This window comes from Methyloversatilis discipulorum, from assembly GCF_000527135.1.
Taxonomy (GTDB): Bacteria; Pseudomonadota; Gammaproteobacteria; order Burkholderiales; family Rhodocyclaceae; genus Methyloversatilis; species Methyloversatilis discipulorum.
The window spans coordinates 1,528,597-1,582,847 of sequence record NZ_AZUP01000001.1 but is presented as its reverse complement, the minus strand read 5'-3'; the positions used below and the strand labels follow the sequence as shown (position 1 = coordinate 1,582,847).

Genomic DNA, 54,251 nt, shown 5'->3' with positions numbered 1-54,251 from the left:
CGATCGCCAGCGGGCCGATGCTGAGGAAGCGGGCCGGACCCACTTCGACCGGAATCGCACGGTCGTTCACACCGATACCTTCGATGCCGGAGGGCGGCACCGCGTTGGTGTCGGCACAGGCGATCAGCTTGCCGCCGGCTTCCAGCACTTCGGCGTCGAGGATGCGGATGCCGGCCTTCGCGGCGCTGACGGCGATTTCGCTGTCGGCGACCACATTGACCTTGTCGCGGTGGGTTTCGGCGGACACCCATTCGACCTTGGCGTTATAGCGCTCGCAGAAGCGCAGCGCCGCCTTGGAATCGTCGTCCGCGGTGAGCTGGCACAGCCGCGCCTTCGCGCCCTGGCGTGCGGCCAGGATGGCGGTGCACAGACCGACAGGACCGGTGCCGAAAACGGATACGGTGCGCCCGGCGAGACCCGAGCCGGTGCTCGCATTGACCGCCTTCTCGACCAGCGCGACGACGGCGGCCGAGGTGGTGTAGGCACCGTTCGGGTCGGCGAACACGCCGACTTGGAAGTCGCCGACCATGGCGCCTTTGGCCGACTGGAACATGTCGGTTGCCATATGGACGTCACGGCCGCCGATGAAGATGCCGGTGTCGTTGAAACGATTGGGCGGGCGACAGAAGATGGCGTCCTGAACCAGCGCCGTCACGTTCTCCGGGCGGATGCCGGTGAGCGGTATCACCTGGTCGAAGCCCGCATCGGCGGCAATGGTCACGTCGAAGGGGCTGATATTGCTGCCCGGCACCAGGAAATAGAGTATCCGTTGCGTCATCTTGTTGTCTCCTCGGTCCACCATGGCGTGTGGCTGTCGCCGCACCGCGCGGGATGCTGCGGCGCACGGCGTACAGACCAGTCATATCGACGGCGGGGGACGACAACTTGAGTCGGCGGGGAATTCAGTCCTTCGGCGATGCGCAGGCGGGTTGCGGTGCGTCGCTGACGCCGAAGTCGCTGATCGCCCAAGCGAGCCGCGTGCCGTGGGTGCGGTTGAAAGCGTCCATCCAGGTCTCGACGGCGTCGCTCAGCGAACGGGCGCCCGGGCTGTCCGGGCGCAGGAAGTCGGCGTGCGGCACGTCGCGGGTCAGCTGCATCACCTGTTCGGCAATGCCCTGCATGAAGGCGTCGACCGGGAGACCCGCCGGGGCGGCGTCACCGTTCACCACCTCGACGCCCGGGTGGGCGAGCAGGCTGAGCGTGTGGCCGTCCCGGGTACAGGCGCTGATCAGCCGGTCGGTGCCGGCGCGCACGTAAGCGCGCTCGGGCGGCTCGTCCGCCTGTGCGCCGGTCGTCGCCGCGACCAGCAGAATGAGTGCAAGTGACTGTTTCATCGATTCATTGTGCTTCGCTGGTCGGCAGGAAACGGGCGTCGAACAGCGTCCAGCGCTGGGTGCCGGAGCGGGTTTCGGAACAGCCGAGCTGTCTGACGCTGCCGTCCGGCGGTAGGTCGTGGCGGCTACGGTCGGCGGTCAGCACGTCGAGGTACCAGCGTTCGACCCAGACGCGCAATGTGCGGCTGCGGTCGCGATTGCGCAGACCGGTCATCGTGCCGCCCAGCTGAACGCACTGCGCTTCCGGCTCGGCCACCCATTCGAGCGCGGCGTGCGCCGCGTGATCGACGTCGCCGGCTGCGGCCGTGGCCGAGCACAGCGCCAGCAGTGGCCAGACCACCCTCACTTCACCACCGCGCGCGCCTGCAGCTCCTTCACGTAGCTGCGCCATTTCTGCTCGATCAGCGACTCGACGATGCGCGGCTTCACGTCCTCGAAACGCGGCGGCTGCGCCGGACGCACGTCCTCCAGCCGGATCAGGTGCCAGCCGGCGCCGCTGCGCACCGGGGCGTCGCCTACCTTGCCGCGCGTCATCTGCGGCAGCGCGGCGGCGAATTCGGGCGAAAACTGGCCCTCCGGCGTCCATTCGAGCAGGCCGCCGGCCGGCGCGCTGTCGCTGTCCTTCGAGTGGGCCTTCGCCAGATCCTCGAAGCGCGCACCCTTGCCGAGCTGTTCATGCAGCGACTTCGCCTGCGCCTCATCGCCGACCAGAATGTGCCGCACGCGGTATTCGCGCTCGCCGGCGCGACTCGACAGCGTGTCGTAGACCTTGCGCACTTCGGCGTCGGACGGCTGCGTGTTCAGGAAGAAGTCCTCGCGCAAGGCATTGAGCAGTGCCTGCTGGCGCATGAACTCGATGCGCGTCTTCAGCGCCTCGCTGCGGCCGAGCTTGCGTTCGGCCTCCTGCGCCAGCACCTCGCGACCGATCAGTTCCTCGCGCGCCTGGCGCGACAGATCGGGCGAGGCCGGGCGGCCCTGACGGATCTGTTCCTTGATGATGAAGTCGAGCTGGGCGCGCGGCACCGCCCGGCCATTGACGGTGACGACGGTGTCGGTGGCGGCGACGGCTGGCAGGGCGAGCAGTGCGACGAGGGTGGTGACAAGCAGGCGGCTGCGATGCATGGCTTCGACGGGCAGACGTGGCGGAAAAGGGAAGCACTATCCGCGACTCCCGACGTCGTTGCAGGCGGTGCTTGCCCCGGATTCCGGTGAGGATGTCCCGATTGTCCGTGCCCGTGTTTTTACCGCGGGGGCTTGTTGCGGCGCACGAAAGGATTACGCTGTCGGTTCTCGTAAACACCCGTTGCTCACGAGGCGGCGGCACAGGGAGAGCCCACATGTCCAAGCACCAGAAAACCTTCCAGCTCACGATCCGCCACATCGACCTGATCGAGGACGCACTGCGCGACAAGATCGGCTGTCTGGCCCAGGTCGCGATCGCCAGCGGCGATGTCGCGGCCAGCGCCGGCAACGATGCACTGATCCACGAACTGAACGAGCTGCTCGGCAGCTTGCACAACCAGAAGATCTTCTACAGCCAGGTCAACCGGACCGGCGTACCGGCGGGCTGAGCCCGCCCGGGCGTTCAGCCCGCCGCCCGGTGGGCTCAGTCGCCGCGCGGCAGCGGACGCAGCCGTGCCAGCGCCGTCGTGCTGGCGGCGACGGCCTCGTCCAGCCCTTCACTGCGTGCCCAGGCAGCGATGCGGGTCAGTTCGACCTCGCTGTCGCGCGCACCTTCCAGCGCCCGCTGCAGGCACTGCGTCATGCGCGCCGGCCGCGCCTGCGCGCGCGCGGCGCGGGCGCACATCAGCGCCGCTGCCGGTGCGTGCGGCTCGGCGGCCATCCATTCGTCGGCCATCTGTGCCACCGTCGGCCAGTCCTTGCGCGACAGCGGTTCGAGCAGGCGCATGAACCAGGGCTGGTGTGCTGGCAACTGCGCCCACAGCGCAGACCCGGTCAGCGGCTTCGGTGCCTCCTCCGTGCGCTCGCGCAGGCGGTCGGTCCAGTCGGCGGGCATCGCGAAGTACTCGGTGCGGCCGGCGCTGGTCAGGAAAGTGGTGATGCCGATCAGCCGGCCTTCCTCGTCGAACAGACCACCGCCGCTGGCACCCTGCAGGAAGCCGGCCGAGGTCTGGATGACGTGACTGCCGCCCGCCGCGTGCAGATCGACGATGAGGCCGCGCGCGAAATGCGCTTCCATGCCGCCCGAGTAGCCATGGGCGAGCACGCGTTCGCCCAGCGTCAGGCTGCGCGTGGGGCGCAGCTCCACCGCCGGGTAGGGCAGCGGCTCGGCGGTGCGCAGCAGGCAGAGGTCGCGCGACACGTCGGCGCGCTGGCCGACCACCGCGTGCCGCGCCAGCCCGCGCGACAGCACGATGATGCGGGCGTGGCGGGTGACGTGGCAGTTGGTCAGTGCACTGTCCGGCCCGATCACGACGGCCGAGCCGACCGACAGATTGTCGTCGTCGCCCAGCGCCGACACCTTCAGCACGGCGCGCGACATCTTCATCATGGCTTCGGCCGACGGTGCGGCGCTGGTCGCGGTCGAGGCGCCGATACAGGCGGCGGCGATCAGCAGCCGGCGCGTCACGGCGTTGTGGCGTCCGGTGGAAAGCGTGCGTCGAAGCGGCGTTCGCGACTGTCGCCGACCTGTACGTCGAGACGGCGCGCGTCGGCGGCGATGCCGAAACGCAGATAGGGATTGCGGCTGATCGAGATGTCGAGTTCGGCGTCGAGCAGCGGGCGACCGTCCTGCAGCACACGCAGTTCGCGTACGTAGTCGGCGGCGACGTAGCCGCGCGTGTCCAGATCGACTTCGAGTCCGGAGTGGTTCGGGTGGCGGATGCGCAGTTCGAGTTCGCTGCGCGCGCCGGCGACGTCGAAGCGGCGCATCGACATGCGGCCGATCGCCGACTCACTGTCGTCGGCTGGACCGATGGGTGCCGAACAGCCACCGGCCGCGCGCACGAAGTGCTCGGCCATGTAGAGCCGGCCGTCGTCGGTTTCGCCGATGGCGCGCACCGTGGTGTAGCGCTCGACGCGCAGCCGCGTCTCGATGCTGCCGACCACCGCGTCGTGCAGCGTGAAGCGCGCCGCGAGCGGTGACGGGTTTTCGTCGACCAGCAGCCACAGCGTGCGCAGCGCGCCGCCCGCCGGGCCCACGCGCAGTGAGACCGGCACGATCGATGCGTCCTCCGCGCGATCGGGCGCCTCCAGCGCCAGCACCGCTGGGTCACTGCCGAAGCTGCGCTCGCCGAACAGCGCGCTGCGCATCTTCGGCCAGGCCGCGTCGGCTGACGCCGGCGGCAGCGCACCGACGAACAGTGATACGGCGAGCAGCCAGCGCAGCGGTGAGGCCGCCGTCCGCAGTGTCGGCAGCGCGTCCATCAGGGTTTGGCGGACGCTTCGATCTGCGTGCGCACGGCGTCCAGGCCCGGACGCATCAGCGCGCGCAGCGCCTTCACCGCGCTCTCGTCGTCCATGCCGGCGGCCGGGTCGTTGCCGGTGTCGGCGCGGTAGCCGCGCGCCTGCCACATGAGCTTGCTGCCGCTGCCTTCGGCCTTGACGGTGAGCCGGCCGGAGTAGGAGCTGACCGGCAGTACCGCCGGGTCGGCGTTGCCCGAGCGGTAGTTCATGCTCATCGCCGCGGCGTCGTAGTCGTCGAGCTGTTCGGTCACGGTGCCGGTCGGCAGCGTCAGCGTGCGGGTCGAACCGGCTTCGTTGCCGCGGTCGGCCGACGAAGCCTTGATCGCCGGATTCCACTTCGCGATGCCGGCGAAGTCGCCGACCACGGCCCACACGGTGGCCGGGGGGGCTGCGATGACGACCGACTCGTCTATCTTCTGCGGCGTCGGTCCGTGCGCCATGGCGAGCGGTGCGAACAGTGCGAAGGTGAGGACGGACAGCGGGGCTTTCATGGATCAGGCACTCCTGAAGGTGAACAATCGTTGTGCGCGGCGGCGGACGGCGGACGGCGCCGGCGCGAGGCTGGCAAGCAGTGCGGCGAGGCCGGCCAGCGCGAGCAGCGGGCGCAGCGCGAAGCGGGTGTCGGCGACCCGGCCGCCGGGCAGGGCACGCAGCTGCGCGGCGATCTGCTCCGGCGAGCGGGCGACCGCGACGCCGAGACCGGTGCGCTGGGCAAGGTCTTCGAGCACGTCGTCGCGGCGCAGCGACAGGTGGTCGTTGTCGGAGCCGGGCGCGCGCTGCGGTGCGTTGCGGATGTCGCCGCCCAGCTTTTCCATGTCGAGCACCGACAGCGTGGGGGCGCCGGCGCTGGCGAAGCCGGCCGTGTCTTCGGCGGTCCAGTAGCCTTCGATGCGCCCCTTCTCGCCCAGCTTGGGCACCGGTTCCGGCTGCTCGCCGCCGACCCCGAACAGCACGCCAGGCACTTCGCCCGGTTCGCCATCCCAGGCCGGAATGCGGCCCGGGTGCAGCGCCGGCGCCTGGTGGCCGTCGGTGAAAAAGGCGAGGGCGGCGCCCGGCGTCATCCGGCGGATGTCGTCGAGCGCGGAGTAGGTGCCGTAGTACAGATGACTGTCGGCGGCCCAGGCCATGCGCCAGTCGATGTGGCCGATGGCGTCGTTCAGCGCGGCGCGGTCGATGCAGACGTCGACCGGCATCAGCAGTGGCTGCGTGCGCCGCTCGACGAAAATGGATACGCCCACCTGCGTGCCGCAGGGCAGACGGTCGAGTGTGGCGATGGCCAGCTGCTTCGCGTGGTCCAGCCGGCCGATGCGGGCGTCGGCCGGGCCGACGTCGCGGGTGTTCATGCTCTGCGTGATGTCGAACACCATCATGTAGGTGCCGACGCGCCGCTCGACCTGCACCGCCGGATCGAACAGCGCCACGCCAAGACAGGCACTGGCCGCGGCGAGCAGCCAGAAGCGCGCACCGCGCCCGCGCAGGGTGTCGGCGACCTTCAATGCATGCCTCGCGGTGCGCCGACCATCTCGGTCCACGCCGCCTTGTCGGGCAGCGCGTCGTCATCGACCTTGGTCTCCTTGCCGTCCTTGCGCCAGTTGCGCACCTCGTAGTCGGGCACCAGCACCTGCGCCAGTTCAAAGTTGTAGCGCGTGCCCCAGTCCTCCGGCTGTTCGCGCAGCGCACGGCGGTAGCCGGTCTTGGCCAGTTCGACCAGGGTGATGGCGCGCGCCGCCGCACCTTCGCCGGTGGCCACCTCGATCGCTCGCCGTAGATAGATGTTGGCGGCATTGACCCGGGCGGCACGCGCCAGTGCCGGGTCGCCGCGCAGTTCGGCCTGCGTCTCGGCTTCGCTGTAGGCGGCCAGTGCCGCGTCGTTGTCGCGCTTCCGGTCCAGCGTCACGGCGCGGGCGAACAGCACCATCGGTGGTGCGCCGGCGTCGGCCACGCCGTCGCGCATCTGCCGGTTGGCATCGTGCGCCCGCCAGCCCTGCCACAGCGCATGCAGGCTGGCGGCTGCGGCGAGTGCGGCCAGCAGGTAGAGCAGTGCGGCCGAGCGGCGGCGCAGCAGGTGAAGGAGTGCAGACGGCGACATCAGCGGGACCATGCGGGAACCTCGAAAGTGCGGGCGGCCAGTAGCAGCAGGCTGCAGGCGAAGGCGATGCCGATGAACAGCCCGCCGAGGTCCTGCCGCGGCGGTGTTTCGCGATAGCGCAGCGGCTGGTTCTGCAGGCGGGCGACGTCGGCGATGGCGCGGGCGAGTGCGTCCGGTGTGTCGGCTTCGTACAGCCGGTAGGGCACGCCGAGGTCGCGGAAGTACTCGTTCAGGAAGTACTCCGGCGCCGGATCGAAGCCGGCTTCCGGGTCCGGCGGGTCGGACGGGCCGCGGCCGCCGGCGGTGCGCAGGAAGATCCAGTACAGCGCGCTGCGGTTCTCGGCGAACAGGCGGCGGATCTGGTTCTGCTTGCGCACGTCGATCTGCGCGGCGCCGTCCGACACCAGCAGCACCACGCGTGAGCCGGTCACCGGCTTGTCGCGGAACTGCTCGAGCGACATCGTCAGGCCGGCGGCGATATTGGTCAGTCCGACGCCGGGTGCGGCCGACGCGCGTATCGCGGCGCGCACCGCGTCGTGGTCGGCGGTCAGTTCGAGGCCATGCACCGGCGCCGTGCTGAAGGACACCACGCCGAACAGGTCGCGCGGGCGCTCGCGCACGAAGTCTTCGAGCAGGCGGGCGGCGGCGCGGCCCTTGGCTTCGTCGCCCTGCTGCGCGCCACGACCGGCGAAGCCGTCGCTCATGCTGGCGCTGCGGTCCAGCGTGATGACGACGTGGGCGCCGTTGCCGACCCGTTCGACGTCTTCGCCCTGACGGTGCGGACCGGCCAGCGCGATCACGCTGCCGAGCACTGCCAGCGCGCCCAGCAGACGCAGCGCGACGGCCAGTGCGCGCGACGCCGGATCGGCCGGCACGCCAGGCAGCCAGCCGTGCGGCAGCGTGCGCTGGCCGTGCCACAGCAGCGGCAGCAGCGCGAGCAGTGCAGCCCACAGCCAGTGCGGATGATCGAAGGACATCATGTCGGGCTCAAGCGGCTTCGACGACGACGGATGGGCTGACCGGACGCCGCCGTGCGCCGAGCCGCTCGCGGTCGCGCAGTGCCGCCAGCAGCGGCAGCAGCGCGTCGGGCTGCGTGTAGCGCGGGTCGGGCGGCAGCCCGTAGAAGCAGGCACGCGAGGCGGCGAAGGCCGCTTCCAGCGCCGGAGCCTGGTCGGCGAAGGCCGGGTGGGCGGCGATGAAGTCCGGCAGCGTGGAGGCGAACACGGTCTGCCCGGCACTTTCGTTGCACGCATGGTGCAGCGCGCGGAAGGCCTGTTCGAGCGCTTCCGCGTCATCGCGGCCGCGCAGCGCGCGCACGCTGCGCCAGGCGCGGGCGAACGGACGCGCGCGCTGCGTGCCCAGCCGTCCGGCCACCCACAGCGCGGCCAGCAGCAGCGCCGCTGCGGCGCCGGCCCAGCCCAGCGCACGCGCGAGCGGTGCGCTGCTGTCGAAGGCGGTGGCGCGGTAGCCCGGATGCACGCTGCTGACAATGTCCTTCTTCGACGCCCAGTGCAGCAGCGGCGCCGTGCTCAGATCGAAGGCGGGCACCTTGATCTCGGCCACCGCGTTGTCCTTGCGGAAACGCAGCACGGTGGGAGACAGGCGCAGCGTCTGCGGCGCGCGCACGCTCTTCATCAGCTGCCATTCCAGCGTGTAGAGGCGGCAGTCTGGGCAGCGCCCCGGCGCGTCGACGGCGGTGAGGCTGCGCAGTTCGAACTGGCGGTCGCCCTGGCCCGGCTCCGGCAGGCCGTCGCGGTCGGGTGCCCAGCCGGGCGGCACGCTCAGCGTCAGTGCGACCGGCACGGTGTCGCCGATGCGGTAGCCGAAGTTGCGCGGCCACTCGATCTGCTTCAGCGTGACCGTCGCCATCGCCGGTACGGTGAACAGGCAGAGCAGCAAGGAAAGAAGTGCAGGGACGGAGGACCGTTTCATGACTGCAGGAAGTAGCGGTTGAACTGCACCGGATCGATGCGATCGTCGATGAACAGCGGCGGGCGTCCGTGGCGCAGCGCGATGTGGCGCAGCCGTTCGCGCCGCGCCGCCTGCGCCTCGACGAAGGCGCGGGCGAGGGCCGGGCGCTGCAGCAGCAGACGCTCGGCGCCGCTTTCAAGGTCGCGCAGGCGGGCGATGCCCCAGCGCGCAGAGGCGTGCTGTTCGCGGCTGTCGCCGAGTACCACGGTGACCACGTCGTGGCGGGCGAGGCTGCCGAGCACGCGGTTCAGGCGCTCGTCCGGCATGTGGCCGTCGGTGAGCAGGAATACCAGCGAGCGCCGGCGCGGCAGCAGCGGGGCGGCTTTGAGCAGTGCGCTGTTGTCGTCGCCATCCGGTACGTGTGCGCGCAGCCGGGCGAGGGCGGCGCGCGCACCGGCCGCGCTGCGGCAGGGCGGCAGCGTCAGTTCCGCACGGATGCGGTGGTCGCAGGCGATCAGTGCGAACGGATCGCCGATGCGCCAGGCGGCGTGCGCAATCGCCTCGGCGAGTTCGGCGGCGAGCGCATGCCGGTGCGTCGCGCCGCGGTAGTCCATCGAGCGCGACACGTCGACCAGCACCACCACCGGCACCACGGCCTGTTGCCGGAACAGCCGCACCCACACGCGTTCCGACGGGTCGCGCAGCGTCGCCCGCAGGTCGAGCCGGCGCGCGTCGCGGTTGCCGGACAGCGGCACGCTGCGTTCGAAGTCGTGCCCCGGCCCGGACAGCGTGCCGCGGTGCGCACCCGGCGTGACCGCGCGACTGCGCCAGCGCAGCGCGTAGGCGAGCGCGGACGCTGTCATGGCGAGGCGACCTGGCGCAGCACCTCGGTGACGAAGGGGCGGGCGTACAGCGGGCGCTGCGTCTCGTACACCGGGTTCAGGCAGAGGCGGTGCGCGATCGCCTCGAAGAACACCGCGTGCAGGTCTTCCGGCACCAGGCGGTCGCGGCCTTCGAGCCAGGCCTGCACGCGGGCGGCGCGTGCCAGCATGGCGACGCCACGCGGGCTGGCGCCAGAGAGGATGAACTGATCGATGTCGACGTCGGACAGCTGCACGCCGTACTGCGCTGGCTGGCGCGTTGCCAGCCAGAGGTCGACGCCGTAGTCGTCGAGCGCCGGGCTGGACTGCACGGTGTCCTGGATGGACTGTGCGACATCGTTCAGGCGCGTGTGGTCCAGCATGCCAGGTTCGACGCTGGAGATCAGCGCGTCGGCGTCGTGGAAGCGGGTGTCGAACATGAGGCCGCGCAGCTGGTCGCGCGCGTCCGGCGCCTCGACTGACACTTCGAGCAGGAAACGGTCGCGGGCGGCCGAGGGCAGTTCGAAGGTTTCTTCGCGCTCGACCCGGTTGCGGTCGGCGAACACCTGCATCCACGGCAAGGTGTATTCGCGGTTGAAGGCGCTCACCGTGCGTTCGGCCATCAGGCGCAGCAGCAGTGCATGGACCTGCGGGCGGGCGCGGTTGATCTCGTTGAAGAAGAACACCGCCAGCTCGCTGCCCTGCGCGATCAGCGGGCCCGGCTCGACACGCGGGCGGCCGTCGTCGCCGACATAGGTGTGATAGACGAGGTCGCCGGGCATCAGGTCCACGGTGCCTTCGATGCGCTGGTAGGCGCCGCCGATGCCGCGCGCCACCGCCTTCAGCAGCGTGGTCTTGCCGACGCCGACATCGCCTTCGAGCAGTACGTGGCCGCGGGCGAACACCGCGATGGTCATCAGTCGCACGGTGCGCGGCATGCCGACCAGCACCGCGTTCAGCTGGCGCTCGAAGTCGAGCGCACGGACCCGCCATGCCGACAGGTCAACAGGTTCGGAGTGCATCCGGGATTCCAGATCGGGTTGGCCGCGAGGTCGCGGCTGGGAAGGCGCGGCGCGTTCCGCGTGGCCTTCGGGAACCCGGCCGGACGAGAGGGGAGCTCGCCCGGCCGGGAGGACGCGACGATCAGTTGACGTCGTACTTGAAGGTGCCGGTGGCGTTGAGCTGCTCGACGCGCTTGGCATTGCGCGCTTCCATCTGCTTGATGGAGTCGCCCTGCTTGGACAGCTCCTTGGCGTCGTGCTTCGGGTCGTACTTGGAGCCGGCCACCTTGTCCGGATAGCCCGGCTTCGGCTCCCAGCAGTTGCCGGCCGCCTTGCACTTGGTGCCGTCGTAGGCGTGGGCGCCGCCGGCCAGCAGCAGGAGTGCGGAAGTGGCTGCAAGACGGGCTGCGGTGCGGATCTTCATTGTCATTCCTCCGTGGTTGTGATGTGGGTGCTGCACGTGACGGCCCGGACGGGGCCGGGTCGAAAACTTCGCCTTCCTCAGTTCGCCTGCTTCCACAGTGCCTTGGCCGGATCGCCCTTATAGACCGAGCGGATCCAGCTCATGATCACCAGGATTTCGTCCTGCGACAGGTGCCCGCTCTGCGGCCCCATCATTCCCTGCAGACCGCCGTAGATGCTGGAGAACAGGCCGGCGTCGGTGGCATTCGCCGGGTAGGTCCAGTAGTCGTCGGCCAGACCGGGGCCGAGCTTGCCTTCGGCGTGATGGCCGTGACAGCCCGAGCAGGCGGTCGAGTACAGCGACTCGCCCTCGGCGATCTTGGCGGCGTCGGTGTTGTAGGGGTTGATGCCCGTCTGCTTGAAGTTCTTCACCGCTTCGCTTTCCTCCTTGCCGGAGAAGTCGAGTGGCGAACCTTCGATGATGTTGTAGAAGCGCGGCGGGCTGCCGGCGGCGATCGCCGTGGCGATGGCGCCACCCATCAGGGTTGCCGCGACCAGTTTGCTGACTTGAAACTTCATCCCTTGCTGTCCTTGTTTCCTTCGGCCACCGGGTTCGGCGGCAGAATCTGTATGCCTTCGGCGCGCAATACGCCCTCGATGTCGTCACGGCTGCGCGCGAGCGCGGCTTCGATGCGGGCCAGCAGTGCGCGGTCGTCCTTGCGCACGGCGATGGCGGTGTCGAAGTGGAAATGCACCGGTTCGCCATTCGACTTCGTGGCCTGGGCCGGTACCTGAGTGACCTTCAGCGGCGTCGCTGCGCTCTTGATGTAGCGGGCGACCGACGGTGCCCAGGCCACGGCGACGTCGATCTCGCCGGCGGCGAGGTCGCGGATCAGCTTTTCGCTGTCGTAGCGCACGTAGCGGTTGCGCGGTGCCTTGTTGCCGCCGAGCGACATCATGTAGCGGAAGCTGTCGGCATAGCGGCCGAGCTGCACCAGCATCACTTCCGCCGGCGTGCCGGGTATGACGCCGATGTGCGCGGTCTGCAGCGCCGGGCTGTCCCAGCCGGTCACCTCCTGGCCGAAGTCGGCGCGGGTGACGAACACATAGCTCGAACGGTAGTAGGCGCGGGTCGTGGCGACGCGGGGATCGCCCGCATCGACGCCGAGCATGACGTCGCACTTGCCCTTGTCGAGCAGGTCGCGCACCACGTAGCGCGGGTCGCTGAAGCCGACGCGCTCCAGCTTCATGTCCATGGCCGCTGCCAGCTTTTCGGCGATGCGGTCTTCGAATCCTTCGCCCCGCTCGTTGGCGTAGGGCATTTCGTTGTCGGCCGCGCACACCTTGAGCGTGCCGGCGGCGTGTGCGACGCCGCCGAGCGCGCACAGCAGCGCTGCAATGAGGGTCTGTTTCATCGTGGATCTCCTGCCTGAAACGGGCATGGCGCGTGGCGCCATGCCCGGTACGTCTTACAGCGAGAACACCATCACGCCGCCGCCCATCTTGGTGTACTGCTGGAGCTCCTTGAAGGCGCCCACTGCACCGAGACCTGCGGTCGGGTCGGTCAGGTCGAACACGAGGCCGACGCCGGGCCAGCCGCCCACACCGTAGTAGATGGCGACGTACTGCTTGCCCTTGTGCTCATAGGTGACCGGGTGGCCGATGACGCCGGACGGGAGCTTGAATTCCCACAGCGTCTTGCCGTTGTCGGCATCGACCGCCTTGATCAGACCGTCCAGCGTGCCGTAGAACACGAGGTCGCCGGCGGTGGAGGTGGTACCACCCCAGACCGAGAACTTCTCGTCCTTGACCCACTTGAACTTCGACGTCTTGACGTCGTAGGCCTTGACCTGACCCATGTTGCCGTTGTTGCCCGGGGTGGCATACATGTTCAGCGTGGCGCCGACGAAGAACTGACCTGCGCGGTAGGGCAGCATGAACGGCTCCCAGTCCATGCAGATCATGTTGGTGCCGAGCATGACCAGTTCGCGCTTCTTGTCGATCGAGTCGTGGCCCTGGTTGTGGTAGCCCATGGCGGACGGGCAGATGCCCTTGGCCAGATGGTCCATGCGGGTCGAGTACTCGGGATCGCGGATGGGCACGCCCTTCTTCATGTCGTAGCCCTTGAACACGTTCACCGACGGGTCGATCTTGTCGGCGCGAACGAGGTTGCCGTTCTCGCGGTTCAGGGTGTAGACGATGCCGTTGCGGTCCGGGTGGGTCAGCAGCTTCTGCTTCTTGCCGTCGACGACCTGGTCGGACAGGCCGATCCAGTTCACGCCGGCGTAGTCCCACTCGTCATGCGGCGTCTTCTGGAAGGCGAACTTGGCCTTGCCGGTCTTCACGTCGCGACCCCAGATGGCCATGGTCCACTTGTTGTCGCCCGGGCGCATGGTTTCGTTCCACGGTGCCGGGTTGCCCGAGCCGTAGTACATCAGCTTCAGTTCCGGGTCGTAGGCGTACCAGCCCCAGTTGGTGCCGCCGCCGATCTTCCATGCGTCGCCTTCCCAGGTCGAGGTGCCGAGGCCCTTCTGACCGTAGTGCGGGTTCGCCATGTTGAAGTCGTCAGCCAGCAGGATGTCCTCGTCCGGGCCGGTGGCGTAGGCGCGCCAGACCTGCTTGCCGTCCTTGATGCGGTAGGCGGTGACGTAGCCACGCACGCCCAGCTCCGCACCCGACGAACCGACGATGACCATGTCCTCGACCACCATCGGTGCCTGCGTCAGCGTGGAGCCGACCTTCGGGTCGGAGTTCTCCATCTTCCACAGTTCCTTGCCGGTCTTGGCGTCCAGCGCAACGATGTGGCCGTCGAGCTGGGTCTTGAAGATCTTGCCGTCGCCGTAAGCGAGGCCACGGTTCACGACGTCGCAGCAGGCGACCGCGCGGACCGATGCGTCCTGCTTGGGCTTGTGTTCCCACAGGATCTTGTTCGGGTTGTCGAGATCGATCGCGTAGGTGATGTTGGGGAAGGGCGTGTGGATGTACATGATGCCGTTCACCACCAGCGGACCACCCTCGTGGCCGTGCAGCACGCCGGTCGAGAAGGTCCACGCGGCCTTCAGGTTCTTCACGTTGCTGCGGTTGATCTGCTTCAGGCCGCTGTAGTGGCTGTGGTCGTAGTCCTTGCCCTGCATGACCCACTGACGATCGTCCTGCGAAAGCTTGATCAGCTCGGCGTTGGCGAGCGCGGCACCCGATGCGGACGCCAGCGCAAAGCCGGCGATCGCGGTGGCGACGGCACGGCTCAGACGTTTCTTCTGCAGACCGGTCTGGCCGGTTGCTCTTTTCAGTGACATAGCGGTTTTCTCCTCCTTGGGTGGGGCGCGTGGGGATACGCGCATTCGCTTCCATGCGATCGAGATGCCGGGCCCGAACAGACCTGAGGACCTGGCGATCGCAACCGCGGGCGCTGTCGTCGAGAGCCGGTCAGCGCTGCGGTCGAGCGAACTATAGGAATGTGCAGTGCAGCGATTGCGGTGTGCTGCGCATTGCAACGAGGGGATTTTGTCCCTCGGCTCCGGCGCTACCATCGACGGCTCCGGCACCCCTGAAGCCGGACGTCCCGCCGCACTTCCATCCCTGCCGAATGACACTGAAGAACCGCCTGCTGCTGATCGTGCTTGTGCTCATGTGCCTGCTGCTGCTGACGCACGGCTTCCTGCACTACAAGGCCTGGCGCAGCGACTCGGTCGAGGAGATCGAGTCGGGTACGCGGCTGGTGCTGTTGCTGCTGCCGGAGGACATGCCGCTGAACGCCGGCGACGGCCGCTCGCCCATGCTCGATTCGCTGCTCGAACGCGTGCAGCGCATGAAGGACATCCGCCACGTGCGCATCGACGTGCTCGACCTCGCGGGTCGCGTGCTCGCCTCGTCCGACACCCGAGGTGCCGGTGGATGGCCGGCGCCGGACGAAGCGCCGGTGCAGGCCGACGGCACGGTGCGCATGAAGCCGTGGCGCCTCAATGGCGAGATCGCCGGCTTCTATCGCGTGTCGCCGATGCCGTCCGACGAAATGCGCGAAAAGTGGGAAGGCTTCAAGCGACTGAGCTATCTGACGGTGGCCTACAGCGTGCTGCTCGGTCTGCTGCTGTACTGGGCCATCTGTCGCGCGCTGGAGCCGGTGCATGCGCTGCGCACCGCCTTGCGCGACATCGAGTCCGGGCGTCTCGACGCGCGCCTGCCGGCCTTCCGCCTGCCCGATCTGGCGGAGCTGTCGGCCTCGTTCAACCGGATGGCCAACTCGCTGGCCGAAGTGAGCCGCGAACGCTCGGCGCTGCTGCGCAAGATCATGGTGATGGAAGAGCAGACGCGGCGCGCCATCGCGCGCGACCTGCACGACGAAATGAGCACCTATATGGTGGCGATGCAGCCGCACGTCGCAGTGCTGTCGGCGGCCTGCCGGAACGAGCCGGCACTGACCCGCTACAGCGGCAGCGCCGAGGCGCTGGGCGGACATCTGGCGCAGCTGCTGGGCCGCGTGCGCGTGCAGCTGGAATCGCTGCACCCGGTCGAGATCGACGCGCTGGGCCTCTACAACGCGCTGCGCCAGCTGGTCGAACAGCGCAGCGCACAGGCGCCGCGGCCGCTCGAACTGGTGCTCAACCTCGAAGGTGAATCGGCCGACGCCGGACCGACGGTCGAGGCCAGTGCCTACCGCATCGTGCAGGAGGCGGTCACCAATGCCTTCAAGCACTCCGACTGCTCGCGCCTGCTGATCGGCGTGAGCACCGAGCAGGGCAGCGACGGCCGCGTGCTCAAGCTCGACATCTGGGACAACGGCAGTGCGCATGGCATACCGACCGGTGTCGCCGGGCTGGGCATGCTGGGCATGCGCGAACGCGCGCTGGCGCTGGGTGGTGTCTGCAGCGCCGGCCCGGCTAACGGCGGAGGCTGGCGCGTCACCGTGCGGCTGCCCTTCGCACGCAACGAACAGGAGATCACCGCATGAACAACCGACAGACCCGCATCCTTCTGGTCGATGACCACGCCGTCGTGCGCACCGGTTACCGTGCGCTGCTGGAGATGAACGAGTCGCTGCTGGTGGCGGCCGAGGCGGGCACCGCCGACGAGGCCTATGCCGCCTATCGCAAGCACGCGCCCGACGTCGTGGTGATGGACATCATGCTGCCCGGCTCCAGCGGCATCGAAGCCACGCGGCGCATCGTCGCCTTCGACGAACAGGCCAAGGTGCTCATGTTCACGATGTGCTCGCATCCGACCGTGGTGCAGCAGGCGCTGGACGCCGGCGCGCTCGGTGTGCTGACCAAGGACAGCCCGGCCGAGCAACTGGTCGACGCGGTGCAGTCGGTGGCGCGCGGCAAGCGCGTGCTGAGCCGGCAGGTGGCGGAAAGCGTGGCCTTCTCGCACTACCTGCCGGAATCCAAGCTGTTCGGTTACCTGACGCCGCGCGAATTCGAAATGTGCCGCCTGCTGGTGTCCGGCCACTCGATCGATGCCATCGCCGAACAGCTCAATCTGAGCCCGAAGACGGTGGCCAACAAGCTGAGCACCGCGCGACGCAAGCTCGACGTCAGTTCGGACATCGAACTGGTGAAACTCGCCTCCGAAGTCGGCCTGGTGCCCTGGGTGACCGAACGGCGCCTGGGCCTGGCGGAGACCCCGCCCACGCCGCGCTAGGTGCCTTGCTCCGGCTCGTCGTCGGCCGCAGCGAGCGACCACGGGTCGAAAGGATCGGGCAGGTCGCGCCAGGCGGACGAGCCGGCGGCCATTTCGGCGTCGGTCAGCAGACAGGCGTCGAGCTGCTGGCGTATCCACGCCTCGTCCATGTCCATGCCGATGAACACCAGTTCCTGCCGGCGGTCGCCGAAGGGCGCCAGCCAGCGCGCTTCGATCTGCTTCAGGTAGTCGCGGTCGGTCGGCCAGTCGGCGCGATCCACCGCCGCCCACCACAGGCCGGCCGGGCGGTTGCGGCAGATGCCGCCGGCCTGCGCCCATTCGCCGGCGAAGTCCATGCGGCTGGCCAGCCAGAAGAAACCCTTGCTGCGGATGACGCCGGGCCATTCGTCGTGGATCAGGTTCCAGAAGCGCTGCGGATGGAAGGGCCGGCGCTCGCTCCACGAAAAGCTGCGGATGCCGTAGGTGTCGGATTCCGGCACGTGGGTGCCGCGCATTTCCTGCAGCCAGCCCGGCGCTTCGGCGGCAGCGTCGAAATCGAAGCGGCCGGTGTCGAGGATGCGGTCCAGCGGCACGCGGCCTTCACGGGCCTCGACGACGTCGGCGCGTGGATTCAATGCGCGCAGGATGGCGTGCAGTCGCTCGCGTTCGGCATCGCTCACCAGGTCGCATTTGTTCAGCACGATCACGTCGGCGAATTCGACCTGGTCGACCAGCAGGTCGACCACCGTGCGCTGGTCTTCGTCGCCCAGCGATTCGCCGCGCTCGGCGATCATGTCCTGGCTCGAATAGTCGCGCAGGAAGTTGTACGCATCGACCACGGTCACCATGGTGTCGAGCCGCGACACCGATGACAGGCTGCTGCCGTCCTCGTCTTCGAAAGTGAAGGTTTCGGCGACCGGCAGCGGCTCGGAAATGCCGGTCGATTCGATCAGCAGATAGTCGAAGCGGCCTTCGCGCGCCAGTCTCGATACTTCGATCAGCAGGTCTTCGCGCAGCGTGCAGCAGATGCAGCCGTTGGACATTTCGACCATGCGTGCGTCGGTACGCGACAGCTGTGCGCCATGAGCCACCAGCTGGGCGTCGATGTTCACTTCCGACATGTCATTCACGATGACCGCCACGCGGCGGCCTTCGGTATTCGACAGCACATGGTTGAGCAGGGTGGTCTTGCCGGCGCCGAGAAAGCCGGACAGGACGGTGACGGGCAGTCGTGCAGTCATGGTATTCACCAGATGGAGTCGAAGGCGGCGACGATGCGCGGGGCGTCGTCGTCAATGCAGGGCGAGCGGTGGATGACGCCGCGGCCGGCGTTGCCGGGCCAGCGTTCGCCCTTGAGCAAGACGATGTCACCGGCCAGGGCTTGCCGGATGCCCGCGCTGTCGCGCATCACGCCGTCGCCGCCCAGCTGGCTGCGGTCGGCGCAGGCTTCGTCCAGCCACTCGGTGGCCGGTCCGCGCCAGGTGACCAGCAGGCGCAGGCCGACCTGATCGACGTGCCAGCGCGGACACATGGCGCGATCGAGCACTTCGATGCGCAGGCCGAAGCGCGGGCTGCCGGTCAGGTCGCACAGCAGTTCGCCGCACAGGCGGACTTCGTCGAGCAGGATCTGCCGGCCGGCCTGGGCAGGCAGGGCATGGGGCGTCAGCGTCTGTCCACAGTCGAGAACGGTGCGCGGCAGGCCGCGCAGCGCAGAGTGCACCGCGACCTGGTCAAGGAAGTCGGACAGGGCCGACGGCAGGGCGCGCGGCATGCGCGCCAGATTGCAGTCGGCGTCGAAGATGCGCGCCAGGCCGGCCAGGTCGGTGGCGTCGGCCGTACCGGGCGATGTCGCCGTGTTGCAGGATTGAAGTCTGGCAGTCATGTCGATACCGGCCCGCATGCGCCATGCATGAGCGGGCTGCATGGCGCATGCGGGCCTGGGCCTGCTTCAGGTACGACGGCTGGCGACGTGGCCCAGCATGAACAGGCCGGCAAGCAGCATCGCCCAGGTGGACGGTTCGGGCACCGGCGCCGGGACGGCGAAGTCGATGTAGAAGGTGCCGCCATCACGCACGGCCGTATTGCTGCCGAGATTCACGAGCGAGAACTGGGCCGTGTAGGTGCCCGCGGCGGCTGCCGAATCCACCCAGAAGGTGGGCAGGAAATCGAAGGCATTGCCGTCGCCCAGCAGGTAGAGGTTGCCGCTGTCGAACAGGTCCATGTCGCCATTCGCCGCCACTTTCAGGCCCGGGGTGGCGTATTCGAGCTTGAGCGCCACCTGCACGCCGTCGAGCGCGGCATTCCAGCGGTTGCTGCTGCTGTTGAACAGGATGGCCTCTGCGCTGTCGGCAGCATTCCCCGCCAGCGACTGGATCGACGACATGCCGAGGTAGCTGTATTCGTGGTGCGGAACGTCTTCGCCGAGCACGCCGCTGACCCACATGCCGGCGTAGTCGCCGCTGCCGGCGGTCAGTGCCAGGGTGCCGGGAAGCGGGTCGATGCGCGAATACAGTTCCGGCAGGCGGTTGTTCGCGTTGGTGCCATTGACGATCGGCGCATTGGCGGTACCGGTGTGGCTGTAGGCGCCGATGCCGTGGAAGTGATTGCCGTGATCGAACAGGAAGGTGAGCCGGCCGTAGTTGGGATTGGCTTGTCCGGCGAAGGTGCCGCTCGCCACGGTGGCCAGGTTGTCGATGCCGATGTAGAAACCGATGCCCTCGTCGGCGCGCAGCGGCTCGTCAGCGTGAGCGACCTGGGTGCAGGCCGCGAATGCGAGCAGCACGATGGAACGTACAGCGGTCATTTCAGTTCTCCAGATGATAATCGAGTCGCAATAGTAGCCGCTCCTGCGGTGCCCGTAAACGATAATGGATTATCAAATGCGGGGTGCTGCCGTATAGGCCGCGGTACGCGGCGGACGAGGCGGGGCGGAACGCAGCGTTGGGGGAAAGAAGAGGAGGGCGGGCAGGCATGCCGGCCTGTAGCCGGCTGTTCTTTCCGGGGCCGGCATCAGATGTCGGCCCCGGTTGTCGCCGGGATCAGTGCTGACGGCGACGGGCCAGACCCAGCAGGCCCAGGCCGGCCAGCAGCATGGCGTAGGTTTCCGGTTCGGGTACCGGCGCGGCCAGTTGGGCGACGGCGCCTTCGAAGGCGTCGGCGCTCAGGCCGGCGTTGAAGGCGATGTGGAACGGGTTCGATGCCGCATACGGGCCACTGGATGCCGCGACGTCGGTCAGGGAACCCAGTGTGAGCGTGATCAGATAGGCGGATGCCACGCCACGATCAGCGCCGGTGAGGTCGAAATCCAGATGTTCGTGGATGTCGCCGATGCCGGAAATCTGCGCCAGGAAGCTGCTGGCGCCGGCGCTCACGCCACTGCCGGAGAAGGTCGTGACTTCGCCAAGCACATCTTCAATGGTGATCGCGACAGCCGCGGTCGATGTCACCCAGGCGCTGCCGTTCCACGACTGGAGCACACCCAGGCCGGCGAAGGTGAGCAGGGCGCCGTGCTGGTCCAGGGCGCCCTCTTCGGCGACGAAACCGGGGTCATCGGTGTTGTAAAGGCCACCCGCGAGGTCGCGGAAATTGCCTTCGAAAATCTTGTAGCCGAGGGGGGTGGAGGGCGCATGGGCCTCGGGGTCCACCACAAGCTGGCCGCCGATGGCGCCGACTTCGATGTCGCCCTCGTGTTCGGCTGCAAAGACAGGCGCGGCGAGTGCTGACAGGCAAAGAGCGGAAATCAGACCGGCGGCGCGCAGGCCGGGGCGAGCGGAATGTGTCATCGGAAGGTCTCCCGGAAAGAGGTTGAGGAAAACAGGCGGAGGGGCATACCGTCTGTTAACGATAATACGTTATTATTCGCATCAATGTTAGCGACATTCGATTCTTATTAGATGAGGTCGAGTCGCCGCTGATCCTTACAACGCCCTCGATCCGGCGGACCGACTGCACGGGCCCGCCTCTCAACCAATACGCCGTGAAACCCCCGTTCAGCGCTTCATGCGGCCGCCACGTCGCGTTGGCGAGCTTGCTCGCGCATCTGCTGCATTGCCCGTCCACCTGGGGTCAGGAGGCGGCCGCCATAGAACTGGCGCCGGTGGAAGTCGAAGGCACGCGTGAAAACGAAGACGTGCGGGAACCCGGCCGACCGGGCACGCTGTTGCGCGGCGGCGCACTGCGGGACCGCCGGGGTGCCACGCTGGGCGAAACCGTGGGTGAAGAGGCGGGCGTGCACAACGCAAGCTTCGGTTCCGGGGTCGGCCTGCCGGTCATCCGCGGACTGAGCGGCGCGCGTGTCAAGGTGCTCAGCAATGGCGGCGCCACGCACGATGCGTCGACCTTCAGCCCGGACCACGCGTCCACCGCCGATGCGACGCTGGCTGAGTCGGTGCGTGTATTGCGCGGGCCCGCGACCGTGCGCTACGGCGGGGGCGCCATCGGCGGCGTGGTCGATGTCGAGGACGGGCGCATTCCTTTGCGCGTTCCCCTGCGCGGTGTCGAAGGTGTGTTCGACACCAGCTACAACTTCAATGGCGCGGAACGCGTCGGCGCCGTGCGCCTCGATGCCGGGCGGCAGGAATTCGTATTGCGCGGCAGTGCATCCAGCCGCAACAGGGGGGACAGCCACATCGCCGGTTGCGCCGTCGACGACGCGGCGGTGCTGCAGCAGTTCGGGCAGATCAACACCGAAAACAGCTGTGGCCGCCTGCGCAACAGCGATGCCCGTTCGGCCGCCGGCACGCTGGGCGGCAGTCTGTTCATCGGCAACGTACTGCTCGGCGCCGCGGTGAACAACGGTTCGAACAACTATGGCATCCCGCCGGCGCCCGGACATTCGCATGGCGGTGAAAACCGCGTCCGCATCGACATGGACAACCGGCGTGTGGATACCCGCGCCGAGTGGGTGGGCGAGAGCTGGCTCGAAGGCATACGCTACACCGGCAGCCATATCGAATACCGCCACGACGAGATCGACAATGGCACGGTGGCTACGACCTTCCGTAACGATGCCATCGAACAGCGTCTCGAACTGGCACACCGCGCGCACGAAAACCTTCCGGGCACGATAGGTGTACACCACGTGCAGCGGCGCTTTTCCGCAGTGGGGGTCGAATCGTTCGTGCCGCGCACCGAACTGCGGTCGTCGGCGTTGTATGCCGTGCAGCAGTTCCGCTGGTCAGCGTGGACGCTTGAAGCGGGCTGGCGGACCGATCTGGTGCGCATGCAGGCGGAACCGCGACTGGGTGTGCCCTTTCCGGCGCGCCGGATGGCGCCGCAGAGTCGTTCGCTGGCGCTGCACTGGCAGGCCAGCGATGAATTGAAACTGAGTATCACCCGCTCGATTTCGCAGCGGGCACCGGAAATCCACGAGCTGTATTCGCTGGGCCCGCATCTGGCGACGCGCACCTATGAAATCGGTCGCCCGGATCTGGCCATCGAAACGATGCGTGGGCTGGAACTTGGCATCGAACTGGATACCGCGCGCGTCGGCGCACGACTCAACCTGTTTTCGAACGAGGCGGACAATTACATCTACCAGCAGACCTTGCCCGGTTTCTACAACACGGCGCGGGCGGCAGCCGGCCTGTTTCCGTTCCAGGGCAACTGCGTGCGACTGGAAGAATGCCTGCCGCTGGTGCAGCACACACAGTCCGACGCGCGGCTGAAGGGCTTTGAGGCGGAGGTGAGCTACAAGTGGCGCGCCACACCGGCGGGCGACCTCGACGGGTCGGTATTCGTGGACAGGGTCGACGGACGGCTTGCTGCACTGAATCAGGATCTGCCGCGCATGCCGCCGCTGCGCTACGGCGTCCAGATCGCCTTCCGCAAGAGCGCGTGGGACGGGCGGTTGCGGGTGACCCGCTACGCCGACCAGGACCGGCCGGGCATCAATGAAACGCCGAGCGATGGCTACACGCGCGTCGACGCCAATCTGAACCATCTGACGCGGCTGACCGGCGACAGCGAAATGACGGTCTTCCTGCGCGTGCGCAACCTGCTCGATGCGGAAATACGCAATGCGACCTCCTTTCTGCGCTCTTTCTCGCCGGAGCCAGGGCGCAGTGTGGAGGTCGGCATGACGATCAGCTTCTGACGCGGCGGCGGGCCAGAGCGAGCAGTCCGAGGCCGAGCGCCAGCATTGCCGCTGCCGAAGGTTCGGGTACGGCCGGTGTCACGCGCGACAGGAAGGCGGCGTCGTACTGCGCTTGCGGCAGCCCGTAATTGAACACGATGTGGAACGGCTCGGAATCTTCATAGAGGCCCCGTCCGCCGATCACGGCATCGTCGGTCAGTTGCAGCGTGATCATGTAGGCGGTGGCCGGGGCCGCACCTTCGATGAAGAAGTCGAAGTGGGTATGGAAGGTGCCGGAGCTGCTGGCACCGTCGATGAATGCCGCGTCCGGGCCGGAAATGCCGGTACCGGAAAACAGCGTGCCATTCATGTAGTACTGGTAGTTCGCCAGTGCGTTCGGCGGCGCGTACTGCGGCATCATCAGGTAGGTCAGATAGGCTTCCGCCACCGCCGGTGGCGCGCCGCCATACAGACGTATGCCGATGCCTGCCTGGGCATCGCTCCAGGTGCCGCTGACCGCGTCCCACTGCTGCAGGGTGCCGAGCGCGCGATAGCCGAGTACGTCACCTGCCGCCAGCGCACCGGCGAAGGACTGGAAACCCGGGTCGTCAGTGGCGCGCGGACCCCCTTCGAAATCGCCGAAATCGCCCGGAAACACGTTGTAGCCGGTAAGGGTGTCCACCGGTAGCGTGGTGATGGGCAGATCACCGAAGAAGCCGGTGGTCAGCTGGCTGCCGGGCGTCGACACCGGGCCGTCGAGGCCGACCTTGACGTCGAAGTGGATGGCGTGCGCCAGCAGCGGGAACTGAAGGGAAAGGGCGAGTGCGGCCGTTCGTGCGAATGCGTGCATGGAAGACAGTCTCCATCATCGTGGATCATTCGCAAATGATATAACATTTTCATCAACGAGCCGCCGGTCCGACGGCCGTTGTCAAACGGCCTCAAGCGTGCCGGTGGGTGTGGCCTCCGTGCGGCGCCTGCACGGGGTCCTTTCCATCCGCACATTGGCTGCACAGACCGAACAGCGTGACGTCGTGCGCTTCGACCTGAAAGCCCGCCGGCGCCATCGCATGCCAGTCGGTACAGCATTCGGCGATGTCGAACACCCGCTCGCATTGCCGGCACTTGAAGTGGTGGTGATGTCCCAGATCCGCAAGTTCGTAGCGTGGCGCTTCGCTCGGCAGGCTTACTTCGCGGATCAGGCCTTCGCCGAGCAGCGATTTGATGTTGCGATAGACCGTTGCCAGCCCGAGCGACGGGGCGTCGACTCGCGCAAGATCATGTAGCTCGCCCGGTGACAAAGGTCGCCCTGCCTGCTCGATCGCGCCCAGGATTGCCGTGCGTTGCCGCGTGTTGCGCTCCATGATGAAACTTTCCTCAGTTGTCGTCCGGCATCATGTTGCCGCTGTGCAGATGCATGATCTGCCAGCCATGCGCACGCGCGTGCGCGTCCAGCGTCGGGTCCGGATCGACCGCCACCGGATGGCTGACCCGGCTGAGCAGAGGCAGGTCGTTCAGCGAATCACTGTAGAAGGTGGTGCGGCGGAAGCTGCCGAAATACAGCCCGAGTTCTTCCAGCCAGCGCTCGACACGCTCGATCTTGCCCTCGCGGAAGGCCGGCGTGCCGCGCGGTTTGCCGGTGAACTCGCCGTCCTGCTGTGCGGGGATGGTGGCAACCAGATGCGGCACGTCCAGCTCGCGTGCAATCGGGCCGGTGATGAAGCTGTTGGTGGCGGTGACGATGGCGCACAGCGCGCCGCTTTCCAGGTGGCCGTTTACCAGGCCGCGCGCGCCGTCGGTCAGGCGCGGGCGGATCTGCTGAACCATGAACTCGGCGTGCCAGGCGTCCAGTTGCTCACGCTTGTGGCGGGACAGCGGTGCCAGCTGGAAGTCGAGGAATTCGTGGATGTCCAGCGTGCCTGCCTTGTACTGCGCGTAGAAGGTCTCATTGCGCGCCTCGTAAAGCTCGCGGTCGAGTACGCCCTTCGAAATCAGGAATTGCGCCCACTCGAAGTCCGAGTCGCCGGCGAGCAGGGTGTTGTCGAGGTCGAAAAGTACCAGTTCCATGGTGGTGTCCGTATCAGATCAGTCTGGTCTGCATGACCTCGCGCAGCAGCGGCAGCGTCACCGGGCGCTGACGGGTCAGTGAATGTTCGTCGAGCAGGTCGAGTATGCCGAGCAGCGAACGGATGTCGCGGCGGCCGTGGCGCAGCAGATAGTCGAGCACCTCCTGCTCGACTTTCATTCCACGTGCGGCTGCGTGCGCTTGCAGCAGTTCGATGCGTTCGTCGTCGTGCAGCGGCTGGATGCAGAAGGGCAGCATCTGGCCGATGCGCGTACGCAGGTCTTCGCGCAGCGGCAGCGTGCGCGGCGCGCAATTGCCGGCGGCGACGACCGTGATGCCGCGTGCGTGCGCAAGATTGATCGCGCGGAACAGCGCGCCCTGCGCCTCCGGCTCCAGCAGATGGATGTCGTCGAACAGCCAGAGTTTCGCGTGCGTGGCTTCGAGCGCGCCGATCAGGGTGTCAGGCGGCGTGAAGTTGATCTGGTCGACTTCGAGGTAAAGCCCCCGCGCCTTCGATTCGGCCGCCAGCGCACGCAACAGGTGGGTGCGGCCACTGCCGCTGTCGCCCCAGAGATACACAGACGCACCCGGCTGGTCGCCGGTCATCGAGCGCAGGTGGGCGAGCAGGTCGCGATTGCCGCCGGCCACGAAATTGCTGAGGCTGGGCGCGGCGATCGGGCGGATGTCGAGCAGGAGCTGACGCATCATTCGATGATCTTGGGCGCGTCGCCCTGGTAGAAATGGCTGGCCAGATAGTGGCGTCGCACTTCGCGCAGACCCACCAGCAGGGCAGCTGAAGCGGGCAGCGCGATCAGCACGCCGACGAAACCGAACAGCTGGCCGAAAGCCATCAGCGCGAAAATGACCGCCAGCGGGTGCAGGCCGATGCGTTCGCCAACCAGCCAGGGCGTGAGCAGGAAGCTTTCCAGCAACTGACCCAGGCTGTAGACGATGGCCACACCGATGACCGGCGGCCAGCCCTGAAACTGCAGGGTGGCCACCAGCAGCGACAGCAGCAGGCCGGTCGAGAAGCCGACATAGGGAATGAAGCCGAGCAGGCCGGACAGCAGGCCCAGCGGCAATGCGTAATCGACGCCGGCGATCCAAAGCCCGACGCAGTAGAACAGCGCCAGTGCCGCCATCACCGACAGCTGGCCGCGCAGGAATTCGGCGAGCACCGCGTCGATCTCGTCGACCAGCGACAGCGTGCGGTTCAGCCATGGGCGCGGCACCAGCTTGGCAACGCGGTGGCGCAGGTCGCGCCAGTCACGCATCAGGTAGAACATGACGACCGGCGTCAGCAGCACGTTGGCGACGACGCCGACGATGACCGCGCCCTGGCTGCTCACGTATTCGAGCGCCACCATCAGGTAGTCCTGTGCGCTGCTCCAGTTCTTCGTGATGAAGCGCTTCAGGCTATCCACGTCGAGTTGCAGCGTGATGCCGAAATGCTGCTGCAGCCAGGGCACCAGCTGTTCGTGCGCCGCCGTCAGATAGGCGGGCAGGCGCGCGATCAGCGTGCGCACCTCCTGCTGGATCACCGGCACCAGGATGAGGATGAGTCCGACCACCAGACTGATCACGAACAGGATGACCAGCACCACGGCCAGCGTGCGCGGCACGCGTCGACGACTCAGCCGCTCGACCAGTGGCTCGAAGATGTAGGCCAGCACCAGGCCCAGCATGAAGGGCGACAGCGTCGGTCCGAGCAGCCACAGCAGCCCGACGATGGCCGCGCCGACGCCTGCCCACAGCAGGGTTTGTTTGCGGTTGATGCCGGGAGGGGTCATGGCGGGGTGCGGGCCGGGGTAGAATGCGCACCCTTGGGGCGGAATGCGCGAATGCGGTGCAAAAACGCCCCGCAGTTTAGCAAGATTCCGCTGCACTCCCGTTCATTCATCCTGTTTTCCCGGCGCCCGGCGCCTCATACGTCATGACTTCATCCAAGGATTCCCGCGCTCCCCTCAGTTACGCCGCTGCCGGTGTGGATATCGACGCCGGCGACGCGCTGGTCGAGCGCATCAAGCCGCTGGCCAAGCGCACGATGCGCCCCGAGGTGATCGGCGGCATCGGCGGTTTCGGCGCGCTGTTCGAGGTGTCCAAGAACTACCGCGAGCCGGTGCTGGTGTCCGGCACCGACGGTGTGGGCACCAAGCTGAAACTCGCCTTCCAGCTCGACGGTCACGACACGGTCGGCCAGGATCTGGTGGCGATGAGCGTCAATGACATTCTGGTGCAGGGCGCCGAACCGGTGTTCTTCCTCGACTACTTCGCCTGCGGCAAGCTCGACGTCGATACGGCGGCGCGCGTGGTCGGCGGCATCGCCCGCGGCTGCGAACTCGCGGGCTGTGCGCTGATCGGTGGTGAAACGGCCGAAATGCCCGGCATGTACCCGGCTGGCGAATACGACCTCGCGGGCTTTGCGGTCGGCATCGCCGAGAAAAGCCAGCTGATCACCGGCGAAACCATCGCCGAGGGCGACGTGGTGCTCGGCCTGGCGTCCAGCGGCGCGCATTCGAATGGCTACTCCCTGCTGCGCAAGATCCTCGAGCGCGACGCGCCGGACCTGAATGCCGACTTCCACGGCCGTACGCTGCGTGAGACGGTGCTCGAACCGACCCGCATCTACGTGAAGCCGCTGCTCGCGCTGATGAAGGAAGCGCCGGGGCTGGTGAAGGGCATGGCCCACATCACCGGCGGCGGCCTGCTCGACAACGTGCCGCGCGTACTGCCGGCCGGACTGTCGGCACACATCGATGCGTCGTCGTGGACGCTGCCGCCGCTGTTCGCCTGGCTGCGCGAGGCCGGAAACGTGGCCGCGCAGGAGATGTACCGCGTGTTCAATTGCGGCATCGGCATGGTGGTCATCGTGTCGGCGGCGGATGCTGATCGCGCGACGCAGTCGCTGAGCGCGGCCGGCGAGACCGTCTATCGCATCGGCCGCATTGAGCGCTGCGGCGAGGGCGAGGCGCAGACAGTCGTCCGCTGATTCGGAAGTACGGAGCGCCGCACGGCGCTCCCTGCGCTGCCCGTTCAGTACGCTTTCAGCGTTCCGGGCGGACAGGCAATAAAAAACCCGCCATCGGCGGGTTTTTTATTGCGGCCCGGGCAGTTCGCCGGGCGGCGAGGAAGCCTCACTTGAGCTTGGTTTCCTTGTACATCACGTGCTTGCGAGCCTTGGGATCGAACTTCATGATCTCCATCTTCTCAGGCTTGGTGCGCTTGTTCTTCGTGGTCGTGTAGAAATGACCGGTGCCGGCAGTGGATTCCAGCTTGATCTTGTCGCGTCCGCCCTTGGCCATGACGTCTTTCCTTCCTGTCTATGCCGGCTGAGCCGGATTGCATTGTTCCGGCGTGGCCGGAAATCTCAGATCTTTTCGCCGCGTGCGCGAATTTCGGCGAGCACGGTTTCGATGCCCTTCTTGTCGATCGTGCGCAGACCCTTGGTGCTGACGCGCAGGCTGACAAAACGGCCTTCGGACTCCAGCCAGAAACGGCGTTGCTGGAGATTGGGCAGGAAGCGGCGCTTGGTCTTGTTGTTAGCGTGGGAAACGTTGTTACCCACCATCGGCGACTTCCCGGTAACTTGGCAAACGCGGGACATGTTTCGAGCTCCAGAATCGGAAAAGCTCGCGATTATAGAGTACGGATCCGGTTTTGTTCAAGTTCTTCAAAGAATTCCGCGCTCGGCAAACGAGCAGGTCGCGCCGCTGCCGACGATGACATGGTCGAGTACGCGCACATCGATCAATGCCAGCGACTGCTTCAATGACTGTGTCAGGAGATCGTCGGCGCGGGACGGCTCCGCCACGCCGGACGGGTGGTTGTGGGCGAGGATGACGGCCGCCGCATTGTGCGCCAGCGCCAGTTTCACGACTTCGCGCGGATAGACGCTGGTCTGCGTCAGCGTACCGCGGAACAGTTCGACCGCCTGCAGCAGCCGGTTCTGCGCATCGAGCAGCAGCACCATGAATACCTCGTGCGCCAGACCACTCAGGCGCAGCTTGAGCCAGTCGCGCACCGCCTGTGGTGAGCTCAGTGCGTCGCGCTCCTTCAACTGCTCGCCCAGCGCGCGCCGTGCCAGTTCGAATGTGGCCTTCAGCTGTACCGCCTTGGCCGTTCCCATCCCCTTTACCCGGCACAGATCGGCAATGCTGGCGCTGGCCATGCAGGTCACGCTGTCGTCGAAATGCGCCAGCAGGTCCCGCGCAAGATCGACCGCCGATTTCCCGCTGACGCCGACGCGCAGGAAGATGGCCAGCAGTTCGGCCGACGACAGCGCCTCGGCGCCTTGCATCAGCAGTCGCTCGCGCGGCCGCTGGTCCGCGCTCCAGTCCTTGATCGCCATCGCGTTACAATCCGTCGTCGACTCGGTGCAGGATACTACATTGTCATGAATTCCAAGGCGGAGCTGTCCGGGCGCACCATCGTGCTGGCCGTCACCGGTGGCGTGGCGGCCTACAAGTCGGCGGAACTGGCGCGCTTGCTGATCAAGGAGGGCGCGCGCGTGCGCGTCGTGATGACCGAAGCGGCCGCTCATTTCATCGGCGCGGCCACCTTCCAGGCCATCACCGGCGAGCCCGTGTGGTCGGACTTGTGGGACGCGCGCATGCCCAATGGCATGGCGCACATCGATCTCACCCGGGACGCGCAGTTGCTGCTGATCGCACCCGCCACCGCCGATTGCATCGCGAAGCTGGTGCAGGGTCGTGCCGACGATCTGCTGAGCACCCTGTGCCTCGCGCGTGACGCGACCTGCGCGCTGATGGTGGCGCCGGCGATGAACCGGCAGATGTGGGAACACCCGGCGACCGCCCGCAATATGAATACGCTGCGTGGCGATGGCGCCATTGTCGTCGGACCAGCGGCGGGCGAGCAGGCCTGCGGTGAGGTCGGCCTCGGTCGCATGGTCGAGCCGGCCGAATTGCTCGATGCGGTGCTCGCCCATTTCACGCCGAAGACGATGGCTGGCCGGCGTGTGCTGATCACGGCCGGACCGACGGCCGAGGCCATCGATCCGGTGCGCGTCGTGACCAATCTGAGCTCGGGGCGCATGGGCTACGCGCTGGCGTGCGCGGCGGCGAGGGCAGGCGCGGAAGTGACGCTGATCAGCGGACCGACCGGGCTGGCCAAACCGTTCGGTGTCGAGCGCGTCGATGTGAGCAGCGCGCTGTCCATGCACGAAGCGGTGCTGTCACGCTACGCTGCCTGCGATGTATTCATTGCGGTCGCTGCGGTCGCGGACTACCGACCGGCGGCACCCAGCGAGCGCAAGATAAAGAAGAGCGCCGACAAGCTGTCGATCGACATGGTGCGCAATCCGGACATCCTTGCCGACGTGGCGGCGCGCGCCGATGCACCGTTCTGCGTTGGCTTCGCGGCTGAAAGCCATGACCTCGACACCTATGCACAAGGCAAGCGGGCGGCCAAGAAGCTGCCGCTGGTCGTCGGCAATCTGGTGGCCGACGGGCTGGGCGGGGAAGACAACGCCGTCGTGCTGTACGACGCCGAAGGTCGCCACCCGCTTGTGCGAGCGCCCAAGCCGGTCATTGCGCGCGCCATCCTCGAACACATTTCCCGATTGCTGAAAGACTGAAGATGTCCACTCTCGACTACAAGATTCTCGACGAGCGCCTGCGTGACCTGCCGCCGTCTTATGCGACGCCCGGTTCGGCCGGTCTGGACCTGCGCGCCTGCATAGACACGACCACCGTGTTGCGTCCCGGCGATACGTTGCTGGTGCCCAGCGGCATTGCAATCCACCTTGAAGATCCCGGACTGGCTGCGATGGTGCTGCCGCGCTCGGGTCTCGGCCACAAGCACGGCATCGTGCTGGGCAATCTGGTCGGGCTGATCGACTCCGACTACCAGGGGCAAATTTTTGTATCGCTGTGGAACCGTGGCGCGAGCGAATTTGTCCTCCAACCACTGGAGCGGATCGCGCAACTCGTCGTGGTGCCCGTAGTGCAAGTGGCTTTGCGCGAAGTGCTTGATTTTGCTGCATCGCAACGAGGCGACGGCGGTTTTGGATCGACGGGCGGACGCTGACAAGTTCGGGGGCGACAACCCTTTTTTTAATGGAAGTGCCGCGGTAAGCTTACGAGTTCAGGAAAGCGCCAGCCATAAGCCGACACTTATTCCCGGTCCAACGCAGGTCATGTAATCCTTTTGACCGGAAGATCGTTTTTTTCCACTGCAACACCCACCAATCAATTGAGGAGAGCTGATTGTGATTCGCAAACATCTGGCAACCGTCGTGCTGGCCGCGCTGGCTTCGACCGCGATGGCGCAGGAAGCACCGTACAAGGTTGCCGAGGGCAACAAGGTGGACGCCAAGACCCTGATGGGCTGGAAGACGTGGCGTTCGGCCGCCTGTGAGCGTTGCCATGGCGCGAACCAGGAAGGCATGGTTGGTCCGTCGCTGATCGAGGGCCTGAAGAAGTACACGAAGGAAGAGTTCGTCGGCATCGTCGTCGATGGCACTCACGCCGATCGCGGCATGCCTCCGCATCCTTTCCTGAAGGGTGAGAAGATCGATAGCCTGTATTCGTACCTGAAGGGTCGCTCGGACGGCAAGATTGCCCCGGGCAAGGTCACCCCGATGGAGTAATCCCGGTCCGGACGATCGCTGATCGTCCCGCCCGATGAGGGCCCGCCGCAGAGCGGGCTTTTTTTCGTCCGTCGTGCCGCGACGGACGGGGCGATGCGACGATCTTCCACAACGAAAAACGGCGCCCTTTTGAGGCGCCGTCCGTGATGCTGCGAGGGGGTAGGCTTACTCCATGCGTTCGTAAGCCGGCAGCGTCAGAAAGTCTTCCAGTTCGGTGGCCACGCACATATCGCCGAACAGCTTGGCGGCGGCGGCATAGGTTTCAGTGTAGGCGTCGCCGAGCAGGGCGCGGATCTTGTCCAACTCCTGCGGGATCAGGCCGCGCACCATGTCGGCGGTCACTTTGCGACCGTCGTCGAGGATGCCCTTCGGGCTGCGAATCCACGACCACACCTGGGCGCGGCTGATTTCAGCGGTCGCCGCATCTTCCATCAGGCCGTGGATGGGCACGCAACCATTGCCGTCCATCCATGCACCCAGATACTGGATGCCGACGTTGATGTTGGTACGCAGACCGGTTTCGCTGATCGGGCCCTCCGGGCGGAAGTCGAGCAGATCGGCGGCGCCGTAGTTCACGTCGAGCTGCTTCTCGATCTGGTTCGGCTTGTCGCCGAGCACCGACACGAACTCTTCCATCGCTGCCTGCACCAGGCCCGGGTGAGCCACCCAGCCGCCGTCATAGCCGTCATTGGCGTCGCGGCGCTTGTCCGAGCGGATGCCGGCCATCGCCTTCTCGTTGGCGTCCGGATCGTTCTTGTTCGGAATCAGCGCGCTCATGCCGCCGATCGCCGGTGCGCCGCGCTTGTGGCAGGTCTTGATCAGCGACAGTGCGTAGGCGCGCATGAAGGGCACGGTCATCGTGATCTTGCTGCGGTCTGCCAGGCAGAAATCGCGGTCATTACGGAGCACCTTGATGCACGAGAAGATGTAATCCCAGCGGCCCGCGTTCAGGCCGGCGCTGTGATCGCGCAGTTCGTACAGGATCTCTTCCATCTCGAACGCGGCGTGCAGCGTTTCCACCAGCACGGTGGCCTTGATCGTGCCGCGCGGGATGCCGAGCATTTCCTGCGCGGCGACGAACACATCGTTCCACAGGCGGGCTTCGCGATGGCTCTGCAGCTTGGGCAGGTAGAAGTAGGGGCCGGCGCCGCGGGCGAGCAGTTCCTTGGCGTTGTGATAGAAGTACAGCCAGAAGTCGAACAGACCACCCGACACACGCTGACCATCGATCATCACGTGCTTCTCGTCGAGGTGCCAGCCGCGCGGGCGCACCTGCAGCACGGCAACCTTGTCGTTCAGCTTGTAGGTCTTGCCCTTGTATTCGACGCTGATCGTGCCTCGCACAGCGTCACGCAGGTTGATCTGGCCTTGCACCTGGTTGTCCCAGGTCGGCGAATTCGAATCCTCGAAATCGCTCATATAGCTGTCGGCACCGGCGTTCAGCGCATTGATGATCATCTTGCGCTCGGTCGGGCCGGTGATTTCGATGCGGCGGCACTGCAACGCCTGCGGCAGCGGCGCGATCTTCCAGTCGCCTTCGCGCACATGCAGCGTATCGGCCAGGAAATCGACCGGCTTGCCGGCGTCGATCTCAGCGGCGCGGGTGACGCGCGCGGCGAGCAGCTCGCGGCGACGCGGTTCGAACTGGCGGTGCAGCTGGGCGAGCAGCGACAGCGCTTCGAAGGTGAGGATGGTCTGGTATTCGGCGCTGACCGGAGCGGCGATGCTCACACCGGCGGGCAGATCCATGGCCCGGTTCAGCTTGTCTGCAGATTCAGCGATAGTCATGTGCGTGCGCTCCGATAACGGTTCGAGAGCCGGTATGACGTGAGCGTTCGTGCTCCGTGCTCCGGACAGGTTGGCCGTCCCTCACACCCGATCGGCGGCGGTGGTGCCGTCGTCGGGCGGGTGTGCCGCAGCGGGCGGGTTGCGCACGGTGCGGACGGGAGGACCGGGGTCTAACGTCCGATGCATCAGACCAGGTTGTGCCCGGCATGAATTGCTGCATCTGCACAAATACTAGACTTTCCTTATGCATCCGTTAAGCTTTCCTTAAGTACATTTATCTTTTACTTTTAGTACAAAATGGATCGCTTCAAGGAGATAGAGTCCTTCGTTTCGGTTGCGGCGCATGGCAGTCTTTCGGCGGTTGCGAAACTCGAAGGCGTGCAGCCGGCCGTGATCGGACGGCGCATGGATGCGCTGGAAGAGAGGCTGGGCGTCAAATTGATGCTGCGCACTACGCGCAAGCTGACGCTGACGCACGAAGGCAGCGCCTATCTGGAGGATTGCCAGCGCATTCTCAACGAGCTGGCGAGCGCGGATGCCGCGGTGACCGCCGGCGGTGCGAGGGCCACCGGCCTGCTGCGCGTCAGCGCGCCGGCCGGCTTCGGCCGGCGCCACGTGGCGCCACTGGTGAAGCGCTTTATGGCGCTGAATCCCGAGGTCAAGATTTCGCTCGATCTGACCGACCGCATGGTCGATCTGGTGAACGAAAACGTGGACTGCGCGGTGCGTATCGGCAGCCTGCCCGATTCCAGCATGATCAGTATCAAATTGGGCGAAACGCGACGCGTCGTCGTCGCCAGTCCGGATTACCTCGCCCGATTCGGCAAACCCGGGCATCCATATGACCTGCTGCAGCATCGCTGCCTGGGCCTTGGGCCGAATCGCTCGCAGGCCCGTGGCTGGAGCTTCATGGCGCACGGTGAGCCGATCACGCTGCGCATCACTCATCTGGTCGAATGCAACGACGGCGCCGTGCTGCGGGACTGGGCGCTGAGCGGGCTCGGGCTCGCCTGGCGTTCCTATTGGGAAGTGCGCGAGGACCTGGCGAACGGAGCGCTGGTCGAAGTGCTCGGCGATTTCGCGGCGCCGCCCATGGGCATCTATGCGCTGTTTCCGCAACGTCGCCATCTGCCCTTGCGGGTGCGGCTCTTCGTCGATCTGCTGAAGCTCACATACGGCGATCTGGCGTACTGGGAATCCGGCGGCACTTTCATTCCCGATCTGCCGCAGCCGGCGGAGGACTAAGAAAAAGGAAACAAAAAGGCCGCCCGGCAAGAGCCGGGCGGCCTTTTCAGTTCAGCAGACCCGCTGTTGCGGGCCCGGTCCATCTCAGTGGAACTGCTCTTCTTCGGTCGAACCGGTCAGCGCGGTCACCGACGAAGTGCCACCCTGGATGGTGGTGGTCACGTCGTCGAAGTAGCCGGTGCCGACTTCCTGCTGGTGCGACACGAAGGTGTAGCCGCGGTCGCGGGCCGCGAATTCCGGCTCCTGAACCTTTTCCACGTAGGCGGACATGCCGCGGGCCACGTAGTCCTGGGCCAGATCGAACATGTGGTACCACATGTTGTGGATGCCGGCCAGGGTGATGAACTGGTACTTGTAGCCCATCGCACCCAGCTCGCGCTGGAACTTGGCGATGGTGGCGTCGTCGAGGTTCTTCTTCCAGTTGAACGACGGCGAGCAGTTGTAGGCCAGCATCTTGCCCGGGAACTTGGCGTGGATCGCGTCGGCGAAAGCCTTGGCGAAAGCCAGGTCAGGCGTGCCGGTCTCGCACCAGATCAGGTCAGCGTACGGGGCGTAGGCCAGACCGCGCGAGATGGCTTGTTCCAGACCCTTCTTGGTCTTGTAGAAGCCTTCGGCGGTGCGCTCGCCGGTGACGAAGGGCTTGTCGATCGGGTCGCAGTCGCTGGTCAGCAGGTCGGCGGCTTCAGCGTCGGTACGGGCCAGGATCAGGGTCGGGACGCCGTAGACGTCGGCGGCCAGACGGGCGGCGATCAGCTTCTGCACGGCTTCCTGGGTCGGCACGAGCACCTTGCCACCCATGTGACCGCACTTCTTCACGGAGGCCAGCTGGTCTTCGAAGTGCACGCCGGCGGCGCCCGCGCGGATCATCGCCTTCATCAGTTCGTGGGCGTTCAGCACGCCGCCAAAACCGGCTTCTGCGTCCGCCACGATCGGGGCGAAATAGTCGATGTAGCCCTTGTCGCCAGCGTAAACACCCTTGGCGTGCTGGATTTCGTCAGCGCGCTTGAAGCTGTTGTTGATGCGGCTCACGACCGTCGGAACCGAGTCAACCGGGTACAGCGACTGGTCCGGGTACATCGCTTCGTACGAGTTGTTGTCGGCAGCGACTTGCCAGCCCGACAGGTAGATCGCCTTGACGCCGGCCTTCACCTGCTGCATGGCCTGACCACCGGTCAGCGCGCCCAGGCAGTTGATGAACGGCTCGTTGTTGACCAGATCCCACAGCTTTTCCGCACCGCGGCGGGCCAGCGTGTACTCGACCGGGAAGGAGCCGCGCAGGCGATAGACATCCTCGGCGGTGTAGCCGCGCTTGATGCCTTTCCAGCGGGGGTTCTCGTCCCAATCCTTCTGAATCTTGGCGATTTCCTGTTCTTTCGTGCTCATTGCATGTCCTCGAAGAAAAAAACAACCCGAACAGGCAGCCTGCGCCACCCGTAAGCCCTGACTTTGAAATGCTTCCTGAAACGGTGCTGACACCCATGCCGGACCGTGCGGTCCGGGCATCCTTCGGCCGATGAACCGATGCGGGCCGATCCACGAAACCCGCGTGGGCCTGTCGCAGCGGTTGGCAGCAAGCAGACCGGGCGCCCGGGAAGCCGACCGATGAATGGAACCGGGCGGCTATCGTGACGGGCTCAAGTATAAAGAGGCTTTGGCAAAGCAACAAGAGGTCTTGTATAAGACATAAGAAGTCGTGTTCTCAAATAAAACAAAGGCTTGTCTTGTTTGCTCTGTTGCGTGTGTGAAAAAGTGCAGAAAAATCTGCAGAAACTTGTGCGCTGCGAAAGGCGCTGTCGACACCGGGCCGCGAACGCCGGCCGCGCGCACACTCAGATCAGCGACCGTGGGCAGACGATGACGCCATCGGCATCGGCATAAAGGTAATGGCCGGGGACGAAGTCGATGCCGCCAAAGCTGACGGTGAGGTCGGCCTGGCCTTCGTTGCGCTTGACCGTCTTCAGCGGATGAGTGCCGAGTGCGCAGACACCGATATCCATCTCTCCGATCGCCGCCGAGTCGCGGATGCAGCCATAGACGACGATGCCGGCCCAGCCATTCTTCACCGCCAGGGCGGCGATCTGGTCGCCGACCAGCGCGCGGCGCATCGAACCACCCCCATCGACCACGAGTACACGCCCGTCGCCCGGTGCTTCCAGCGCCTTGCGAACCAGACCGTTGTCCTCGAACAGCTTGAGCGTCGTGATCTGGCCACCGAAGGCTGCTCGGCCGCCGTAGCTGCGGAACATCGGCGCGCAGATACGCAGTTCGCTTTCGAATTGGTCACATAGGTCGGCGGTGTGGATGTCCATGAGTCGTCCTTTCTTTTCGGGAGGCGTGACAGGCAAAAAAAGAGGCGGCCATTATGGCCGCCTCTGTTGGAACAGTGATGCCTTATCAGGCGGGTGTTGCGAGTTCTTCCTCGTCGAACACCAGTTTCACCTTCTTGTCGCCGTCGAGGTCGATCGTCACCTTGCCGCCGCTGGTCAGACGACCGAACAGCAGTTCGTCCGCCAGCGCGGAGCGGATGGTGTCCTGGATCAGGCGTGCCATCGGACGCGCACCCATCAGCGGATCGAAGCCTGCTTCGGCCAGCCAGCTGCGCAGCTCTTCCGAGAACTGCACGTCGACCTTCTTCTCCTGCAGCTGACCTTCCAGCTGCATCAGGAACTTGTCGACCACGCGCAGGATGATTTCGCGATCCAGCGGCTTGAACGAAATGATGGCGTCGAGACGGTTGCGGAACTCCGGCGTGAACAGGCGCTTGATGTCGGCCATTTCGTCGCCCGGCTGACGTTCCGTAGTGAAACCGATCACCGATTTCTGCAGCGTTTCCTGGCCGGCGTTGGTCGTCATGATGATGACCACGTTACGGAAATCGGCCTGACGACCATTGTTGTCGGTCAGCGTGCCGTGGTCCATCACCTGCAGCAGGATGTTGAAGATGTCCGGATGGGCCTTCTCGATCTCGTCGAGCAGCAGCACAGAGTGCGGCTTCTTGGTCACTGCTTCGGTCAGCAGACCGCCCTGATCGAAGCCGACATAGCCCGGAGGGGCGCCGATCAAGCGACTGACCGCATGACGCTCCATGTACTCGGACATGTCGAAGCGGATCAGTTCGATGCCCATGCAGTAGGCAAGCTGACGAGCGACTTCGGTCTTGCCGACGCCGGTCGGGCCGCTGAACAGGAAGGAGCCGATCGGCTTGTTCGGATTGCCGAGGCCGGAGCGCGACATCTTGATCGCCGTGGCGAGCGCATCGATCGCGTTGTCCTGACCGAACACCATGTTCTTCAGGTCACGGTCGAGGTTGCGCAGTGCCGAGCGGTCGTCGTTCGACACATGCTGCGACGGCACGCGCGCGATCTTGGCAACGATTTCCTCGATCTCGGTCTTGCCGATCACCTTCTTCTGTTTCGACTTCGGCAGCACGCGCTGCGCCGCACCGGCTTCGTCGATCACGTCGATCGCCTTGTCCGGCAGGTGACGGTCGTTGATGTAGCGCGCCGACAGTTCGGCGGCCGACGACAGCGCGGTCGACGAGTACTTCACGCCGTGATGCTGTTCGAAGCGCGACTTCAGGCCCTTGAGGATGGACACCGTCTCCTCGACGCTCGGCTCGGTCACGTCGATCTTCTGGAAGCGACGTGACAGGGCGTGGTCCTTCTCGAACACGCCGCGATACTCGGTATAGGTGGTCGCACCGATGCACTTCAGCTGGCCCGACGACAGCGCCGGTTTCAGCAGGTTGGACGCGTCGAGCGTACCGCCCGAGGCGGCGCCGGCGCCGATCAGCGTGTGGATCTCGTCGATGAACAGGATGGCGTTCGGGTTGTCGAGCAGCTGCTTCAGCACCGATTTCAGGCGCTGTTCGAAATCGCCACGGTACTTGGTGCCGGCGAGCAGGGCGCCCATATCGAGCGCGTAGATGGTCGCGTCTGCGAGGATGTCGGGCACGCGGCCTTCGATGATGCGGCGCGCGAGGCCTTCCGCAATGGCGGTCTTGCCGACGCCGGCTTCGCCCACCAGCAGCGGATTGTTCTTGCGCCGACGGCACAGCGTCTGGATCACGCGCTCAAGTTCGTGGTCGCGACCGATCAGCGGATCGATCTTGCCCATCAGCGCCTGTGCGTTCAGGTTCTGCGTGAAGCTGTCGAGGGCGCCGCCCGCCTGGCCGCCTTCCTGTTCCTGCTCGCCCTGTTCCGACTCGGGCTTCGCCGCGGCGGCCGGCTGGGCCGCCTTGGTGATGCCGTGCGAAATGAAGTTCACGATGTCCAGACGCGTGACGCCCTGGCGCTGCAGGAAATAGACAGCGTGCGAATCCTTCTCGCCGAAGATGGCGACCAGCACGTTGGCTCCGGTCACTTCCTTCTTGCCCGAGGACTGCACGTGCAGGATGGCGCGCTGGATCACGCGCTGGAAGCCAAGAGTCGGCTGGGTGTCGATCTCTTCGCTGCCATCGACCACCGGCGTGTGCTCGTTGATGAAGGCCGACAGTTCCTTGCGCAGCTCGTCGATGTTCACTGCGCAGGCACGGAGCACTTCCGCTGCCGAAGGATTGTCGAGCAGGGCGAGCAGCAGGTGCTCGACCGTGATGAATTCATGGCGCTTCTGTCTCGCTTCGACGAAGGCCATGTGAAGGCTGACTTCCAGCTCCTGCGCGATCATTTCAATTTTCCTCCATCACGCACGCCAGCGGATGCTGATGCTGGCGCGCAAAGGTACACACCTGTTCCACTTTCGATGCTGCAACGTCCTTGGGGTAGATGCCGCAAACGCCGGCCCCCTCCGTATGTACCTTGAGCATGACGCGCGTGGCCTGTTCCCGGTTCATGCCGAAAAACTTCTGAAGGACTCCAACCACGAAGTCCATCGGGGTGTAATCGTCATTCAGCACCATGACCTTGAACAGAGGTGGGGGCTTGACCCGTGTCTTTTCAAGCTCAAGGAGTGAATCGTCCTGCCTGCGTGTAACCATGGTCCCATTCTAATCACAAACATCGGGTGTGCAACACGTGAAGCTGTGCCGCTTTTCCGCTCTTTGATGTCGTGACGCGACACCTGTTCACCTCTTTGGACAACGTGTTCCTGCAGGCGTGCGCCGACAGCTTTCGGCGCTTCGATGAACGCTGTCCAAGATGGGCGGAAAATCGTCGCAAAAGTCTGCCGTGGTGCAGCATGGAAACGTGTTGACCGCCTGCTTCATCTGGGCTAAAAGCCGTTCTGTGTTTGGTTCAAGCTCTCGAGTGGTCGCAGTCCTAGACCGTTGTCGAGTTCCGGCGCGGTCGGTAGTTCCCGGGGTCAGAACATCAGAACTTGAAGTACAAACATGTACGGGAGCTTCGGCTCATTTGAGAGGTTGAGAGGATAAGATCAATGGCAACTGGTACTGTTAAGTGGTTCAACGATTCCAAGGGTTACGGCTTCATCACGCCGGATGATGGCAGCGAAGATCTGTTCGCTCATTTCTCGGCGATCCAGATGGGTGGTTTCAAGACCCTGAAGGAAGGCCAGAAGGTGACGTTCGACGTGACCCAAGGACCCAAGGGCAAGCAGGCCGCGAACATCCAGGCTGCTTAATCCGGTCCTGAGGATTCGGAAAGCAAAAAACCCGGCGCAAGCCGGGTTTTTTGTTTGTGCAGCAGGGCGTCCTGCGACGCCCGCGGCCACCTTTACATGCGAGCGATCATCGCGCGCCCGAATTCCGAGCACGACACTTCGTTCGCGCCGTCCATCAGGCGGGCAAAGTCGTAGGTGACCTGCTTGTCGCCGATGGCGCGTTCCATCGACGCGATGATGAGGTCGGCCGCTTCCAGCCAGCCCATGTGACGCAGCATCATTTCGGCCGACAGGATGAGCGATCCCGGATTCACCTTGTCCAGGCCGGCGTATTTCGGTGCCGTGCCGTGGGTGGCTTCGAACACTGCATAGGCGTCGGAAATGTTGGCGCCCGGGGCGATGCCGATGCCGCCGACCTGTGCCGCCAGCGCGTCGGAGATGTAGTCGCCGTTCAGGTTCAGCGTGGCGATCACGTCGTAGTCGGCCGGACGCAGCAGGATCTGCTGCAGGAAGGCGTCGGCGATGGCGTCCTTGACGATGATGTCGCGGCCGGTGTTCGGGTTCTTGAACTTGCACCACGGTCCGCCGTCGATCGGCTCGGCGCCGAACTCGTTCTGCGCCAATGCATAACCGAAGTCACGGAAGCCGCCTTCGGTGAACTTCATGATGTTGCCCTTGTGCACCAGCGTGACCGACTTGCGGTCGTTGTCCACGGCGTACTGCAGGGCTTTGCGGATCAAGCGTTCCGAACCTTCGCGCGACACCGGCTTGATGCCGATGGCCGAGGTCTCCGGGAAGCGGATCTTCTTGACGCCCATTTCGTCGCGCAGGAACTTGATCACCTTGCGCGCGTTGTCCGATTCAGCCTGCCATTCGATGCCAGCGTAGATGTCTTCGGTGTTCTCGCGGAAGATGACCATGTCGATCAGGTCCGGCTGCTTGACCGGGCTGGGCACGCCCTTGAAGTAGCGTACCGGGCGCAGGCAGACGTAGAGGTCAAGCTCCTGGCGCAGCGCAACGTTAAGCGAACGGATGCCGCCGCCGACCGGCGTCGTCATCGGGCCCTTGATCGAAACGACGTATTCCTTCAGCGCGGCCAGCGTGTCTTCCGGCAGCCAGACGTCCGGGCCGTACATGCGGGTGGCCTTCTCGCCAGCGTAGACCTCCATCCAGGTGATCTTGCGCTTGCCGCCGTAGGCCTTGGCCACGGCTGCATCGACGACGTCCTTCATTACCGGCGTGATGTCCACGCCGATGCCATCGCCTTCGATGAAGGGGATGATGGGATTGTCCGGCATCGGCTGGCCGGCAACGATTTTTGTCCCCTCGGCGGGAATCTTGATGTGAGTGGTACTCATGCCATCCAGCTCCTTGGTGTGTTGTCTGGTTATTGGCCCTGTGACGGTGTTGCCGCCGGCGGGCTCCCGCGATTATCCCCCAATCGAGAAATGATGCGACATTCCTGTCGGCGGCGTGTTCCGCACCGCGGCGTGCGCGCGCCCATTAGAATCCCGCGCTTGACGATACGAGCGGACTTGCCATGAATCTTCCTGCCGGGCAGAACCAGGTTGCGCTGGCCATCGCACAGGCGCTGATTGACGGCTTCGACAAGCACTACACGCTGTTCCGTGCCGTCAGCGGTACGGCCAAGCAACGGTTCGAACAGGCGGACTGGCCGGGGCAGCAGCGCTGCATCCGCGAGCGCATCCAGTACTACGACGACCGTGTGCGCGAGTGCGTGGACCGGCTGCACAACGAGTTCCACGCCGACTCGCTGGACGACAACACCTGGCAGCAGGTGAAGCTGCTCTACATCGGCCTGCTGGTGAACCACCGGCAACCGGAACTGGCCGAAACCTTCTTCAATTCGGTCACGACGAAGATCCTGCATCGCAAGTACTTCCACAACGACTTCATCTTCGTGCGTCCGGCCATCTCGACCGAACTGATCGAGAGTTCTCCGCCGACCTGGCGCAGCTATTACCCGAACCAGACCGGTCTGCGCGCCGCGGTGAAGCAGATCTTCATCGACTTCGACTGGCAGCGTCATTTCACCGACCTCGACCGCGACGTCGACTACATCATGCGCGCCGCGCTCGAACATGTTGGCGGTGACTGGCCGGCGCGTGAGGCCAATCTGCAGATCCAGGTGCTGAACTCCGCCTACTACCGCAACAAGGCGGCCTACGTGATCGGCAAGGCGATCAACGGTCACCTCGAGTACCCGTTCATGGTCACCGTGCTGCACGACCGCAAGGGTGGGCTCTTCCTCGACACCATCCTGCTGGAGCCCTGGCGCGTCAGCGTCATGTTCTCGCTGTCGCGCGCCTACTTCATGGCCGACATGCAGGTGCCGTCGGCCAACGTGCATTTCCTGCGCACGCTGATGCCGAAGAAGCCGCGCTCCGAGATCTACACGATGATGGGGCTGGGCAAGCAGGGCAAGACGATGTTCTTCCGCGACCTGATCAACCATCTGCGTCACTCGAACGACAACTTCGTCGAGGCGCCGGGCATCCGCGGTCTGGTCATGCTGGTGTTCATGCTTCCGTCCTATCCCTACGTGTTCAAGATCATCAAGGACAAGTTCGGCAGCTCGAAGGACACCGACCGCGCGACGGTGAAGAGAAAGTTCCTGATGGTGAAGCAGGTGGACCGCGTGGGCCGCATGGCCGACACCATCGAGTATTCGGACATCGCGCTGCCGGCGCACCGTTTCTCGCCGGAGTTGCTGGAACAGCTGGACCAGCTGGCGCCGTCGATGATCGAGCGCGATGGCGACACGCTGGTCATCCGCCACTGTTATATCGAGCGGCGGATGATTCCGCTCAACATCTTCCTGGAAACGGCAAACGAGGAGCAGATCGACCACGCGGTGTACGAGTACGGCAACGCGATCCGCGAACTGGCGGTCGCCAACATCTTCCCGGGCGATCTGCTGTGGAAGAACTTCGGCGTCACCCGCTACGGTCGCGTCGTGTTCTACGACTACGACGAGATCGAGTTCCTGACCGACTGCAATTTCCGCCGCATCCCGCCGGCGCCCAGCCCGGAGTATGAGATGTCCGGTGAGGTGTGGTACTCGGTGCAGCGCAACGACATCTTCCCCGAGGAGTTCGCCACCTTCCTGCTGTCGACGCCCAAGGTGCGTGCGGCCTTCCTGAAGTATCACCGCGATCTGCTGGATGTGAAGTTCTGGCAGGAGACGCAGCAGCGCATCCGCGAAGGCCACATCCAGGACTTCTTCCCCTACCCGGAGGAACTGCGCTTCGCGCGTCGCTTCGGCCACCTGCAGGGGCGGCCGGTGGCCAGTGCGTGAGCCGTCTGATCCTGCTGAACAAGCCCTATGGCGTGATCTGCCAGTTTTCGCCGGATGGCAGGCACCCGACGCTGGCTGACCACGTCGACGTGCCAGACGTGTACCCGGCCGGGCGTCTGGATACCGACAGCGAGGGCCTGCTGCTGCTGACCGACGACGGCGCCCTGCAGCACCGCATCACCGATCCGAAGCACAAGCTGGTCAAGCGTTACCGGGTGCAGGTCGAGCGCGAACCGGGCGAGGCGGCGCTCGACAGGATGCGCGGCGGGCTGCAGCTGAAGGATGGCCCGACCCGGCCCTGTACGGTCGAGCGCATTGCCGAGCCGGCCGATCTGTGGCCGCGCGATCCACCAGTGCGCCATCGGCTGTCGGTACCGACCTGCTGGCTGGAAATCGGCATCAGCGAGGGCCGCAACCGGCAGGTGCGCCGGATGACGGCGGCCATCGGCCATCCGACGCTGCGCCTGATACGCGTCGCCATCGGTCCGTGGCAACTCGGTTCGCTGCAGCCCGGTCAATGGCGGGACGTCGACGCGAGCCTGCTCACCGGCCGGCAAGCACGCCTGAAGTCCGATGCGGGCTGACATCGATCAAGAAGTCGTCGGCGCGCATCATTCATCATTCACCATCGGGATGTTCTGCCTGTCATGAAGAAATCGCTACTCTGCAGCCTGCTCGCGCTGAGCGCACTGAGTGCCTGCGCCGACATGCCCACGCTCGAACTCGGCGTGGGCATGTATCGCATCAAGGCCGAAGTCGCGCACACCAACGCCGCGCGCATGACCGGCCTGATGCACCGGACCGAGATGCCGTCCGATGCCGGCATGCTCTTCGTGTTCACCCGGGCGGCCAAGCATTGCATGTGGATGCGCAATACGCTGATTCCGCTCAGCGTGGCCTTCATCGACGACAAGGGCCACATCATCAACATTGCGGACATGCAGCCGCAGACCGACACATCGCATTGCGCCGAGCGACCGGCGCGCTATGCGCTGGAGACCAATATCGGCTGGTTTGCCGCGCGCAAGCTTCAGGCCGGCACCCGCATCGCCGGAATCGAACGCGCGCCCGCGCCGGAATGAGGAAAGGAGACACCATGGACCCGATACATCACCGCATCGACTACACCAGCGGTTCGCTCGACGAGACTGAAGCGGCCGACAATCCGCTCGACCAGTTCCGCTTCTGGTTTGCCGAAGCCGGCCGCGTGGTCGAGCGCGACCCGAATGCGATGACGCTGGCCACGGTCGGCGCTGACGGGCGACCCAGTGCGCGCATCGTGCTGCTGCGTGGCTATGGCGAGGATGGCTTCGTGTTCTTCACCAATTACGACAGCCGCAAGGGCGCCGAGCTGGAGACCAATCCGCACGCCAGTCTGCTGCTGTTCTGGGCGGCGCTGGAGCGGCAGATCCGGATCGAGGGCACGGTGAGCAAGGTGAGCGCGGAAGAGTCTGACGCCTACTACTCGCTGCGGCCGGTGGGCAACCGGCTGGGGGCCTGGGCGTCGCCGCAGAGTCGGGAAATTCCCAGTCGCGAATCGCTGGTCAGGCGTGTGCGCGAATTCGAGGAGCGCTTCGGCTCGGCGCCGCCGCGCCCGGAGAACTGGGGCGGCTACCGGCTGCATCCGGATGCGATCGAATTCTGGCAAGGGCGCAGCGACCGCCTGCACGACCGTCTGCTCTATCGCCGCCAGGGCGCCGACTGGACGCGTGTCCGGCTGGCACCCTGAAACACGGCTTCAATCGGGCAGCCCCAGTTCCTGGGCCAATCTGCGGGCAGTGCGCGGGTCGTACTGCCCGATGCGCCGGTACTCGGCGAGCAGGCCTTCTTCGTCACCGACGGCCCGGCACGCCTGACACAGCGCGTAGCTCGTGCTGCCGTTGAAAGGTTGCAGCTCGACCGCCCGTCTTAACGCGACGATCGCCTCCTGCGGTCGACCCAGTTCGCTCAGCAGCAGGCCGCAGCCATACCAGGCCTGATCGAGAGCGGGGCGCAGGCGCACTGCGGCCGTCATCTGCGCCAGCGCGCGCTCGAACTCGCCCTGGCGATGCAGCAGGAAGCCGAAGTTGTAGCGGCTGATGGCGTCGTCCGGTGCCAGTTCTACCGCCCGCCCGAAGGCGAGCAGGGCCTCGTCGCTCCGGCTCTCGTCCTGCTGGCAGAGGAAACCGATCATGCGCCAGGCGGCCAGGTGCGCCGGATCGAGCGCGGTGCAGCGGCGCAAGGCGGCGATGGCCCGCGTGTTCAGCCGCAGAAGGGCCCACAGCTGACCGGCGGCGTAATTGATCGCCGGCCCCAGCGCTGCGCTCATGCGTCCGGGTGATCGAGCGCCTCGAACAGGCCGCGGGTCGATGCGTCGGCATCCGGCGGCAGTCGGCCCGACGCCAGCGCGCGCGCCATCTGCTTTCCGTACTCGACACCGTACTGATCGAAGCTGTTGATGCCGAGCAGCCAGCCTTGCACGAACACCTTGTGCTCGTACAGCGCGATCAGCTGGCCCAGCGTGCGTGGTGTCAATTCCGGCATCAGCAGCGTGGTACTCGGCTGGTTGCCGGGGCAGGCGACGTGCGGCGCGAGTCGGGTGGCCTCCTGCTCGGACAGACCGCTGCGCTTCAGTTCATCCATCGCCTCGTCGCGCGTCTTGCCGCGCATCAGCGCGGCGCTCTGCGCCAGCGCATTGAGCTGAACCATGCGGCTGCGCTCGTCGCGCGCCACGCGCGGCACGATGAAGTGCATCGGCATCATCCGCGTGCCCTGGTAGAGCTGCTGGTGGTAAGCGTGCTGGCCGACGATGCCGGAGCCGCCCCACACCACCGGCGAGGTAGGCGCCCGGCTCAGTTCGCCGGTCGAGGTGCAGCGCTTGCCATTGCTTTCCATCTCGAGCTGCTGCAGGTAGGACGGCAGACTGCGCAGCAGGTGGCTGTAGGGCAGTACCGCGAGCGTCTCCAGACCCATGCCGCTGGCGTTCCAGAAGTCGATCAGGCCGAACAGCACCGGCAGGTTGGCGTTCATCGGCGCGCGCGTGAAGTGTTCGTCCATGTCGCGTGCGCCGTCGAGCATTTCGCCGAAGGCCTGCATGCCGATGGCGCAGGCCAGCGGCAGCGAGATCGACGACCAGACGGAATAGCGTCCGCCGACCCATTCCGGCAGGAAAAGGCAGCGCTGCGCCGGCACGCCCAGTTCCTGTGCGGCCGCCGGGCGGTTGGTGACGGCGAACAGGTGCTGGCCGACGCCGGCCGTGCCCAGGCCGTCGGCCAGCCACTTCATCGCGACCTGCGCGTTGGCCAGCGTTTCCTGGGTGGTGAAGCTCTTCGACGAAATGACGAAGGCGGTGTGCGCCGGTTTGCAGTCGCGCAGCGCGAGGTCGAGGGCGGCCGGATCGAGATTGGCGACGAACTTCACCACCGGGCCGTTGATCTGCGGCTCCAGCGCCTCCATCGCCAGGCGCGGCCCGAGGTCGGAGCCGCCGATGCCCAGGTTGATGATGTGGGTAATGGTCTGGCCGGTTGCGCCGAGCAACTCGCGGTTGCGGATCAGCCGCACCCAGTGTTCGAGCGAAGCGCGGCAGTCGCGTACGACGTCGGCGTGCGCGCCGTCGCGGGCGCGCAGCGCCATGTGAAGTGCGGCGCGGCGCTCGGTGAAATTGATCTGGTCGCCGGCCGCCAGGGCGCGGATGCCGCGCGGCAGGTCGAGCGCACTGACCAGATCCATCAGCATCGCCATCGTTTCGCCGTCGACGCGCTGCTTCGAGTAGTCGAGCAGCCAGCCGTCGTAACGCAGCGAAAAACGCGCAAAACGGTCGGGATCCTGCTCGAAGAAGTTGCGCAGGTGTACGCGCGACAGCTGGATCGCTTTCGATCGCAGTGCGGGCCAGGCGGAGGTCTGCATCAACAGGTTCATGTCATCCGGCGCCTCGGGTCACCCTTCGTTTCAGTGTCTTGCGTACAGCAGGAAGCGCTCGTGCCGGTCGCCGGGCCGGCGGCCTTCCCACTTCAATGTCCAGCTTCCGTCCAGCGACGGCGGCTTGCCGCCCCGGCCATGGTAGGCCAGCAGCAGATCGCATTGCTGCCCCGATCGACCCGCGATGTTCAACGGCTTCAGATCGAGGAAGTAGTAGAACGCCGCGCGCTGGCTGTCCTGCAGGCCAGTGAAGGCAACGCAGCCATGCTGTGCCGGCAGGTGCTCGCCGATCATCCGCGCCACGTCGCGGTAGCTGCGACCGTAATCGATCCACGGTAGCCACAGGCTGCTGACGAGAAACCATATCAATACCATGCCGCAGCCCCAGCTGACGGCCCCGCGTGTCGGTGTTCGTGGCGAACGCCACAGCAGCCATATCCAGGCGGCACTGATGACGATCGCCGGTATCAGTGCCGGCAAGGATATCGACATTTCGAATCCGGGTTCCAGTCGCGCGAAGGTGCGCGCCAGTCGCTCGGGCCAGCCTGTCGTCATGGCGATCCAGCCGAGCCATATGATGAGGCTCAGCAGTGAAAAGGTCATGACACCGAACCAGTCGAGTGCGTTCGCGGCACCCCGGCGGAGCCGGGGCAGGCCGGCGCTGCCCAGCACGACCAGCGGTGCCAGCAAGGGAAGTGCCCGCTGGTTGCGGGCCGCACCTTCGCCAGCGAGTTGCAGGAACAGCAGCACGAGCACGATCAGCGGCAGCGTGAGCACCGGCGAGCGCCACTGTTCGCGGCGCTGCCACAGGGCCCAGCCGGCGACAGGCAGTGCCGGCCAGGCGTACCAGGCGAGCACCTTGACCCAGCTGCCTGCGCCGCCGGCAAGCAGGTCGGCATCCGGCAGCAGTCGCTGCAGGTCATCGGCCCAGACGCGTGCGGCCAGCTCGGGCCTTTCCAGCTGCAGTGCGATCAGCCAGCTGGCGGCGAGCAATGTGCCGACCGCCATCGCCAGCGGCAGCGCACTCATGCGCAGCGCCGAGGTGGCTACCGTGCGCCATACCGGCAGCAGCGGCATGGTGGCGGCGGTCAGCAGCAGCACGGCGGTCAGCCACAGGCCGGTGCCGAGGCCGGAGATGGCCAGCGCGACGATCAGCACCAGCGCGCCCTGCAGCGGTCGTCGCGCGATCAGCGCGAGCGACCACATGCCCAGTCCGAGTGCAGCCAGCAGCGTGGTCGACGATTGCGCGTCATGCAGGTGGGTGACGGCGCCGATGCTGGCGATGCCGATCAGCGGGGCGATGCGCGCCGCTGGTGCGCCGTACAGTTCGCGTGCGGCGCCGGCGCTGCCGAGCAGCCACAGTGCGAGAAAGAAGGCGCTGGCGAGACGCGCGCCGTCGGCGAAACTGATGCCGACCCATTCCGCCGCCTGACCTGTCAGCGAAGCCAGCCAGTGAAACAGCGGTGGGCTGTCCAGCCACAGCTGGCCGGCCAGCTGCGGGATCAGCCAGCCGCCCTCGCGGGCGAAGCCCAGCGCCACGCCGATGTTCAGCGCGTCATCGCCCTTCCACGGATCGCGGCCGAACAGGCCGGTCAGCAGATAGACCAGGCACAGCGCGATCACGAATCCGGTTTCGGGTGGGTCGCCGATCAGCGGACGGCGGGCCAGGTAGGACTGCGAAGGAGATGACATCGACGACGATCAGTGAACAGTGGCCCGGATTTTATGGGGACTCCGCAGCGCGTGGGGTGGGCGGCGGTGTATCCGGCAAGTGCAGAAACAAAAAAGGCAGCCATTGGCTGCCTTTTTGCTGCGGCGCTGGGCTGGAATCAGCTGCGCGGCACGTTTGCGTACTTCTGGCGGAAGCGCTCGACGCGACCAGCGGTGTCGACGATCTTCTGCTTGCCGGTGTAGAACGGGTGGCACGAGGCACACACTTCAATGTGCAGCGGCTTGCCCATCGTCGAACGGGTTTCGAAGTTGTTGCCGCAGGAGCAGGTCACTGCGACGACTTCGTATTTGGGGTGAATGCCTTCTTTCATGCTGGTTTCTTTCTCAAGCGCTCGAAGGCGGGCGGCCTCGTGCGGATCATCGAACCCCGGGTCGGCTGAGCCTGACGGCTGTGCAGACGGTACCCGCGGAGGAAAAACGCGGATTATGGACGGATTTTCATTCCGGTTCAAGGGGCTGCGCTGCCTTGGCGCAGGTGCGGACGGGCCGGGCATCGTCCTCCGGCATCACGGTGACGCGCACCTCGACCACGTGCTCGCCGCCGCCGAGGATGACGCCGCGCATCGGCGTGACGTCGCTGAAATCGCGCCCCCAGGCGACCGTGATGTGCTGGTCATCGGGCTGCACGCAGTTGGTCGGGTCGAAATCGAGCCAGCCGGCGCCCGGACAGAACACCGACACCCAGGCGTGCGAGGCGTCGGCGCCGATCAGGCGCGGTTGGCCGGGCGGCGGCTGTGTCAGCAGATAGCCGCTGACATAGCGTGCCGGCAGGCCGAGCGAGCGCAGGCAGCCGATCATGAAGTGGGCGAAGTCCTGACAGACGCCGCGTCGCTGCTTGAGCAGTGTTTCCAGCGGCGTGCTCACGGTGGTGGCTTCGGGGTCGAATTCGAAATCGCGATGGATGCGCCGCATCAGCGCACAGGCGGCGTCGAACAGCGGCCGGTCGCGGTGGAAGTCGAGCCGGGCATAACGCGCCAGTGCGGCCAGCGGTTCGATGTGCGGGCTGGCGTACAGGTACTGACAGGGCTCGAGCAGCGGCGCCGGCCCGACCTGGTGAAGGCGGTCGCGCACGTGTTCCCAGGCGGGCGACTGCGGCCTCGGTGCGTCGCCGATGCGCGTCACGTCGACCGTCGAGGTGGCGAGCACCGCCAGTTCTTCATGCGCGGCGCCGACCGAAATGTGCTCGACCCGATTGCCGAAATAGTCCGTCCGGCGTTCGCGCTCGGCCGGCACCGGCGTGATGTCGACCCGGTGCGCGAGCGTCGTCTGACGCGGCGTCTCGCGTGGCGTCAGATGCAGCAGCTGGCGCGACATCGACACCGGCCAGGCGTAGCGGTAGTGCGTTTCGTGCAGCACGTGATAGCGGACCTGCGTCATCGGCGCTCCTCGGTACCCGTCCACATGCTGTCCGAGTGACTGAAGAAACGCAGCCCGAGCTGTTCCGACAGCGCGTAGGCGGCGCTGCCCAGCCGTTCGAGCAGGGTGTCGAGCCGGGTCGAGCCGGTGTGCAGGTCGGCCTCGGGCCGCAGCGACAGCAGTTCGGCCACCGCGTCGGACAATGCGGCCGGCTCCAGCGCGCCGAACTGGGCGGCGAGCCGCGCCAGATAGTCGGTCAGGCCGAGCGCCTGATAGGCGACCGAGCGCGGGTTCGTCTCGTCGCACACCAGCAGATCCAGTACCGGCAGCCACTGCGGCCGCGTCATGTAGCGCGAGCGGTAGGTGATGGTGCTGTCCGCCAGTTCGAGCAGCCAGTCCGGCGCGTCGCCGGCCGCCGCCAGCGCGTGGCGCAGCACGGCACACATGAACTGCAGCCGCTCGATTCGGCGGCCCATCGACAGAAAGCGCCAGCCCTGGTCGCGCGTCATGCCGTCGAGCGCGAATCCGGACAGCGTCATCATCGCCTGCACGCAGCGGTCCAGCCGCTCCAGCACCTCGCCCGGCTCGCTCGGCTGGGCGGCGCTCAGCTCGTCGGTCAGCCGGCTGATCACCCGCCAGTTGTCGAGCGACATCCGCTCGCGCAGGTTGAACGCAACGGTCGACAACTGGTGCAGACCGCCGGCCAGCGACCCCGGTGCCGCCGGGTCGAGTGCGGCGGCACGCAACGCAGCGCCGATGTCGTCAGCCAGCTCGGCGGGTAGCAGGCCGTTGTGCTGACACAGCGCGGTCAGCGCGTGGCCGCGTATGTCGTCCAGTTCGATGTGCTGGCCGATGGTTGCGCGCAGCAGTCGCGCGCCGTTGTCGCAGCGTTCGCAGTAGCGGCCGAACCAGAACAGGTTCTCCACCACGCGGCTGGACAGATTGCTGCCGGCACGCACCAGCTCGGCCGGTGACACCGAGCGGCGCAGCAGGCTGAAGGTGTTCACCGTGCCGTGCGTCAGCACCCAGGTGTCCTTGCTCGAACCGCCGCGCTGCATCGCGATCACCCGCGCGTCGCGCTCGGACGCCACGCGGGCGAGTCCGCCCGGCATCACGGCATAGCCCTCGGGCGAAGCACAGGCGAATACGCGCAGGCCGACCGCGCGCGCCGCCAGCCGGCGCGGGTGCTGTGTGTCCCACACCGGCGCCTGCGACAGCTGCACCAGTTCCTGGGCGACGTAGTGGTGCGGTCGCGCGCGCATTTTCGCGATCAGCGCGGCGCGCGACTTGCGGTCGAGGTCGGCGCCGAACACCGAATCGATGCGGAGCTGGGGGAAGGCCGGCTTGATCACCAGCGTGTCGAGGCGGGCGATGGCGTCTTCCAGCGCCGCCTCCTCGCCGCACCACCAGGTGGCGAGCGAGGGCATGGCCAGCGGCTCGCCGAGCAGTCGCTCGCACAGCCGCGGCAGGAAGCCGAGCAGGGCGCCGGTCTCCAGCAGGTTGGAGCCGAGCGCGTTGGCGATCAGCACATTGCCGCGTCGCGCTGCGTCGACCAGGCCGGGCACGCCGAGCGCGGAATCGGCGCGCAGTTCGAGCGGGTCGCAGAAGTCGTCGTCGAGACGGCGCAGCACGGCGTGCACGCGGCGTAGGCCGGACAGGTGCTTGAGCCACACCTTGCCGTCGCGCACCAGCAGGTCCGAACCCTCGACCAGTGGAAAGCCGAGGTAGCGCGCCAGATAGGCGTGCTCGAAATAGGTTTCGTTGTAGGGGCCGGGCGTCAGCAGCACGGTCAGCGGCGGACCGTCACCCTCGGGTGCGTGTTGCGCCAGCGTGTCGCGCAGCGTCGCGAAGAAGCTCGCCAGGTGCTCGACGTGCAGGTCGCGGAACTGCTCCGAGAACACGCGCGAAATGACCAGCCGGTTCTCCAGCGAATAGCCGGCGCCGGACGGCGCCTGCGTGCGATCGGCGAGCACCCACCAGCCGCCGTCGGGCGAACGCGCGAGATCGGCCGCGTACAGGTGAAGGTGGATGTCGCCCGGCACCTTCAGCCCGTGACAGGGTCTGAGGAAGCCGGCGTGACCGTAGACCAGCGCGGGCGGCAGCAGGCCCTCAGCCAGCATCTGCTGCGGCCCATACACGTCCTGCAGAATGAGGTTGAGCAGCCTTGCGCGCTGCGCGATCGCGGCGGAAATCTGCGTCCACTCATCGGGTGGGATGACCAGCGGAAGGACGTCCAGCTCCCATGGGCGCTCGACGCCGCGCGGATCGGCATAGACGTTGTAGGTGACGCCGTTCTCGCGGATCTGCCGGCGTACCGACGCCAGTCTTTCCTGCATCTGTTCCGGGCGGGCACGCACCAGGGTGTCGAACAGCGCGCGCCAGTGCGGGCGCAGTGTCCACGGGGCGGACAGCAGTTCGTCGTAGCGCGGTCCGGTTTGCGGGTAGTGCTCGAGCAGTTGGCGGGGCATCGGTGTTGCTGTCGTGGTGCGCGGCGCTTGGCCATTCGCGCACGCGCTTCCGGATCGTGGCGTGCGAATCAGGTGAGAGCAGACCCTAGCACAGACCTTGCATGATCCGCTCCGCACTCGCAGGTGATGCACTGATAAATAGAGGGACAGCAACAATGCACAACATTGCGGTAATCGGAGCGGGCATGGCGGGATGCACGCTCGCGCGGCGCCTGATCGACGCCGGGCGCTCGGTCCAGGTGTTCGACAAGGGCCGTGCAGCAGGTGGTCGCATGGCCACGCGCGCGGCCGGCCGGCTGCGCTTCGATCACGGTGCGCAGTTCATGTCGGTGCGCGGCGAGGCGCTGCAGGGGCGCCTCGCCGACTGGCAGCGCGCCGGCGTCATCGCGCAGTGGCCCGCAGCTGCGATCGACGGCGATCCGCGCTGGGTGGGCGTGCCCGGCATGAATGCGCTGGCGCCGCGCCTGCTGTGGGGCGCCGAGATCCGTTCGCAGATCGCCATCACCGGCATGGGGGCGGACCGCCTCGGCTGGTGGCTGGCGGGCGAGGCCGGCATGCTGGCCGACTGTTTCGACGCGGTGCTGGTGACCTTGCCGGCGCCGCAGGCGGCGGGACTGTTCGAGCGCTGCGCCGGCATGGACATCAAGCCCTTCATCGACGCCATGCAGGACATCCGCTATGCGCCTTGCTGGACGCTGATGCTGTCGTTCGCAGAGCGCATCGGCGCTGACGACTGCCTGCGCTTCGACGCCGGCGGCGCACTGAACTGGGCGGCGCGTGACAGCAGCAAACCGCAGCGCGACTCCGCGCAGGAGTGCTGGGTGGTGCACGCCGATGCGCAGTGGTCGCAGGACCATCTCGAGTGCTCACCGGAGGAGATCGAAGCCTTGCTGCTCGAGGCTTTCGCAGCCGCGACCGGCTGTGCGGCGATGCCGGTTCATCGCTGCGCGCATCGTTGGCGCTACGCCCGCGTGATCCGGCCACTCGGCCGTCCCTGTCTGTGGGACGCCGACAGCAGGCTTGGCTATGCCTCCGACGGCTGTCTGGGCGAGCGCATCGAGGATGCCTTCGACAGCGCCAACGCGCTGGCCGACCGTGTGCTCGGCCTGGTCGATTGATCTGCCCGCGGTGGCCGTCGTGCTGCCCCGCACCATGTCCGACTTCGTTAAACCCATGTGTTCATTGAAGAAAAAGTGTCCAGAGATTGAACACGCCTGGAAAATTTTCGTTTCTCAACCATAAAGTCCAGTGGGTCGCTCCCGTTGGTTAACGCTGATCGACGCGCCACCGCGTGGCCGATCGGGAACTCAGGGAGAGAGAGATGAAACTATTCGGACGCCAGTCACAGAACGGGCGCGCAGGCATCGAAACGCTGCAGACGCGGTTGGGCGAGTTGGAATCGCGCCTTGCTGCGGTACGCAGCACGCCCTCGTTCGTCAGCGGATACGTTGCGCCGGACGTCGACATCGACCGCGTCGCACAGGCCATCAAGGCCCGGTTTCCA

At 66.1% G+C, this 54,251-nt stretch carries 56 protein-coding genes and 1 pseudogene (2 of these 57 only partly in view); 16 read left to right on the top strand and 41 right to left on the bottom strand.

Translation table 11 applies throughout. The features are described 5' to 3' along the window. The 4 genes from METFAM1_RS0107235 to METFAM1_RS0107220 form a co-directional block, all read right to left on the bottom strand. A protein-coding gene (locus tag METFAM1_RS0107235) for an NAD(P)-dependent methylenetetrahydromethanopterin dehydrogenase (RefSeq protein ID WP_024300546.1) crosses the window boundary here: on the bottom strand, positions 1–778 show its 5' portion. It extends 131 nt beyond the left edge of the window; only the first 778 of its 909 coding nucleotides appear in the window; it begins with the start codon at positions 776–778; its stop codon lies beyond the left edge, outside the window. Between the two features lie 124 nt (positions 779–902). Beyond that, the gene (locus METFAM1_RS0107230) at positions 903–1,334 is read right to left on the bottom strand and encodes a hypothetical protein (RefSeq protein ID WP_019918940.1); all 432 of its coding nucleotides are present in this window, start codon (positions 1,332–1,334) and stop codon (positions 903–905) included. Positions 1,335–1,338: 4 nt separating this feature from the next. Further along, positions 1,339–1,674: a hypothetical protein gene (locus METFAM1_RS0107225; RefSeq protein ID WP_019918939.1), complete on the bottom strand. Its 336-nt coding sequence runs from the start codon at positions 1,672–1,674 to the stop codon at positions 1,339–1,341. 2 nt (positions 1,675–1,676) lie between these two features. Next, positions 1,677–2,456 carry a peptidylprolyl isomerase gene (locus METFAM1_RS0107220; protein ID WP_019918938.1) on the bottom strand — a complete coding sequence of 260 codons (780 nt, stop codon included), beginning with the start codon at positions 2,454–2,456 and terminating at the stop codon, positions 1,677–1,679. A gap of 215 nt (positions 2,457–2,671) precedes the next feature. On the opposite strand from METFAM1_RS0107220, the gene METFAM1_RS0107215 reads away from it, so the two are divergent. Continuing rightward, positions 2,672–2,905 (top strand): hypothetical protein, encoded by a 234-nt coding sequence (locus METFAM1_RS0107215; RefSeq protein WP_019918937.1) that lies wholly within the window; start codon positions 2,672–2,674, stop codon positions 2,903–2,905. 35 nt (positions 2,906–2,940) lie between these two features. On the opposite strand, the gene METFAM1_RS0107210 is transcribed toward METFAM1_RS0107215, so the two are convergent. The 13 genes from METFAM1_RS0107210 to METFAM1_RS0107150 form a co-directional block, all read right to left on the bottom strand. Further along, positions 2,941–3,924, bottom strand: coding sequence for a S1 family peptidase (locus METFAM1_RS0107210; RefSeq protein ID WP_019918936.1), 984 nt, complete (start codon positions 3,922–3,924; stop codon positions 2,941–2,943). Further along, the gene (locus tag METFAM1_RS0107205; protein WP_019918935.1) at positions 3,921–4,721 is read right to left on the bottom strand and encodes a quinoprotein dehydrogenase-associated SoxYZ-like carrier; all 801 of its coding nucleotides are present in this window, start codon (positions 4,719–4,721) and stop codon (positions 3,921–3,923) included. The genes METFAM1_RS0107210 and METFAM1_RS0107205 overlap by 4 nt, the downstream gene beginning before the upstream one ends. Continuing rightward, entirely contained in the window at positions 4,721–5,251 is a 531-nt protein-coding gene (locus METFAM1_RS0107200) for an SRPBCC family protein (RefSeq protein WP_019918934.1), read from the bottom strand. The genes METFAM1_RS0107205 and METFAM1_RS0107200 overlap by 1 nt, the downstream gene beginning before the upstream one ends. 3 nt (positions 5,252–5,254) lie before the next feature. Continuing rightward, complete coding sequence (locus METFAM1_RS0107195) at positions 5,255–6,256, bottom strand: vWA domain-containing protein (protein WP_019918933.1); 1,002 nt, start codon at positions 6,254–6,256, stop codon at positions 5,255–5,257. Beyond that, on the bottom strand, positions 6,253–6,861 hold the full coding sequence (locus METFAM1_RS0107190; RefSeq protein WP_019918932.1) for a hypothetical protein: 609 nt from the start codon (positions 6,859–6,861) through the stop codon (positions 6,253–6,255). The genes METFAM1_RS0107195 and METFAM1_RS0107190 overlap by 4 nt, the downstream gene beginning before the upstream one ends. Then, positions 6,849–7,829 carry a vWA domain-containing protein gene (locus METFAM1_RS0107185; protein WP_019918931.1) on the bottom strand — a complete coding sequence of 327 codons (981 nt, stop codon included), beginning with the start codon at positions 7,827–7,829 and terminating at the stop codon, positions 6,849–6,851. Before METFAM1_RS0107185 ends, METFAM1_RS0107190 begins: the two co-directional genes overlap by 13 nt. Positions 7,830–7,836: 7 nt before the next feature. Beyond that, positions 7,837–8,748, bottom strand: a complete 912-nt coding sequence (locus METFAM1_RS0107180) for a hypothetical protein (RefSeq protein ID WP_019918930.1) — start codon at positions 8,746–8,748, stop codon at positions 7,837–7,839. 29 nt (positions 8,749–8,777) lie between these two features. Next, complete coding sequence (locus METFAM1_RS0107175) at positions 8,778–9,623, bottom strand: DUF58 domain-containing protein (protein ID WP_019918929.1); 846 nt, start codon at positions 9,621–9,623, stop codon at positions 8,778–8,780. After that, the gene (locus METFAM1_RS0107170; protein WP_019918928.1) at positions 9,620–10,642 is read right to left on the bottom strand and encodes an AAA family ATPase; all 1,023 of its coding nucleotides are present in this window, start codon (positions 10,640–10,642) and stop codon (positions 9,620–9,622) included. Before METFAM1_RS0107170 ends, METFAM1_RS0107175 begins: the two co-directional genes overlap by 4 nt. Positions 10,643–10,763: 121 nt before the next feature. Next, positions 10,764–11,045, bottom strand: a complete 282-nt coding sequence (locus METFAM1_RS0107165; RefSeq protein ID WP_019918927.1) for a hypothetical protein — start codon at positions 11,043–11,045, stop codon at positions 10,764–10,766. 77 nt (positions 11,046–11,122) lie between these two features. Beyond that, on the bottom strand, positions 11,123–11,602 hold the full coding sequence (gene moxG / locus METFAM1_RS0107160) for a cytochrome c(L), periplasmic (protein ID WP_019918926.1): 480 nt from the start codon (positions 11,600–11,602) through the stop codon (positions 11,123–11,125). Then, entirely contained in the window at positions 11,599–12,438 is an 840-nt protein-coding gene (gene moxJ, locus METFAM1_RS0107155; RefSeq protein WP_019918925.1) for a methanol oxidation system protein MoxJ, read from the bottom strand. Before moxJ ends, moxG begins: the two co-directional genes overlap by 4 nt. 54 nt (positions 12,439–12,492) lie before the next feature. Then, positions 12,493–14,319 carry a methanol/ethanol family PQQ-dependent dehydrogenase gene (locus tag METFAM1_RS0107150; protein WP_019918924.1) on the bottom strand — a complete coding sequence of 609 codons (1,827 nt, stop codon included), beginning with the start codon at positions 14,317–14,319 and terminating at the stop codon, positions 12,493–12,495. A gap of 290 nt (positions 14,320–14,609) precedes the next feature. Here METFAM1_RS0107150 and METFAM1_RS0107145 point away from each other — a divergent pair, with 290 nt between their 5' ends. Together METFAM1_RS0107145 and METFAM1_RS0107140 are read left to right on the top strand one after the other, a co-directional pair. Next, positions 14,610–15,971, top strand: coding sequence for an ATP-binding protein (locus tag METFAM1_RS0107145; RefSeq protein ID WP_019918923.1), 1,362 nt, complete (start codon positions 14,610–14,612; stop codon positions 15,969–15,971). Beyond that, positions 15,968–16,660: a response regulator gene (locus METFAM1_RS0107140; RefSeq protein ID WP_019918922.1), complete on the top strand. Its 693-nt coding sequence runs from the start codon at positions 15,968–15,970 to the stop codon at positions 16,658–16,660. Before METFAM1_RS0107145 ends, METFAM1_RS0107140 begins: the two co-directional genes overlap by 4 nt. On the opposite strand, the gene zigA is transcribed toward METFAM1_RS0107140, so the two are convergent. The 4 genes from zigA to METFAM1_RS0107120 all read right to left on the bottom strand — a co-directional run bounded on the left by zigA (position 16,657) and on the right by METFAM1_RS0107120 (position 20,421). Beyond that, entirely contained in the window at positions 16,657–17,880 is a 1,224-nt protein-coding gene (gene zigA / locus METFAM1_RS0107135) for a zinc metallochaperone GTPase ZigA (RefSeq protein ID WP_024300543.1), read from the bottom strand. The two genes, METFAM1_RS0107140 and zigA, sit on opposite strands and share 4 nt — an antisense overlap. Positions 17,881–17,885: 5 nt before the next feature. Then, the gene (locus METFAM1_RS0107130; protein WP_157256675.1) at positions 17,886–18,521 is read right to left on the bottom strand and encodes a DUF1826 domain-containing protein; all 636 of its coding nucleotides are present in this window, start codon (positions 18,519–18,521) and stop codon (positions 17,886–17,888) included. Positions 18,522–18,587: 66 nt separating this feature from the next. Continuing rightward, a complete protein-coding gene (locus METFAM1_RS0107125) occupies positions 18,588–19,442 on the bottom strand; it encodes an all3515 family Zur-repressed PEP-CTERM protein (protein ID WP_019918919.1) in 855 nt (284 codons plus the stop codon). A gap of 235 nt (positions 19,443–19,677) precedes the next feature. Then, entirely contained in the window at positions 19,678–20,421 is a 744-nt protein-coding gene (locus tag METFAM1_RS0107120; RefSeq protein WP_019918918.1) for a PEP-CTERM sorting domain-containing protein, read from the bottom strand. 245 nt (positions 20,422–20,666) lie between these two features. Between METFAM1_RS0107120 and METFAM1_RS0107115 the strand changes: the two genes are divergently transcribed. Beyond that, positions 20,667–22,733: a TonB-dependent receptor gene (locus METFAM1_RS0107115; protein WP_019918917.1), complete on the top strand. Its 2,067-nt coding sequence runs from the start codon at positions 20,667–20,669 to the stop codon at positions 22,731–22,733. Here METFAM1_RS0107115 and METFAM1_RS0107110 read toward each other — a convergent pair. From METFAM1_RS0107110 to METFAM1_RS0107090, 5 genes are all read right to left on the bottom strand, one after another. Beyond that, a complete protein-coding gene (locus METFAM1_RS0107110; protein ID WP_019918916.1) occupies positions 22,723–23,562 on the bottom strand; it encodes a PEP-CTERM sorting domain-containing protein in 840 nt (279 codons plus the stop codon). The two genes, METFAM1_RS0107115 and METFAM1_RS0107110, sit on opposite strands and share 11 nt — an antisense overlap. Positions 23,563–23,653: 91 nt before the next feature. After that, the gene (locus tag METFAM1_RS0107105) at positions 23,654–24,076 is read right to left on the bottom strand and encodes a Fur family transcriptional regulator (protein WP_019918915.1); all 423 of its coding nucleotides are present in this window, start codon (positions 24,074–24,076) and stop codon (positions 23,654–23,656) included. A gap of 13 nt (positions 24,077–24,089) precedes the next feature. After that, positions 24,090–24,779, bottom strand: coding sequence for a histidinol-phosphatase (locus METFAM1_RS0107100; protein WP_019918914.1), 690 nt, complete (start codon positions 24,777–24,779; stop codon positions 24,090–24,092). Positions 24,780–24,792: 13 nt separating this feature from the next. After that, complete coding sequence (hda, locus tag METFAM1_RS0107095) at positions 24,793–25,485, bottom strand: DnaA regulatory inactivator Hda (RefSeq protein ID WP_019918913.1); 693 nt, start codon at positions 25,483–25,485, stop codon at positions 24,793–24,795. After that, positions 25,482–26,567, bottom strand: a complete 1,086-nt coding sequence (locus METFAM1_RS0107090) for an AI-2E family transporter (protein ID WP_019918912.1) — start codon at positions 26,565–26,567, stop codon at positions 25,482–25,484. Before METFAM1_RS0107090 ends, hda begins: the two co-directional genes overlap by 4 nt. 143 nt (positions 26,568–26,710) lie before the next feature. On the opposite strand from METFAM1_RS0107090, the gene purM reads away from it, so the two are divergent. Then, a complete protein-coding gene (purM, locus tag METFAM1_RS0107085) occupies positions 26,711–27,766 on the top strand; it encodes a phosphoribosylformylglycinamidine cyclo-ligase (protein WP_024300541.1) in 1,056 nt (351 codons plus the stop codon). Between the two features lie 145 nt (positions 27,767–27,911). On the opposite strand, the gene rpmG is transcribed toward purM, so the two are convergent. From rpmG to radC, 3 genes are all read right to left on the bottom strand, one after another. Then, a complete protein-coding gene (gene rpmG / locus METFAM1_RS0107080; protein WP_019918910.1) occupies positions 27,912–28,079 on the bottom strand; it encodes a 50S ribosomal protein L33 in 168 nt (55 codons plus the stop codon). A 65-nt stretch (positions 28,080–28,144) separates the two neighbouring features. Further along, entirely contained in the window at positions 28,145–28,381 is a 237-nt protein-coding gene (rpmB, locus tag METFAM1_RS0107075) for a 50S ribosomal protein L28 (protein WP_024300540.1), read from the bottom strand. 66 nt (positions 28,382–28,447) lie between these two features. Beyond that, entirely contained in the window at positions 28,448–29,125 is a 678-nt protein-coding gene (radC, locus tag METFAM1_RS0107070) for a RadC family protein (RefSeq protein ID WP_019918908.1), read from the bottom strand. A 45-nt stretch (positions 29,126–29,170) separates the two neighbouring features. Here radC and coaBC point away from each other — a divergent pair, with 45 nt between their 5' ends. The 3 genes from coaBC to METFAM1_RS0107055 all read left to right on the top strand — a co-directional run bounded on the left by coaBC (position 29,171) and on the right by METFAM1_RS0107055 (position 31,387). Further along, entirely contained in the window at positions 29,171–30,373 is a 1,203-nt protein-coding gene (gene coaBC / locus METFAM1_RS0107065) for a bifunctional phosphopantothenoylcysteine decarboxylase/phosphopantothenate--cysteine ligase CoaBC (RefSeq protein WP_019918907.1), read from the top strand. A gap of 2 nt (positions 30,374–30,375) precedes the next feature. After that, positions 30,376–30,825, top strand: a complete 450-nt coding sequence (gene dut / locus METFAM1_RS0107060) for a dUTP diphosphatase (protein ID WP_019918906.1) — start codon at positions 30,376–30,378, stop codon at positions 30,823–30,825. A 181-nt stretch (positions 30,826–31,006) separates the two neighbouring features. After that, a complete protein-coding gene (locus METFAM1_RS0107055; protein ID WP_019918905.1) occupies positions 31,007–31,387 on the top strand; it encodes a c-type cytochrome in 381 nt (126 codons plus the stop codon). 165 nt (positions 31,388–31,552) lie between these two features. Here METFAM1_RS0107055 and aceB read toward each other — a convergent pair whose 3' ends face one another. Continuing rightward, positions 31,553–33,175, bottom strand: coding sequence for a malate synthase A (gene aceB, locus METFAM1_RS0107050; RefSeq protein WP_020647625.1), 1,623 nt, complete (start codon positions 33,173–33,175; stop codon positions 31,553–31,555). 297 nt (positions 33,176–33,472) lie between these two features. Between aceB and METFAM1_RS0107045 the strand changes: the two genes are divergently transcribed. Continuing rightward, positions 33,473–34,420: a LysR family transcriptional regulator gene (locus tag METFAM1_RS0107045; RefSeq protein WP_019918903.1), complete on the top strand. Its 948-nt coding sequence runs from the start codon at positions 33,473–33,475 to the stop codon at positions 34,418–34,420. Positions 34,421–34,504: 84 nt separating this feature from the next. On the opposite strand, the gene aceA is transcribed toward METFAM1_RS0107045, so the two are convergent. The 4 genes from aceA to clpS all read right to left on the bottom strand — a co-directional run bounded on the left by aceA (position 34,505) and on the right by clpS (position 39,395). Further along, positions 34,505–35,803, bottom strand: a complete 1,299-nt coding sequence (gene aceA / locus METFAM1_RS0107040; protein WP_019918902.1) for an isocitrate lyase — start codon at positions 35,801–35,803, stop codon at positions 34,505–34,507. A gap of 446 nt (positions 35,804–36,249) precedes the next feature. Beyond that, complete coding sequence (gene rraA / locus METFAM1_RS0107035) at positions 36,250–36,729, bottom strand: ribonuclease E activity regulator RraA (RefSeq protein WP_019918901.1); 480 nt, start codon at positions 36,727–36,729, stop codon at positions 36,250–36,252. An 85-nt stretch (positions 36,730–36,814) separates the two neighbouring features. Next, positions 36,815–39,085, bottom strand: coding sequence for an ATP-dependent Clp protease ATP-binding subunit ClpA (clpA, locus tag METFAM1_RS0107030; RefSeq protein WP_019918900.1), 2,271 nt, complete (start codon positions 39,083–39,085; stop codon positions 36,815–36,817). A 1-nt stretch (position 39,086) separates the two neighbouring features. Beyond that, a complete protein-coding gene (gene clpS, locus METFAM1_RS0107025; RefSeq protein ID WP_008061043.1) occupies positions 39,087–39,395 on the bottom strand; it encodes an ATP-dependent Clp protease adapter ClpS in 309 nt (102 codons plus the stop codon). A gap of 398 nt (positions 39,396–39,793) precedes the next feature. On the opposite strand from clpS, the gene METFAM1_RS0107020 reads away from it, so the two are divergent. After that, positions 39,794–39,997: a cold-shock protein gene (locus tag METFAM1_RS0107020; RefSeq protein ID WP_019918899.1), complete on the top strand. Its 204-nt coding sequence runs from the start codon at positions 39,794–39,796 to the stop codon at positions 39,995–39,997. A 92-nt stretch (positions 39,998–40,089) separates the two neighbouring features. Here the strand turns inward: METFAM1_RS0107020 and icd are convergent, their stop codons facing one another. Beyond that, on the bottom strand, positions 40,090–41,334 hold the full coding sequence (gene icd, locus METFAM1_RS0107015) for an NADP-dependent isocitrate dehydrogenase (RefSeq protein WP_024300538.1): 1,245 nt from the start codon (positions 41,332–41,334) through the stop codon (positions 40,090–40,092). A 182-nt stretch (positions 41,335–41,516) separates the two neighbouring features. On the opposite strand from icd, the gene aceK reads away from it, so the two are divergent. The 4 genes from aceK (at position 41,517) to pdxH (ending at position 45,024) form a co-directional block, all read left to right on the top strand. Continuing rightward, on the top strand, positions 41,517–43,295 hold the full coding sequence (gene aceK / locus METFAM1_RS0107010; RefSeq protein WP_019918897.1) for a bifunctional isocitrate dehydrogenase kinase/phosphatase: 1,779 nt from the start codon (positions 41,517–41,519) through the stop codon (positions 43,293–43,295). Continuing rightward, positions 43,292–43,879, top strand: a complete 588-nt coding sequence (locus METFAM1_RS0107005) for a pseudouridine synthase (protein WP_019918896.1) — start codon at positions 43,292–43,294, stop codon at positions 43,877–43,879. Before aceK ends, METFAM1_RS0107005 begins: the two co-directional genes overlap by 4 nt. Before the next feature lie 63 nt (positions 43,880–43,942). After that, entirely contained in the window at positions 43,943–44,377 is a 435-nt protein-coding gene (locus tag METFAM1_RS0107000) for a DUF192 domain-containing protein (RefSeq protein WP_019918895.1), read from the top strand. Between the two features lie 14 nt (positions 44,378–44,391). Continuing rightward, positions 44,392–45,024, top strand: coding sequence for a pyridoxamine 5'-phosphate oxidase (pdxH, locus tag METFAM1_RS0106995; protein ID WP_019918894.1), 633 nt, complete (start codon positions 44,392–44,394; stop codon positions 45,022–45,024). Positions 45,025–45,033: 9 nt separating this feature from the next. Here pdxH and METFAM1_RS0106990 read toward each other — a convergent pair whose 3' ends face one another. The 6 genes from METFAM1_RS0106990 to METFAM1_RS0106965 form a co-directional block, all read right to left on the bottom strand. After that, positions 45,034–45,603 carry a tetratricopeptide repeat protein gene (locus tag METFAM1_RS0106990; RefSeq protein ID WP_019918893.1) on the bottom strand — a complete coding sequence of 190 codons (570 nt, stop codon included), beginning with the start codon at positions 45,601–45,603 and terminating at the stop codon, positions 45,034–45,036. After that, complete coding sequence (gene pgi / locus METFAM1_RS0106985) at positions 45,600–47,192, bottom strand: glucose-6-phosphate isomerase (RefSeq protein WP_019918892.1); 1,593 nt, start codon at positions 47,190–47,192, stop codon at positions 45,600–45,602. The genes METFAM1_RS0106990 and pgi overlap by 4 nt, the downstream gene beginning before the upstream one ends. Before the next feature lie 30 nt (positions 47,193–47,222). Next, positions 47,223–48,884 carry an ArnT family glycosyltransferase gene (locus tag METFAM1_RS0106980; protein ID WP_019918891.1) on the bottom strand — a complete coding sequence of 554 codons (1,662 nt, stop codon included), beginning with the start codon at positions 48,882–48,884 and terminating at the stop codon, positions 47,223–47,225. Positions 48,885–49,021: 137 nt separating this feature from the next. Then, positions 49,022–49,234, bottom strand: coding sequence for a 50S ribosomal protein L31 (gene rpmE / locus METFAM1_RS0106975; RefSeq protein ID WP_019918890.1), 213 nt, complete (start codon positions 49,232–49,234; stop codon positions 49,022–49,024). Positions 49,235–49,361: 127 nt separating this feature from the next. Continuing rightward, a complete protein-coding gene (locus METFAM1_RS0106970) occupies positions 49,362–50,300 on the bottom strand; it encodes a transglutaminase family protein (protein WP_019918889.1) in 939 nt (312 codons plus the stop codon). Next, positions 50,297–52,747 carry a circularly permuted type 2 ATP-grasp protein gene (locus METFAM1_RS0106965; RefSeq protein WP_019918888.1) on the bottom strand — a complete coding sequence of 817 codons (2,451 nt, stop codon included), beginning with the start codon at positions 52,745–52,747 and terminating at the stop codon, positions 50,297–50,299. Before METFAM1_RS0106965 ends, METFAM1_RS0106970 begins: the two co-directional genes overlap by 4 nt. 101 nt (positions 52,748–52,848) lie before the next feature. Here METFAM1_RS0106965 and METFAM1_RS0106960 point away from each other — a divergent pair, with 101 nt between their 5' ends. Further along, a complete protein-coding gene (locus METFAM1_RS0106960; RefSeq protein ID WP_332308745.1) occupies positions 52,849–53,865 on the top strand; it encodes an NAD(P)/FAD-dependent oxidoreductase in 1,017 nt (338 codons plus the stop codon). 203 nt (positions 53,866–54,068) lie between these two features. After that, positions 54,069–54,251: pseudogene (locus METFAM1_RS21390) on the top strand (FIST signal transduction protein); its annotated part runs 969 nt beyond the window's last position; the annotation flags it as partial.

What these genes read in the sequence shown, in the direction of transcription:
- METFAM1_RS0107230 (WP_019918940.1), bottom strand. Translation starts at nt 1,334, where the DNA reads ATGAAACAGTCACTTGCACTCATTCTGCTGGTCGCGGCGACGACCGGC.
- METFAM1_RS0107220 (WP_019918938.1), bottom strand. Translation starts at nt 2,456, where the DNA reads ATGCATCGCAGCCGCCTGCTTGTCACCACCCTCGTCGCACTGCTCGCC.
- METFAM1_RS0107215 (WP_019918937.1), top strand. Translation starts at nt 2,672, where the DNA reads ATGTCCAAGCACCAGAAAACCTTCCAGCTCACGATCCGCCACATCGAC.
- METFAM1_RS0107205 (WP_019918935.1), bottom strand. Translation starts at nt 4,721, where the DNA reads ATGGACGCGCTGCCGACACTGCGGACGGCGGCCTCACCGCTGCGCTGG.
- METFAM1_RS0107200 (WP_019918934.1), bottom strand. Translation starts at nt 5,251, where the DNA reads ATGAAAGCCCCGCTGTCCGTCCTCACCTTCGCACTGTTCGCACCGCTC.
- METFAM1_RS0107190 (WP_019918932.1), bottom strand. Translation starts at nt 6,861, where the DNA reads ATGGTCCCGCTGATGTCGCCGTCTGCACTCCTTCACCTGCTGCGCCGC.
- METFAM1_RS0107185 (WP_019918931.1), bottom strand. Translation starts at nt 7,829, where the DNA reads ATGATGTCCTTCGATCATCCGCACTGGCTGTGGGCTGCACTGCTCGCG.
- METFAM1_RS0107175 (WP_019918929.1), bottom strand. Translation starts at nt 9,623, where the DNA reads ATGACAGCGTCCGCGCTCGCCTACGCGCTGCGCTGGCGCAGTCGCGCG.
- METFAM1_RS0107170 (WP_019918928.1), bottom strand. Translation starts at nt 10,642, where the DNA reads ATGCACTCCGAACCTGTTGACCTGTCGGCATGGCGGGTCCGTGCGCTC.
- METFAM1_RS0107165 (WP_019918927.1), bottom strand. Translation starts at nt 11,045, where the DNA reads ATGAAGATCCGCACCGCAGCCCGTCTTGCAGCCACTTCCGCACTCCTG.
- moxG (WP_019918926.1), bottom strand. Translation starts at nt 11,602, where the DNA reads ATGAAGTTTCAAGTCAGCAAACTGGTCGCGGCAACCCTGATGGGTGGC.
- moxJ (WP_019918925.1), bottom strand. Translation starts at nt 12,438, where the DNA reads ATGAAACAGACCCTCATTGCAGCGCTGCTGTGCGCGCTCGGCGGCGTC.
- METFAM1_RS0107150 (WP_019918924.1), bottom strand. Translation starts at nt 14,319, where the DNA reads ATGTCACTGAAAAGAGCAACCGGCCAGACCGGTCTGCAGAAGAAACGT.
- METFAM1_RS0107145 (WP_019918923.1), top strand. Translation starts at nt 14,610, where the DNA reads ATGACACTGAAGAACCGCCTGCTGCTGATCGTGCTTGTGCTCATGTGC.
- METFAM1_RS0107140 (WP_019918922.1), top strand. Translation starts at nt 15,968, where the DNA reads ATGAACAACCGACAGACCCGCATCCTTCTGGTCGATGACCACGCCGTC.
- zigA (WP_024300543.1), bottom strand. Translation starts at nt 17,880, where the DNA reads ATGACTGCACGACTGCCCGTCACCGTCCTGTCCGGCTTTCTCGGCGCC.
- METFAM1_RS0107130 (WP_157256675.1), bottom strand. Translation starts at nt 18,521, where the DNA reads ATGACTGCCAGACTTCAATCCTGCAACACGGCGACATCGCCCGGTACG.
- METFAM1_RS0107125 (WP_019918919.1), bottom strand. Translation starts at nt 19,442, where the DNA reads ATGACCGCTGTACGTTCCATCGTGCTGCTCGCATTCGCGGCCTGCACC.
- METFAM1_RS0107120 (WP_019918918.1), bottom strand. Translation starts at nt 20,421, where the DNA reads ATGACACATTCCGCTCGCCCCGGCCTGCGCGCCGCCGGTCTGATTTCC.
- METFAM1_RS0107110 (WP_019918916.1), bottom strand. Translation starts at nt 23,562, where the DNA reads ATGCACGCATTCGCACGAACGGCCGCACTCGCCCTTTCCCTTCAGTTC.
- METFAM1_RS0107105 (WP_019918915.1), bottom strand. Translation starts at nt 24,076, where the DNA reads ATGGAGCGCAACACGCGGCAACGCACGGCAATCCTGGGCGCGATCGAG.
- METFAM1_RS0107100 (WP_019918914.1), bottom strand. Translation starts at nt 24,779, where the DNA reads ATGGAACTGGTACTTTTCGACCTCGACAACACCCTGCTCGCCGGCGAC.
- hda (WP_019918913.1), bottom strand. Translation starts at nt 25,485, where the DNA reads ATGATGCGTCAGCTCCTGCTCGACATCCGCCCGATCGCCGCGCCCAGC.
- METFAM1_RS0107090 (WP_019918912.1), bottom strand. Translation starts at nt 26,567, where the DNA reads ATGACCCCTCCCGGCATCAACCGCAAACAAACCCTGCTGTGGGCAGGC.
- purM (WP_024300541.1), top strand. Translation starts at nt 26,711, where the DNA reads ATGACTTCATCCAAGGATTCCCGCGCTCCCCTCAGTTACGCCGCTGCC.
- rpmG (WP_019918910.1), bottom strand. Translation starts at nt 28,079, where the DNA reads ATGGCCAAGGGCGGACGCGACAAGATCAAGCTGGAATCCACTGCCGGC.
- rpmB (WP_024300540.1), bottom strand. Translation starts at nt 28,381, where the DNA reads ATGTCCCGCGTTTGCCAAGTTACCGGGAAGTCGCCGATGGTGGGTAAC.
- radC (WP_019918908.1), bottom strand. Translation starts at nt 29,125, where the DNA reads ATGGCGATCAAGGACTGGAGCGCGGACCAGCGGCCGCGCGAGCGACTG.
- coaBC (WP_019918907.1), top strand. Translation starts at nt 29,171, where the DNA reads ATGAATTCCAAGGCGGAGCTGTCCGGGCGCACCATCGTGCTGGCCGTC.
- dut (WP_019918906.1), top strand. Translation starts at nt 30,376, where the DNA reads ATGTCCACTCTCGACTACAAGATTCTCGACGAGCGCCTGCGTGACCTG.
- aceB (WP_020647625.1), bottom strand. Translation starts at nt 33,175, where the DNA reads ATGACTATCGCTGAATCTGCAGACAAGCTGAACCGGGCCATGGATCTG.
- METFAM1_RS0107045 (WP_019918903.1), top strand. Translation starts at nt 33,473, where the DNA reads ATGGATCGCTTCAAGGAGATAGAGTCCTTCGTTTCGGTTGCGGCGCAT.
- aceA (WP_019918902.1), bottom strand. Translation starts at nt 35,803, where the DNA reads ATGAGCACGAAAGAACAGGAAATCGCCAAGATTCAGAAGGATTGGGAC.
- rraA (WP_019918901.1), bottom strand. Translation starts at nt 36,729, where the DNA reads ATGGACATCCACACCGCCGACCTATGTGACCAATTCGAAAGCGAACTG.
- clpA (WP_019918900.1), bottom strand. Translation starts at nt 39,085, where the DNA reads ATGATCGCGCAGGAGCTGGAAGTCAGCCTTCACATGGCCTTCGTCGAA.
- clpS (WP_008061043.1), bottom strand. Translation starts at nt 39,395, where the DNA reads ATGGTTACACGCAGGCAGGACGATTCACTCCTTGAGCTTGAAAAGACA.
- METFAM1_RS0107020 (WP_019918899.1), top strand. Translation starts at nt 39,794, where the DNA reads ATGGCAACTGGTACTGTTAAGTGGTTCAACGATTCCAAGGGTTACGGC.
- icd (WP_024300538.1), bottom strand. Translation starts at nt 41,334, where the DNA reads ATGAGTACCACTCACATCAAGATTCCCGCCGAGGGGACAAAAATCGTT.
- aceK (WP_019918897.1), top strand. Translation starts at nt 41,517, where the DNA reads ATGAATCTTCCTGCCGGGCAGAACCAGGTTGCGCTGGCCATCGCACAG.
- METFAM1_RS0107000 (WP_019918895.1), top strand. Translation starts at nt 43,943, where the DNA reads ATGAAGAAATCGCTACTCTGCAGCCTGCTCGCGCTGAGCGCACTGAGT.
- pdxH (WP_019918894.1), top strand. Translation starts at nt 44,392, where the DNA reads ATGGACCCGATACATCACCGCATCGACTACACCAGCGGTTCGCTCGAC.
- METFAM1_RS0106990 (WP_019918893.1), bottom strand. Translation starts at nt 45,603, where the DNA reads ATGAGCGCAGCGCTGGGGCCGGCGATCAATTACGCCGCCGGTCAGCTG.
- pgi (WP_019918892.1), bottom strand. Translation starts at nt 47,192, where the DNA reads ATGAACCTGTTGATGCAGACCTCCGCCTGGCCCGCACTGCGATCGAAA.
- METFAM1_RS0106980 (WP_019918891.1), bottom strand. Translation starts at nt 48,884, where the DNA reads ATGTCATCTCCTTCGCAGTCCTACCTGGCCCGCCGTCCGCTGATCGGC.
- rpmE (WP_019918890.1), bottom strand. Translation starts at nt 49,234, where the DNA reads ATGAAAGAAGGCATTCACCCCAAATACGAAGTCGTCGCAGTGACCTGC.
- METFAM1_RS0106970 (WP_019918889.1), bottom strand. Translation starts at nt 50,300, where the DNA reads ATGACGCAGGTCCGCTATCACGTGCTGCACGAAACGCACTACCGCTAC.
- METFAM1_RS0106965 (WP_019918888.1), bottom strand. Translation starts at nt 52,747, where the DNA reads ATGCCCCGCCAACTGCTCGAGCACTACCCGCAAACCGGACCGCGCTAC.
- METFAM1_RS0106960 (WP_332308745.1), top strand. Translation starts at nt 52,849, where the DNA reads ATGATCCGCTCCGCACTCGCAGGTGATGCACTGATAAATAGAGGGACA.